61 protein-coding genes and 3 pseudogenes (2 of these 64 only partly in view) are annotated in these 54,195 nt (G+C 60.5%); 5 read left to right on the top strand and 59 right to left on the bottom strand.

Annotation, left to right across the window (positions count from 1 at the left end):
• From NPS58_RS04210 to NPS58_RS04200, 3 genes are all read right to left on the bottom strand, one after another.
• Window positions 1–721: the 5' portion of a PDR/VanB family oxidoreductase gene (locus tag NPS58_RS04210; RefSeq protein ID WP_274113793.1), read on the bottom strand. It extends 230 nt beyond the left edge of the window; 721 of the gene's 951 nt are visible here — the first part of the coding sequence; its start codon is at window positions 719–721; its stop codon lies beyond the left edge, outside the window.
• A gap of 80 nt (window positions 722–801) precedes the next feature.
• Window positions 802–2,205 carry a Rieske 2Fe-2S domain-containing protein gene (locus NPS58_RS04205; RefSeq protein ID WP_274113791.1) on the bottom strand — a complete coding sequence of 468 codons (1,404 nt, stop codon included), beginning with the start codon at window positions 2,203–2,205 and terminating at the stop codon, window positions 802–804.
• Between the two features lie 52 nt (window positions 2,206–2,257).
• Window positions 2,258–3,697 carry an NAD-dependent succinate-semialdehyde dehydrogenase gene (locus NPS58_RS04200; protein ID WP_274113788.1) on the bottom strand — a complete coding sequence of 480 codons (1,440 nt, stop codon included), beginning with the start codon at window positions 3,695–3,697 and terminating at the stop codon, window positions 2,258–2,260.
• Window positions 3,698–4,094: 397 nt separating this feature from the next.
• On the opposite strand from NPS58_RS04200, the gene NPS58_RS04195 reads away from it, so the two are divergent.
• Window positions 4,095–4,241 carry a hypothetical protein gene (locus tag NPS58_RS04195; protein ID WP_425313020.1) on the top strand — a complete coding sequence of 49 codons (147 nt, stop codon included), beginning with the start codon at window positions 4,095–4,097 and terminating at the stop codon, window positions 4,239–4,241.
• A gap of 153 nt (window positions 4,242–4,394) precedes the next feature.
• Here NPS58_RS04195 and NPS58_RS04190 read toward each other — a convergent pair whose 3' ends face one another.
• The 12 genes from NPS58_RS04190 to NPS58_RS04135 form a co-directional block, all read right to left on the bottom strand.
• Window positions 4,395–5,852, bottom strand: coding sequence for a mannose-1-phosphate guanylyltransferase/mannose-6-phosphate isomerase (locus NPS58_RS04190; protein WP_274113786.1), 1,458 nt, complete (start codon window positions 5,850–5,852; stop codon window positions 4,395–4,397).
• A 95-nt stretch (window positions 5,853–5,947) separates the two neighbouring features.
• The gene (locus NPS58_RS04185) at window positions 5,948–7,054 is read right to left on the bottom strand and encodes a mannuronate-specific alginate lyase (RefSeq protein ID WP_425313019.1); all 1,107 of its coding nucleotides are present in this window, start codon (window positions 7,052–7,054) and stop codon (window positions 5,948–5,950) included.
• Window positions 7,055–7,063: 9 nt separating this feature from the next.
• On the bottom strand, window positions 7,064–7,711 hold the full coding sequence (locus NPS58_RS04180) for an alginate O-acetyltransferase AlgF (protein WP_274113784.1): 648 nt from the start codon (window positions 7,709–7,711) through the stop codon (window positions 7,064–7,066).
• Between the two features lie 10 nt (window positions 7,712–7,721).
• Complete coding sequence (locus tag NPS58_RS04175; RefSeq protein ID WP_274113783.1) at window positions 7,722–8,894, bottom strand: alginate O-acetyltransferase; 1,173 nt, start codon at window positions 8,892–8,894, stop codon at window positions 7,722–7,724.
• A gap of 11 nt (window positions 8,895–8,905) precedes the next feature.
• Window positions 8,906–10,393 carry an MBOAT family O-acyltransferase gene (locus tag NPS58_RS04170; RefSeq protein ID WP_274113782.1) on the bottom strand — a complete coding sequence of 496 codons (1,488 nt, stop codon included), beginning with the start codon at window positions 10,391–10,393 and terminating at the stop codon, window positions 8,906–8,908.
• A gap of 82 nt (window positions 10,394–10,475) precedes the next feature.
• Window positions 10,476–11,888, bottom strand: a complete 1,413-nt coding sequence (locus NPS58_RS04165; RefSeq protein ID WP_274113779.1) for an alginate O-acetyltransferase — start codon at window positions 11,886–11,888, stop codon at window positions 10,476–10,478.
• An 11-nt stretch (window positions 11,889–11,899) separates the two neighbouring features.
• Window positions 11,900–13,456 (bottom strand): mannuronan 5-epimerase AlgG, encoded by a 1,557-nt coding sequence (algG, locus tag NPS58_RS04160; protein ID WP_274113778.1) that lies wholly within the window; start codon window positions 13,454–13,456, stop codon window positions 11,900–11,902.
• 36 nt (window positions 13,457–13,492) lie between these two features.
• On the bottom strand, window positions 13,493–14,926 hold the full coding sequence (locus tag NPS58_RS04155) for an alginate export family protein (protein WP_425313018.1): 1,434 nt from the start codon (window positions 14,924–14,926) through the stop codon (window positions 13,493–13,495).
• Entirely contained in the window at window positions 14,923–16,308 is a 1,386-nt protein-coding gene (locus NPS58_RS04150; RefSeq protein WP_274113777.1) for an SEL1-like repeat protein, read from the bottom strand. Before NPS58_RS04150 ends, NPS58_RS04155 begins: the two co-directional genes overlap by 4 nt.
• Window positions 16,305–17,471, bottom strand: coding sequence for an HlyD family efflux transporter periplasmic adaptor subunit (locus NPS58_RS04145; RefSeq protein WP_425313017.1), 1,167 nt, complete (start codon window positions 17,469–17,471; stop codon window positions 16,305–16,307). The genes NPS58_RS04150 and NPS58_RS04145 overlap by 4 nt, the downstream gene beginning before the upstream one ends.
• A 64-nt stretch (window positions 17,472–17,535) precedes the next feature.
• Complete coding sequence (locus NPS58_RS04140; RefSeq protein ID WP_274113775.1) at window positions 17,536–19,017, bottom strand: glycosyltransferase family 2 protein; 1,482 nt, start codon at window positions 19,015–19,017, stop codon at window positions 17,536–17,538.
• Window positions 19,018–19,106: 89 nt separating this feature from the next.
• Window positions 19,107–20,417, bottom strand: a complete 1,311-nt coding sequence (locus NPS58_RS04135) for a nucleotide sugar dehydrogenase (RefSeq protein ID WP_274113773.1) — start codon at window positions 20,415–20,417, stop codon at window positions 19,107–19,109.
• 621 nt (window positions 20,418–21,038) lie between these two features.
• Here NPS58_RS04135 and NPS58_RS04130 point away from each other — a divergent pair.
• Window positions 21,039–21,553, top strand: a pseudogene (locus NPS58_RS04130) (IS3 family transposase); the annotation flags it as partial.
• A 34-nt stretch (window positions 21,554–21,587) separates the two neighbouring features.
• On the opposite strand, the gene NPS58_RS04125 reads toward NPS58_RS04130, so the two are convergent.
• A protein-coding gene (locus NPS58_RS04125; RefSeq protein ID WP_274113772.1) for an IS3 family transposase occupies window positions 21,588–22,723 on the bottom strand; the annotation gives its coding sequence in 2 pieces (ribosomal slippage) (window positions 21,588–22,468 and window positions 22,468–22,723; 1,137 coding nt in all).
• 104 nt (window positions 22,724–22,827) lie between these two features.
• Here NPS58_RS04125 and NPS58_RS04120 point away from each other — a divergent pair.
• Window positions 22,828–23,139: pseudogene (locus NPS58_RS04120) on the top strand (hypothetical protein); the annotation flags it as partial.
• A gap of 46 nt (window positions 23,140–23,185) precedes the next feature.
• Here NPS58_RS04120 and NPS58_RS04115 read toward each other — a convergent pair.
• Window positions 23,186–24,745, bottom strand: a complete 1,560-nt coding sequence (locus NPS58_RS04115; protein ID WP_274113768.1) for a sensor domain-containing diguanylate cyclase — start codon at window positions 24,743–24,745, stop codon at window positions 23,186–23,188.
• An 862-nt stretch (window positions 24,746–25,607) separates the two neighbouring features.
• Here NPS58_RS04115 and NPS58_RS04110 point away from each other — a divergent pair.
• Window positions 25,608–26,406: pseudogene (locus NPS58_RS04110) on the top strand (tyrosine-type recombinase/integrase).
• Window positions 26,407–26,692: 286 nt separating this feature from the next.
• Here the strand turns inward: NPS58_RS04110 and NPS58_RS04105 are convergent.
• The 10 genes from NPS58_RS04105 to NPS58_RS04060 all read right to left on the bottom strand — a co-directional run bounded on the left by NPS58_RS04105 (window position 26,693) and on the right by NPS58_RS04060 (window position 33,195).
• A complete protein-coding gene (locus NPS58_RS04105; RefSeq protein WP_274113766.1) occupies window positions 26,693–26,986 on the bottom strand; it encodes a hypothetical protein in 294 nt (97 codons plus the stop codon).
• A gap of 64 nt (window positions 26,987–27,050) precedes the next feature.
• Window positions 27,051–27,302, bottom strand: a complete 252-nt coding sequence (locus tag NPS58_RS04100) for a hypothetical protein (RefSeq protein WP_274115349.1) — start codon at window positions 27,300–27,302, stop codon at window positions 27,051–27,053.
• 29 nt (window positions 27,303–27,331) lie between these two features.
• Window positions 27,332–27,709: a hypothetical protein gene (locus tag NPS58_RS04095; RefSeq protein ID WP_274115348.1), complete on the bottom strand. Its 378-nt coding sequence runs from the start codon at window positions 27,707–27,709 to the stop codon at window positions 27,332–27,334.
• Window positions 27,709–28,329, bottom strand: a complete 621-nt coding sequence (locus NPS58_RS04090; protein ID WP_274113764.1) for a glycoside hydrolase family 19 protein — start codon at window positions 28,327–28,329, stop codon at window positions 27,709–27,711. Before NPS58_RS04090 ends, NPS58_RS04095 begins: the two co-directional genes overlap by 1 nt.
• Before the next feature lie 55 nt (window positions 28,330–28,384).
• Window positions 28,385–28,567 carry a hypothetical protein gene (locus NPS58_RS04085; RefSeq protein ID WP_274113762.1) on the bottom strand — a complete coding sequence of 61 codons (183 nt, stop codon included), beginning with the start codon at window positions 28,565–28,567 and terminating at the stop codon, window positions 28,385–28,387.
• 16 nt (window positions 28,568–28,583) lie between these two features.
• Complete coding sequence (locus NPS58_RS04080) at window positions 28,584–29,576, bottom strand: hypothetical protein (protein ID WP_274113760.1); 993 nt, start codon at window positions 29,574–29,576, stop codon at window positions 28,584–28,586.
• A gap of 14 nt (window positions 29,577–29,590) precedes the next feature.
• Entirely contained in the window at window positions 29,591–31,066 is a 1,476-nt protein-coding gene (locus NPS58_RS04075; protein ID WP_274113758.1) for a DUF2612 domain-containing protein, read from the bottom strand.
• A gap of 3 nt (window positions 31,067–31,069) precedes the next feature.
• Entirely contained in the window at window positions 31,070–32,248 is a 1,179-nt protein-coding gene (locus NPS58_RS04070) for a baseplate J/gp47 family protein (RefSeq protein ID WP_274113756.1), read from the bottom strand.
• Window positions 32,249–32,602, bottom strand: a complete 354-nt coding sequence (locus NPS58_RS04065) for a hypothetical protein (protein WP_274113754.1) — start codon at window positions 32,600–32,602, stop codon at window positions 32,249–32,251. It lies immediately after the preceding gene.
• On the bottom strand, window positions 32,599–33,195 hold the full coding sequence (locus NPS58_RS04060) for a Gp138 family membrane-puncturing spike protein (protein WP_274115347.1): 597 nt from the start codon (window positions 33,193–33,195) through the stop codon (window positions 32,599–32,601). The genes NPS58_RS04065 and NPS58_RS04060 overlap by 4 nt, the downstream gene beginning before the upstream one ends.
• 94 nt (window positions 33,196–33,289) lie before the next feature.
• Between NPS58_RS04060 and NPS58_RS04055 the strand changes: the two genes are divergently transcribed.
• Window positions 33,290–33,694, top strand: coding sequence for a hypothetical protein (locus NPS58_RS04055; protein ID WP_274113751.1), 405 nt, complete (start codon window positions 33,290–33,292; stop codon window positions 33,692–33,694).
• On the opposite strand, the gene NPS58_RS04050 is transcribed toward NPS58_RS04055, so the two are convergent.
• The 32 genes from NPS58_RS04050 to NPS58_RS03900 all read right to left on the bottom strand — a co-directional run.
• Entirely contained in the window at window positions 33,691–34,656 is a 966-nt protein-coding gene (locus NPS58_RS04050; protein ID WP_274113749.1) for a phage protein, read from the bottom strand. The two genes, NPS58_RS04055 and NPS58_RS04050, sit on opposite strands and share 4 nt — an antisense overlap.
• 8 nt (window positions 34,657–34,664) lie before the next feature.
• Entirely contained in the window at window positions 34,665–34,976 is a 312-nt protein-coding gene (locus tag NPS58_RS04045; RefSeq protein WP_274113747.1) for a phage baseplate plug family protein, read from the bottom strand.
• A gap of 3 nt (window positions 34,977–34,979) precedes the next feature.
• The gene (locus NPS58_RS04040) at window positions 34,980–35,579 is read right to left on the bottom strand and encodes a phage baseplate protein (protein WP_274113745.1); all 600 of its coding nucleotides are present in this window, start codon (window positions 35,577–35,579) and stop codon (window positions 34,980–34,982) included.
• 1 nt (window position 35,580) lies between these two features.
• A complete protein-coding gene (locus NPS58_RS04035; protein ID WP_274113743.1) occupies window positions 35,581–37,311 on the bottom strand; it encodes a phage tail tip lysozyme in 1,731 nt (576 codons plus the stop codon).
• Complete coding sequence (locus NPS58_RS29540; RefSeq protein ID WP_425313049.1) at window positions 37,304–37,435, bottom strand: DUF6889 family protein; 132 nt, start codon at window positions 37,433–37,435, stop codon at window positions 37,304–37,306. Before NPS58_RS29540 ends, NPS58_RS04035 begins: the two co-directional genes overlap by 8 nt.
• A gap of 62 nt (window positions 37,436–37,497) precedes the next feature.
• A complete protein-coding gene (locus NPS58_RS04030) occupies window positions 37,498–37,935 on the bottom strand; it encodes a phage tail assembly chaperone (protein ID WP_274113741.1) in 438 nt (145 codons plus the stop codon).
• A complete protein-coding gene (locus NPS58_RS04025; protein ID WP_274113739.1) occupies window positions 37,935–38,375 on the bottom strand; it encodes a phage structural protein in 441 nt (146 codons plus the stop codon). The genes NPS58_RS04030 and NPS58_RS04025 overlap by 1 nt, the downstream gene beginning before the upstream one ends.
• 16 nt (window positions 38,376–38,391) lie before the next feature.
• A complete protein-coding gene (locus tag NPS58_RS04020; RefSeq protein WP_274113737.1) occupies window positions 38,392–39,870 on the bottom strand; it encodes a DUF3383 domain-containing protein in 1,479 nt (492 codons plus the stop codon).
• 21 nt (window positions 39,871–39,891) lie between these two features.
• Window positions 39,892–40,443, bottom strand: a complete 552-nt coding sequence (locus NPS58_RS04015; RefSeq protein ID WP_274113736.1) for a phage neck terminator protein — start codon at window positions 40,441–40,443, stop codon at window positions 39,892–39,894.
• 3 nt (window positions 40,444–40,446) lie between these two features.
• Window positions 40,447–40,818, bottom strand: coding sequence for a hypothetical protein (locus tag NPS58_RS04010; RefSeq protein WP_274113734.1), 372 nt, complete (start codon window positions 40,816–40,818; stop codon window positions 40,447–40,449).
• A gap of 3 nt (window positions 40,819–40,821) precedes the next feature.
• On the bottom strand, window positions 40,822–41,394 hold the full coding sequence (locus tag NPS58_RS04005; RefSeq protein ID WP_274113732.1) for a hypothetical protein: 573 nt from the start codon (window positions 41,392–41,394) through the stop codon (window positions 40,822–40,824).
• Window positions 41,391–41,774: a DUF4054 domain-containing protein gene (locus NPS58_RS04000; protein WP_274113730.1), complete on the bottom strand. Its 384-nt coding sequence runs from the start codon at window positions 41,772–41,774 to the stop codon at window positions 41,391–41,393. The genes NPS58_RS04005 and NPS58_RS04000 overlap by 4 nt, the downstream gene beginning before the upstream one ends.
• A gap of 26 nt (window positions 41,775–41,800) precedes the next feature.
• Complete coding sequence (locus NPS58_RS03995) at window positions 41,801–42,061, bottom strand: STY1053 family phage-associated protein (RefSeq protein ID WP_274113727.1); 261 nt, start codon at window positions 42,059–42,061, stop codon at window positions 41,801–41,803.
• Window positions 42,062–42,071: 10 nt separating this feature from the next.
• Complete coding sequence (locus NPS58_RS03990) at window positions 42,072–43,070, bottom strand: DUF2184 domain-containing protein (protein ID WP_274113725.1); 999 nt, start codon at window positions 43,068–43,070, stop codon at window positions 42,072–42,074.
• Between the two features lie 12 nt (window positions 43,071–43,082).
• On the bottom strand, window positions 43,083–43,577 hold the full coding sequence (locus NPS58_RS03985) for a structural cement protein Gp24 (protein WP_274113723.1): 495 nt from the start codon (window positions 43,575–43,577) through the stop codon (window positions 43,083–43,085).
• Window positions 43,578–43,588: 11 nt separating this feature from the next.
• Complete coding sequence (locus NPS58_RS03980; RefSeq protein ID WP_274113721.1) at window positions 43,589–44,896, bottom strand: DUF2213 domain-containing protein; 1,308 nt, start codon at window positions 44,894–44,896, stop codon at window positions 43,589–43,591.
• Window positions 44,893–45,057 carry a hypothetical protein gene (locus NPS58_RS03975; RefSeq protein ID WP_274113719.1) on the bottom strand — a complete coding sequence of 55 codons (165 nt, stop codon included), beginning with the start codon at window positions 45,055–45,057 and terminating at the stop codon, window positions 44,893–44,895. Before NPS58_RS03975 ends, NPS58_RS03980 begins: the two co-directional genes overlap by 4 nt.
• 37 nt (window positions 45,058–45,094) lie before the next feature.
• Window positions 45,095–45,820: a phage minor head protein gene (locus NPS58_RS03970; protein WP_274113717.1), complete on the bottom strand. Its 726-nt coding sequence runs from the start codon at window positions 45,818–45,820 to the stop codon at window positions 45,095–45,097.
• Window positions 45,821–45,972: 152 nt separating this feature from the next.
• Window positions 45,973–47,430: a DUF1073 domain-containing protein gene (locus NPS58_RS03965; protein ID WP_274113716.1), complete on the bottom strand. Its 1,458-nt coding sequence runs from the start codon at window positions 47,428–47,430 to the stop codon at window positions 45,973–45,975.
• Window positions 47,427–49,022, bottom strand: a complete 1,596-nt coding sequence (locus NPS58_RS03960) for a hypothetical protein (RefSeq protein WP_274113714.1) — start codon at window positions 49,020–49,022, stop codon at window positions 47,427–47,429. The genes NPS58_RS03965 and NPS58_RS03960 overlap by 4 nt, the downstream gene beginning before the upstream one ends.
• Before the next feature lie 4 nt (window positions 49,023–49,026).
• Complete coding sequence (locus NPS58_RS03955; protein WP_274113712.1) at window positions 49,027–49,656, bottom strand: hypothetical protein; 630 nt, start codon at window positions 49,654–49,656, stop codon at window positions 49,027–49,029.
• A 52-nt stretch (window positions 49,657–49,708) separates the two neighbouring features.
• Entirely contained in the window at window positions 49,709–50,056 is a 348-nt protein-coding gene (locus NPS58_RS03950; RefSeq protein WP_274113710.1) for a hypothetical protein, read from the bottom strand.
• Window positions 50,053–50,379, bottom strand: coding sequence for an MFS transporter (locus NPS58_RS03945; RefSeq protein WP_274113708.1), 327 nt, complete (start codon window positions 50,377–50,379; stop codon window positions 50,053–50,055). The genes NPS58_RS03950 and NPS58_RS03945 overlap by 4 nt, the downstream gene beginning before the upstream one ends.
• A 187-nt stretch (window positions 50,380–50,566) precedes the next feature.
• The gene (locus tag NPS58_RS03940; protein WP_274113706.1) at window positions 50,567–51,157 is read right to left on the bottom strand and encodes a hypothetical protein; all 591 of its coding nucleotides are present in this window, start codon (window positions 51,155–51,157) and stop codon (window positions 50,567–50,569) included.
• Complete coding sequence (locus tag NPS58_RS03935; RefSeq protein WP_274113704.1) at window positions 51,154–51,276, bottom strand: hypothetical protein; 123 nt, start codon at window positions 51,274–51,276, stop codon at window positions 51,154–51,156. The genes NPS58_RS03940 and NPS58_RS03935 overlap by 4 nt, the downstream gene beginning before the upstream one ends.
• A complete protein-coding gene (locus tag NPS58_RS03930) occupies window positions 51,273–51,890 on the bottom strand; it encodes a recombination protein NinG (protein WP_274113702.1) in 618 nt (205 codons plus the stop codon). Before NPS58_RS03930 ends, NPS58_RS03935 begins: the two co-directional genes overlap by 4 nt.
• On the bottom strand, window positions 51,881–52,159 hold the full coding sequence (locus tag NPS58_RS03925; RefSeq protein WP_274113700.1) for a hypothetical protein: 279 nt from the start codon (window positions 52,157–52,159) through the stop codon (window positions 51,881–51,883). The genes NPS58_RS03930 and NPS58_RS03925 overlap by 10 nt, the downstream gene beginning before the upstream one ends.
• On the bottom strand, window positions 52,159–52,560 hold the full coding sequence (locus NPS58_RS03920) for a recombination protein NinB (protein ID WP_374222558.1): 402 nt from the start codon (window positions 52,558–52,560) through the stop codon (window positions 52,159–52,161). The genes NPS58_RS03925 and NPS58_RS03920 overlap by 1 nt, the downstream gene beginning before the upstream one ends.
• 7 nt (window positions 52,561–52,567) lie before the next feature.
• Window positions 52,568–52,942 carry a hypothetical protein gene (locus tag NPS58_RS03915; protein WP_274113697.1) on the bottom strand — a complete coding sequence of 125 codons (375 nt, stop codon included), beginning with the start codon at window positions 52,940–52,942 and terminating at the stop codon, window positions 52,568–52,570.
• Window positions 52,939–53,154: a hypothetical protein gene (locus NPS58_RS03910; RefSeq protein ID WP_274113695.1), complete on the bottom strand. Its 216-nt coding sequence runs from the start codon at window positions 53,152–53,154 to the stop codon at window positions 52,939–52,941. The genes NPS58_RS03915 and NPS58_RS03910 overlap by 4 nt, the downstream gene beginning before the upstream one ends.
• On the bottom strand, window positions 53,154–53,501 hold the full coding sequence (locus NPS58_RS03905) for a hypothetical protein (protein ID WP_274113694.1): 348 nt from the start codon (window positions 53,499–53,501) through the stop codon (window positions 53,154–53,156). The genes NPS58_RS03910 and NPS58_RS03905 overlap by 1 nt, the downstream gene beginning before the upstream one ends.
• Before the next feature lie 58 nt (window positions 53,502–53,559).
• Window positions 53,560–54,195: the 3' portion of a hypothetical protein gene (locus NPS58_RS03900; RefSeq protein WP_274113692.1), read on the bottom strand. 18 nt of this gene lie beyond the right edge of the window; only the last 636 of its 654 coding nucleotides appear in the window; its start codon lies beyond the right edge, outside the window; it ends in the stop codon at window positions 53,560–53,562.

Below are 54,195 nucleotides of genomic sequence, written 5' to 3'. Positions count from 1 at the left end.
CGCTACGGGCCAGGGTGATCTGAAACTCAACTTCATTGGCGGTGCTGACGCTTGGCGGCGGTACCGGTGCGGCAAAGTGTTCGAAGTGCACCGTGCCTTCCGGCCAATGCTCAGCTGCCGCCTTGACTCCCGCCATCAGCCCGCCAGGGCCACAGCAATACAGGTGGGTACCGGGCTCGTGGTGCATCAGCAATTCGCGGATGTCCAGGCGACGGGCCGGATCACCTCCGTCGTAATGGATAACGACGTGCTCGCCGAGCAGGGACGACAGGCGCTCCTTGAACGCGGTGCGCTCAGGTGTCTCGCCACAGTAGTAAAGAATGTATTCGGCGCCGCTCGCTTCGAAATGCTCGAGCATCGCCATCATCGGCGTCACGCCTATGCCGCCGCCGATCAACAGATGCCGCTGCGCCTGGTCGACGACTGGAAAATGGTTGCGTGGTTCGGAAATCTGCAGCAGATCGCCGGCCTTGACGTTGCTGTGCAGGCTGCGCGAACCACCGCGACCACCGGCAACGTTCAATACACCGACGACATACCGGTCCCGCTCTTGCGGGCTGTTGCACAGGGAGTACTGACGAATGAAACCGCCGGGCAGGTGCACGTCGATATGCGCACCCGCGGTGAAAGGAGGCAACGGTTTGCCTGCCGGATCGACGAACTCAAAGGTGTTGATACCAGCGGCCTGGTTCTCGATGCACCGTACTTTGACTGTCTGCATGTTGCGCCTCGATCTTTTTTGTTGTCTGGGCGATGAATCGTCAGTGGGTCGGGCCTGAGACCCCAGGCCCGACCACCCCATCAACTCTTGCGGGAGAGCTGCTGATCGTCGAGTTCATCGAGACGCTGGCGCACATAGGCGTCGCGCTCGCTGGCCGGGAAACGGTCAGCGTCCTTCATCACACCGATGACCTTACGGTTGATTTCCATCAGCAACTCACGATCGTCACGGGCCGGATCACGGGGGATCTTCAACACCGAATCCTGGGAGTACATGGCCAACGGGTCATCGCTGTTGAGGTCGGCACGCCCCACCGGCTTGCCTTCGGCCAGCTTGCGCGCAGCATCGCGCAGCAACTTACGGCACAGATAGACACCGATGTCCGAACGACCCGGGTGCTCCATGCCGTGAATAGCGATTGGCCGCTGACTGACCAGTGCTTCCCAGTCGCCGGGTGCACGCTGACCTTCTTCATAGGTGCGGCTGCCAGTCTGCCCTTCGAGGAAGTCGATCTTGTCGACGCCACAATCTTCCTTGCAGCCCAAATGACGCGGGTCCACTTCATCATTGAAGTGACGCCAGCCGAACAGGATTGTGTTGGTATCGTCCACCGGCACATGCCAGCGGCTCATGGCGACAGTGGAGTGACGCTCTTCGGCCGCCGACGGCACCAGCGAGCCGATCTGGCAAAGGTGTGGGAACGTCATTTCGGTGATGCGGGTCCACACTTTGTCTTCACCGACACGACGCCCGGCGACGAAGGCGACGCCGTTGCCATCACGGGTCGGCTCCCAGTGCATGACCGGCATGTCGCCAAAGCCTTCCAGGGAGACGCCGGCGGAGGTTGCCGCGTCCACGCCTTCTACCGTCATGTTGTTATGCAGCACCGCCGTGTGCATGTGGTCCATGATGTTCTCGAACACCTGCAGCCAGTTGCAGGGGTAGATGTTGGAGAACGCTACCAGCTCGGTACCGGCCGGCTGGGTGAAGGACTCATACTCAGGGAACTTCGGCTTTTGATCCGGCGGGCCCATGTAGGCGAACACCAGGCCATGGCGTTCGAACGCCGGGTAAGCGGGTTGGCAGATGCTCTCTTTGAGCTTGCTATCTTGCGGCTCGCAAGGCGTTTCCATCAAGGTACCGTCTACGCCCCACTTCCAGCCGTGGTAGCAGCAACGAATGCCGTTCTCCTGGATGATGCCGAACTCCAGCGAAGCGCCGCGGTGGGCACAGTGGCGATGCAGAACACCGATGTGACCACTGCGATCACGAAACGCCACCAGGTCTTCACCGAGAATACGGATGGCCTTCGGCAGTTCGCCCAGCTCCTCGGATAGGCAGACCGGGTGCCAGAAACGCCGCATGTACTCGCCCATTTCAGTGCCTGGGCCGACACGGGTCAGCTCGGCATCTTCAGTCGGGATAATGTTGTAGTGGTAGCCACCGAAAGGGATGTTCTGCGCTTTACCATCTGCACGGCTCATAGTTCGATCCTCATCATTACTATTGTTTTTAGGGTTAGGATTACGACACCGACTAGAAGGAGCTTGCCTGGCTGACGAAGCGAGTCTGCAAGTAAGCATCCAGTCCTTCAGGGCCACCTTCGTGGCCGATACCGCTTTGTTTGGTGCCGCTGATGGGCGCATCAGCCAAAGCGGGGGTAAAGCAGTTGATACCGATCCAGCCGGCATCGAAGCCTTCACTCACCTCAGTTGCACGCTTGATCGACTGAGTGAAGGCGTACGCCGCCAAGCCGAAATCCACACCATTGGCGCGCTTCATGACTTCATCGAAGTCGCTGAACGGCATGATCGGCGCGACAGGGCAGAACGGTTCCTCATGCAGAATGCGTGACTGCGGATGCAGATCGGTCAGCACCGTCGGCTGAAAGAAATAACCGCGTTCAAACATCCGGCTGCCCCCGGCGGCGACCGTGGCGCCTCGCGCCTTCGCATCGGCAACCAGATCCATCGTCGACTCCAGGCGGCGCGCGTTGGCCAGCGGGCCCATGCTGACGCCGACTTCGAGGCCATTGCCGACTTTCACTGCGTTGGCGAACTCGACAAAGTGCCGGGTGAATTCTTCATAAACCCGCTCATGCACGAAGAAGCGACTGGCCGACACGCAGACCTGGCCGGCATTGCGGAACTTGAAGCCGGCACAGGCACGAGCCACGGCCTGCACATCCACATCGTCGAACACCACCACTGGCGAATGTCCGCCCAGTTCCATGGTCACAGGCTTGAGCTGTTTCGCTGCCAGGGTGCTGAGCAAACGCCCGACAGACACCGAGCCCGTGAACGAAACCTTGCGAGTGATTGGCGATGCAATCAGCCGATCGGACACTTGACTCGGTTCGCCGAACAGCATGTTGATCACGCCTTTGGGCAACCCGGCATCGATGAAAGCGCGGATGACTCCGACACAGGCACCAGGGGTTTCTTCGGCGGGCTTGACGATCACCGAGCAGCCGGCAGCCAGGGCTGCAGCCACCTTGCGCGCCACCAGCACGGCTGGGAAGTTCCATGGGGCAAAGGCCGCGACCGGACCGACCGGGCGCTTCACGGTCGTCTGCACCAGTTCAGGCTGACGCGGCGGCAGCAGACGGCCGTAGGCACGCTTGCCCTCCTCCGCACACCATTTGATCGTCTCGATTACCCGATCGATCTCTGCGCGGGCATCAGTCAACGGCTTGCCGTTCTCCAGGGTGAGCACGTGAGCCAGATTTTCTCGGCGCACCTGGATCAAGTCGGCGGCACGATTCATCAGCACCTGACGATCCCAGGCCGAGATAGTGCGCCAGATGTCGAAACCTTCCTGCGACGATGCCAACGCGTCCGCAATGTCCTGCTCACTCGCCAGTGGAAGATGGGCGAGTACTTCTTCAGTAGCGGGGTTGACCACCGGGAGGGTGCGCCGCCCCTCACCAGCGCGCCATTGACCGTCGATATACAGACCTAGCTCTACGTCATACATGGATCTTGCTCCTGCTGATTGTCTGAGCGGTAAACCGAGGGTGGCCAGAGTCATCTGCGCGCTGTTATTTTCACCCTTTTCAAAACTATATAGCTATAGCTTTATCGGTGTCAAATTCTTCACCCAGGATTTTTCCGCAACCTGTACAGACGGCAGAACGCTTTGGTGCGGCGAGACATGGAGAAAGGTGCGGGGGGCTTCGTGGGCTAACGGCCCAAGGGTCGAGTGCCTGATGACCAAGCAACGTCGTTGCCGCCCGGTCACTTGGGCTGGTCGAGTCGGCCATGCGTTCATCGTCTGGTTAGCGTAGGCAGAGTGAGCTGTTCACAGCGCGGCGGGCAGCCGAAGCATTAGCGAGGACGGCATAGAGATTGGAAGATTCAAGGTGAGCAAGCTTATGAGCGAGATGAAACTGATCAGCAAGCAGCAGGATATGGGCCGATTGATGCACAGGCACAACTGGCAACGGCCACATCAATTCAACGGAGTGCTGGCACCCGGCGTGGTTGAGGAAAAACTTAACGCAGTGCCCGGGATTAGTTGACCACTACACTACGACCTGGTCCGCTCGCCCAGCACCTGCGCCAAGGGCGCTAAGCTACGTTCAAGTGCTGCATTGAGCAGCACCTGACGCGCAGCGGTACTCAGCCAAGAGGTCCGCGTGCATGGATCTGCTGGCTCGTTCTGGTGCTTTGGCTCAACCGCCAGCGACCAGCTTGGTTGCCTCCAGCGCCTGGCCGGTCCGCCCATAGACATCCTCCAGGCGCTCGATGTCGTCCTCGCCCAGGTAGCTGCCGGACTGCACCTCAATGATCTCCAGCGGGATCTTGCCGGGGTTGGCCAGGCGGTGCACCGAGGCGATCGGGATGTAGGTGGACTGGTTCTCAGTAAGCAGGAACACCTTGTCGTCACACGTCACCTGGGCGGTGCCGGATACCACGACCCAGTGCTCGGCGCGGTGGTGGTGCATCTGCAGCGACAGCTGCGCGCCGGGTTTCACGGTGATGCGCTTGACCTGGTGACGTATACCGTTGTCCACCGAGTCGTAGCAGCCCCAAGGACGATTCACCGCACAATGGCTCTGGGTTTCCGAGCGTCCCTTCAGATCCAGGCTGTTGACCAGTGCTTTGACGTCCTGAACCGAATTCTTGTGGACGATCATCACCGCATCCTTGGTTTCTACTACCACCAGATCGTCTACACCGACCAAGGCCACCAGCTTGCCGCTGCTGTGTACGAAGCTGTTGCGGCTGTCGTGGGTCATCACATCACCCTTGAGCACGTTGCCGGCCTGGTCCTTCTCATGCACGTCGCACAGGGAGGACCAGTTGCCCACGTCGTTCCAGCCGGCGGCGAGCGGCACCACGCAGGCGCGGGAGGTCTTCTCCATCACCGCGTAGTCGATGGAGTTGTCCGGGCAGCACTCGAAGGTGTCAGTATCGATGGTCATGACATTGCCGCAGCGGTGGCTGCGCTCCAGGGCCAGCGCACAGGCGTCGTAGATGCCCGGCTCATGCTTGAGCAGCTCGTCCAGATAACGGCTGGCACGGAACAGGAACATGCCGCTGTTCCAGTAATAGCCACCCGCGCGGACGAGCTCGCGGGCCAGTTCTGCATTGGGCTTCTCGACGAAGTGGCTGACCCGGTAGGCACCGGGATGCATGGCGCCGGCGTCACCTGCGCGGCTCGCCTTGATGTAGCCGAAGCCGATATCGGGCCGCTCGACCGGGATGCCGAACAACACCATCTCCCCTTCCTCGGCCGCCGTACGTGCTACCTCCAGTGCCTGGTGCAGCGCCGGCTTGTCCTCGATCACATGATCGGCCGGCAGCACCAGCATCAGTTCGTCGCGGCCTTCGGCCAGCAGTTGCAAGGCGGCCATAGCCACGGCCGGCGCGGTATTGCGGCCGAAGGGTTCGAGCAGTATCGAGTGCCCCTGGACGCCAATCCGCTCCAGTTGCTCGTTGACGATAAAGCGATGCTCCTGGTTGCACACGATCAGCGGGCTCTGCATACCTTCGAAGGCCAGGCGCTGCAGGGTCTGCTGGAACAGCGAGAACTCGCCGGTCAGGGCGAGGAACTGCTTGGGATACTGCTTGCGCGAAAGGGGCCACAAGCGGGAACCACTACCACCAGAAAGAATTACCGGAATCATGGGAGACGCCTCCATTAAAGTTCCATTTCAAATTATTACTTGTCCCCGCCGAGGCCCTGCCTCGGACTGCCGGGAAAGTGGATGCATCGATGCGATCAGGGGTTGAACAACTGAGTGACATCCCCTCCTAGCCGATAGGTCTCCAGGGGTTCCAGGGAGCGCCGCCAGGCGTCGGTCTCGGCCGAGCAGCGATAAAGTGCACAGTAGGGCTCCAGCCAGGCGAACTTGCCGTCCTCCTGCAAATCCTCCAGCTCCTGCGGGTAGCCGGTCCGGGCCTCGAAAAGGCGCGGGTTGTGCACGCCCGTTTCGACCCGCCGGGCGAGCCGCTGCAAGGCACCGCCGTTGTCGCCACGCAGGTCTACTCCATTGGCCTGGGCGAATGCCGAGATCATCATCAGCGGCCCCAGGCTGTAGTTGTGGTAAGCCAGTGCCCGGGTGTGCCGGGACAGTTCCAGCGGCAGGTAGCCCTCGACGTCGACCTGTTCCACACCATGGCGGTACTGCTCGACCGCCCAGTCGAACAGGTCCTGGCGGTCGAGCACCACGGCACTTGCCATCACCGCCCAGGCGGCCCAGTACTGGTGGTTGTTACGTCGCTCGCGCGGTTGCTCGTTCCAGTCCTGCACCACCTGGTCGGCGAGCCGGGCGAACCACTGCTCGATGGCGCGCGTTTCGGCCTCATGCCCACGCAAGGGTTCGGAGCCGGAGAACTGCAGCCGCAGATAGGCGGAGGACAGACTTCCCAGCGCCCATTTGCGCACCGACTTGCCGGTGTGGTTGTAGTTTCGGCTGAGCAGCGCGTCGGCTTCGGCCCATGTGTTCAACCAGGCCAGGGCGCAGTCGGCGTATTCCTGACGGCCGTCCTCCAGATACTTGCCGACCAGTTTGCTCACGCCGCTTTCCAGCGCACGCACCTCGCCGGTCAGCCGCTTGTAGCGCGCCGCGGCCTGCGGGTTCAGCTTGTCCCTGGCCGAGTCCGAGCCTTCGTACTTGCTCGGAAACTGCAAGTCGCCCGTGTAGGGCTCGGGTGCCCCGGCACAGGCCGGCTTCTTGCCCGTGGGGGGCGGCGCGGCCAGGTAGAAGCCGCTGGGCGGCACCAGGCGGGCACCAGCGTTGTCTTCCAGGGGCTTGCTGCAGCCGGCGACCAACAGCAGGCCCAGGCCGGTCAGCGCCATCCGCGAACAGATCAGGCTGGGTTTCATAGCCATTCCTCAGTTGGTCGCGACCGGACGCTTGACCCAGGCCGGTGACAGCTTGTCGGCGGAACCGGTGACGAACAGGCTGACCACTTCGCCGCGCTCCAGCACCAGCGGGTCGAGGTCACGAATCTTGCGGTCGCCGGCGTACAGCGTCAGGCGCACCTTGACCGGGTTGATCTCGCGCTCGCCTCGGGCATTGGCCGATACCGGGCGGATGACCTCGGTACGACCGTCGGCGGTTTTGATCGACAGGGCGGTGTCGGAAAGATTCTGCAGGCGCAGCAGCGACTTCTGGCGATTCTTGAACGGCGGCTCCTCCACCAGCTCCAGCTTCCCACTCGGCATCTGCACCAGTGTGTAGTAGCGCTCGGCGTCGAGCTTCACGGCCAGGCTCTTGCCGTCCGCGCTGGCGGTGTAGCTGCCGGCCGGCAGAAAGGCGAAATCGCTGCTGCTCTTGGCGCCCAGGTCGTTGATGCGGACAGGGCCGAGGTTGGCGTCAAAACTGCTGCTTGCGGCGTTGAAGCCGCGCACGAAGGCCGAGCCATTCGGTGCCGCCGGACCGTAGAGCGCCGCTTCGTCAGCCATTGCCCACGGGGCGGACAGGCCAAGCAGCAGGCTGCCCAGGCGCAGGGTGTAGGACATCGAGGAAAAAAGGGACATACAGGTTCTCCTAAGGTTGCAGGATGGGCTCAGGGCCGGTGGCGGTTTGCAGCGCTGCGCGGCTAGCCGCTTTCTCGTCGTTGCGCAGCCGGGCGAGCCAGGCCGCGTCGAGCTTGGACAGGTCGCTGGGTAGCATCAGATAGCGCTCGGGAAACTCCCAGATCACCAGGCGCAGCCCGGCGAGCTCTTTATCCCCTTGCTGCAGCAGATTCAGCATGGGCACCAGCGGGCCCCTGCCCTCCTCGGCGTAATTGAGCAGATCGCTGCCCAGGGCCTGTTTCAGGGCACCGGCGAAGTTCCAGTTCGCGTTGGCGCTGTAGCTGGTCCCGACCAGGGCGATCGCCGGTTGGGCGTCGACGAACAGCGCATCCTCGGCGCTTTCCTCCTGCCCCTCGGCGGCCCGGGTCAGGCGCAGGCGCAGCTGCTCGGCCGGTAGCTGCCGGTCGGCGAAGTACGGCTCCAAGGGCAGGAAACTCAGCAGGTCACCTTTGTGCTCCCGGCTGTCGACAGCCTCGGTGACGAAGGTCTGGTCGCCGTGCTGCCAGATACCCTGCCGCGCCAGATGCTCCGCCAGGCTCCTGGCCGCGACCTCTGCGCCGAAGGGAGTCCAGTGGGTATCGGTGCGCAGGAACACCGGTTCCTGCGCCTTTGCCTGCCGCAGGGCAGGCAACAGATCCGGCCCGTTCACCCCGGTTTGGCGCATCATCTCGTGGGCCATTGGGTACAGGCGCTGCTGGGCCAGCGCGGGGCGATCGTCGTTCAGATGCTCCGGATAGAGCCGGGCCTTGGCTGGCAGGAGCGCCAGCACCAGCGTCACCCCACGACGCTCGAGTTCCAGCCGTACCGCGTTCACCAACCGCCAGTTGTCCTGCAACTGATCGGGTTGTGTCGCAGGCTTGAACTCCTCGTCCGAGAAGAGCCAGCCGTCCTGGCCGATGACCACGCCCTGGCGGCCTTCGCCGAACAGCGTGTAGCTCGCTAGCGCCCAGAGGTTGGTGCCCAGTTGCTTGACCGGGAATTCGGCGTCGTAGTGCTTCTCGAAGGCCTGCGTCAGTTTGCCGTCCAGCACGCGGGTTTCGCTGGCTGCGGAAAAGCCGAATACCGCGCGCAGCGACCACAGGCACAGCGCCAGCAACAAACTGCAGAAAAGCAGGCTGTAGAGCAGGTTCAGGGTTCTGTTCATCGTCGGTTCCCTCAGAACTGGAAATACAGGAAGGGCGAGAAACTTTGCGCCGAGAGCTTCAACACCGAGACGGTGAACAGCAGCAGCACGGCAGTGTGGAAGGCCACGGTGCCGATCCGCAGACGCGCCACGGCGGCGCTGCCGTTGGCGTTGATGGCGATGCCGTCGTGGTCTTCGCGGATGCTGGCTTTGGGTGCGCCGGCCAGCGGCTGGGCGTGGAACTGGCGGATGCCGAAGATGGCCAGCACGACATAGGCCAGCACCAGGGTGGCGATCTGCAGGCTGGTCAGCTGGGCGCGCAAGAGCTCGGAGAGCTGCCAGTCGGCAAAGCTGAACATGGCCGCGTACATGCGCCAGGCCACGTCGAGGTTCTCGGCGCGAAAGATCACCCAGCCGATCACCACCAGCAGGAAGGTGAAGGCCCACTTCAGCGGGTAGAGCACCCGTGGTGCGGCATCCACGCCCAGGGCGCGCTCAATGGCCAGCCAGGCGCCGTGCCAGGCGCCCCAGAGGATGTAGGTGAAGTTGGCGCCGTGCCACAGGCCGCCCAACAGCATGGTCAGGAACAAGTTGCGGTAGGTCTGGAAGGTGGTGCCGCGGTTGCCGCCCAGGCTGATGTACAGGTAGTCGCGCAGCCAGGTGGAGAGGCTGATGTGCCAGCGTCGCCAGAACTCGGTAATCGACTGGCTGATGTACGGCTGGTTGAAGTTCTCGATGAAGCGAAAGCCCATCATCAGGCCGAGGCCGATGGCCATGTCGCTGTAGCCGGAGAAGTCAAAGTACAGCTGCGCGGTGTAGGCCAGGGCGCCAAGCCAGGCGTCGCCCATGCTGGGGTCGGAAAGCGCAAAGCAGTGGTCGGCGATGGGCGCGATGCTGTCAGCAATGAAGACCTTCTTGATGAAGCCTTGCATGAAGCGCGTACAGCCTTCGGCGAACTTGTCCACTGTGTGGGTACGGTGGTTGAACTGGTCCACCAGGTCGCGAAAACGCAGTACCGGGCCGGCAATCAGGTGCGGGAAGATCGCCACAAAGGCTGCGAAGTCCACCAGGTTACGGGTGGCCGGGGTGTCGCCGCGGTAGACGTCGATGATGTAGCTGATGGACTCGAAGATATAGAACGAGATCCCGATCGGCAGCAGGATGTGCGTGAGCACAAAGGGCTCCATGCCGAACGAGGTAATGATGGCATTGAGGCTGTCGACGCCGAAATTGGCGTACTTGAAGTAGCCGAGGACGCAGAGGTCCACCGCCACGCCGAGGAGCAGCCATTTCTGCGCCGTTTTCGTGCGCACCCCGGCCGCGCCGATGCGCAGGCCGATCCAGTAGTTGAACACGGTCACCACCGCGAACAGCGCCAGAAAGTCGATGCGCCACCAGGCATAGAAGATGTAGCTAGCGACCAGCAATAGCAGGTTTCGATAGCGCGTCCCGACCAGGTAGTACAAGCCGAGGAAAATCGGCAGGAACAGGAACAGGAACACGTTGGAAGAAAAGACCACGCCCTCAATCTCCGTTTGAATGATCATCGTTGCCCTGAGGAGCCCATGCGCCGGGCACAACCCGGCGCAAGGCGCCCTCGGGTCAATTGGCCTTGGCTTGCATCACGTTTTCAGGTTTGTCCGCCCTGCGGCAGATCTTCGCTTCGACCTGCAGGCCCTGGGGCATGTCTGCCGGCATGTCGATTTCAAGGGAGAGCAGCGTCTGCCCTGCCCACTCGGCGTCCTCACGCAAGCGAAAAACAAAGCGGCCGTTCGGCTCGACTTCCCGTGCCCGGCTGATCAACAGGTTTTCCCTGGAGCCGGTCATGTACCAGATGGTGCTGCGCAACTCATTGATCACGGGTTTGCTGAACTGGATCTCGACGACGGAGTCCTCACTGCGGATCGGCTTGACCCCGGTGTTGACCAACACCTCGTTCTTGCCTGGCCGCAGGGCCATCTTCTGGCCTAGAGTCGCCGCTACGTTCCGGCAACCGTTATCCAGCAGGGGCATGACCTGGCGGTAGAAAGTCGCCATGGCCAGGTCGTAATAGCTGTTGACCTCCCAAATCAGCACCTTCGGCGGTTTGTCCTGGAAGTCCTGGCTGCCGAGGTACTGCAGCATGGCACTGTGGAAGCCACCGCCTGTCACCGAGCGGTTGTCGACGTCGACGCGGGCGTACTGCTTGAGGAAACCGTCGAAGTTGTACTGCGCGGAACTGAAACTGGTGCCAACCAGCACCACATCGGGCGCTTCGGTATCGCCAAACAGCTCGGCGCTCTCTTCCTTGGGCTCGGTCACTGCGCGAGTGAAATACTCGTTGGCGTAACCATTGCCACAGATTTTGCCGAATGCCTGGTTAAGGGAGCCGACCTTGTACAGGTTACCTTCCGTGCGCGTGGCAAACTCCTTGCGCGCAATCCCCTTGAAGACGTCCGACTTACTCAATTCAGCGGCCAGCAATTGCGCGGCCAGCTCAGCACCTTGCGGGGTCCAGTGGTTGTCGCGCTTGAAGAAGAATTTGCTGCGCACCTCGGCCGGATGGGCCAGCAGTGCGGAGAGGTCCGGCACACGTATGCCCAGGCCGCGCAGATGCTCGATGGTCGCCAGGTAATTCTTGCGCGACAGTTCGGCATTGAAGCTGCTGCGGTCCTGGGGGCGAAGCATTTCAGTGACAAGCAGGCCACGGGGTGGCAAGTAGACCATCACCAGCTCCACGCCCCTGGCTTTGAGCGCATCACGCAGATCCTGTAGCAGCTTGAAACCCTCGGGCGTGGTCCCGATGTTGGTCATGAAGTCGATCTTGCTGCGGAACAGCCAGTCCTCCTGCCCCTGCACCAGTTGGCGGAAATCGCCCAGATCACCGGGGTAGCTGCTGTCCTGCAGCGCCTGCGGGCAGATCTGGCAGCAGCGCTCGATCGCGTATTCCGGCGCCTCGGCAGCCAGGCTCAGGGAGCTGGCGAAAAGCGTCGCAATCGCTGCGGACATCCGCCAGGCCTGGGCGAAGCGGCTCATTGAACACCCTTTCATTGTTTGTCACTCACTTGAAGTTGAGCCAACTTGTCGAGCGGCAGCACCTGCACGGCCCGCTTCTGTCGTACCAGCAGGTCGATGATTCGGCTCTGCTCCTTGGCCAGTGCACCGAATATGCCGATGCCGCTGGGCTGGCTCGGCATCAGCATTTCCACCCCGTAGAGCTTCACGCTTTGCGGTGAAACCACGGAGATGGCACCCGACTCGTTACCGATCAGGCGACCGCCAACCACGGTCAGGGAGAGGTTCATGTCGAAGGGGTCGAGCGTCAGGTCGCGGGGCGTGTCGGTGAGGTCCTTGACGTGCCCGTAGATGCCGAGCAGGCCGTTGGCCACCGCGAGGTTTTCATAGAGCCCGACATTGGCGCTGTTGCGCACGCGTATGCCGTGCCGCGAGTTGTTGAACGCCCGGTTGCCCCACAGCAGGTTATCGCCACTCTCATAGATGGTGATGCCATCGGAGCCGTTGCGATAAACCTCGTTGTTGGCCACCACGTTGTTGACGCTGCTACGGTCGACCACGATCCCGGAGAGGGTGTTCTCATAGGAGCGGTTGTTGAAGATCCAGCTGTCGTTCACCTCGCGGGAGACGATGATGCCGTGCTTCTCCCGGGTGCCATAGGCGGTATTCTCGGCAATGATCAAGCGCCGCGAGCGGTCGTGCGGGTCGATACCGTAGACCAGGTTGTTGCGATAGGTATTGCCCTTGAGTACTACGTCATAGGCTTCGTAGCAGTAGAAGCCGTACCACATGTCGTCGAACATCGAGTCAATCAGCCAGCCGCTGGGATGTTCGCGCTGCATGATCGGGTGCATTGCCGGGCTGTACTGGGAGATGGATACGCCATAGGACTTGCTCGCGGTGTAGCCAAGACTCGATACCACCGAGTTGACGATGTAGGTCTCGGTACCGCCCCAGGCGTTAAGGAAGGGGCGGAACTTGCCCTTCTTCTTGAACCAGTCCTGCTGGTTCTCCTCCTCGCTCCAGGCGGTAAGGCGGGTATCCATGATGAACAGCTTGCCGTCGTTGATCAGGAACGCGCCGCGCTCGCTGGAGAGGCGCAAGTCACGGGTTTCCACGCCGATGTGCAGGGTCGCGCCCCGGCTGACGACGATCGGCAGGCGAGCGATATAGATACCCGGTTCGGTCTCTTCAAAATATTTCTTCGGCAGGCTGCGGGCCAGATCCGTCAGCGTGACATAGCCGCCCTCGATGAAAATCGCCTGGGGCATTTCACCCTGGCGTTTCACCCACTCCCGCAGGCGCTCGTCACCACCGGTGAACTCCACCAATTGGTCCACGCCGATCATGCGCTTGAGCACCACGCTGCCGGTGGGCTTGCTCACGATCCGGGCCTTGGCCGCTTCGGCCGTATAGGGCGACAGATCGGGCAACTGCGGCGGCGCGATCAGCAGCGGCTCGGCTGGAATGCTCGACACCTGGTAAGCGGGTGCGGCGTCCCCGGCCAGCGCCACGGCCGCCCACGCGAGGCTACCCGCGAGGAGCAGGCCGGCGGTCCAGCGCTGCCTGTTTCTTGTGTGTGAATACATAGCGTCCAACTCCATGGTCAGCTCGGCAGGCGGCACTCAGTAACGCCAGACAAAATCAACGACTGCGCGATGCATGCTCGAATCCGTGCCTTTGCCGAAGGCATCGCCCGGAAAGAACAGCCCGCCACGAAAGCGCACCAGCGCGGAGGATGCCCTCAGCCACTCCAGCCCGGCCGGAATCTGCCCGCGGTTCAGGTAGCGCGTCACCACAAGGTCGACTTCCTGGCCGATATCCTTCTCGCCGGGCACCAACTGGGCCTTCAGGCCGCTGCTGCTGTCGGCCTGGTCATCCACCCGCCAGAAGCGGTGGTAGACCAGGCTGGCGTCGTAGTCCTCGCCCAACTGCCAGCCGGTGAACACGCTGGCCGCCTGCAGGTTGTTCAGCTCGCCGCGATAGGCTTCGCCGAAGCGGTTGATGCCACTCCCGGTGCCGGTGAATTTGGCGCGGTTGCTCTCCAGCCCGGTCTGCCTGAACTGCTCGGAGTCGTCGCCGTCGGAGCCGCCGCTGGTACGCGCATAGGTGGCGCCGACGCGCCAGTTCTGGTCGATGTTCCAGCGCAGACCAAGGTCGACCGCCCAGGCGTCGAGGTCCTGGCTGAGCTGGCCGTCGGCCTGGCGCTGGCCGGCTACGGTGCTGGTGCGCAGGGTGTCGATATTGCCGGTCAGCCAGGTGGCGGCGACCCAGTAGCTGAGTGGCAGGTTGCTGCGCTCGTTATAGAAATCCCCATTGAGTTCGGCCCCTAGCCAGGTGAGTTCGCCTGTCGTGGTCTTACTCAACTGATCCACTGCAGCACCCTGCCCGGGCAGGTTGCCGCGATCGTCGCTGTGATGGAGCTTCAGCCCGGCCCAGTGACCCGGCTGCCACTGCCAGGACAGGTCGGCGAGCAGGTGCAGGCGATCCTCGTCCTCGGGCGCCAGCTCATCCAGGTCAGTGCGGTAGTCACTGAAACGTTCGGCAATGCCGATGTGGGCACTGAGCAGGGTTGTCTCGAAGTTCCAGCGCAAGGCTTCGATATTGCTGTCCCACCACAGGCCGTCAGCACTGCGGATCTTCTGCCGACCGAGGCGCAGGGACTCCCCCGGATAAGCGGTCAGGCCGCCATAGTCGACCCAGAACTCGTGCAGGGCGAGGAACTTGTCCTCCCGGTCGCGGGCGTCGTTGGGGTCGAAGGTGTCGGATTCGCTGGTATCCGACTCGATGGTGTCGCTGGCAAGGAACGCCTCGCCGAGCGCGAAGGCGCTCCAGTCGCCCTGCCGCGTGAAGATCCAGGGCCGCACGCTGAGGCCGGCGCCATTGAAGTCGCCACCGTCGCGGGTACCCAGATCGAGGTCCTCGATCGACTGCGCGGTGAACTTGAGATTGGCGCCATAAGACAAGCCGGGCTGCGGTTGCGCCCCAAGGGCGACGGAGCTGGCCAGCAATCCGGCCATGCAGGCCAGCGTGGTGGCGGGACTGTATTTCAAAGTCATAGCACTTCCTGCGCTTGATCAGCTTGATTCCTGGCGGTGACCTGCTGGCCACCGCGCGCCTCGATTTCACGGGCCAGCAGGCTCTCGACCTGCTGGTAGTCCTGCGCCTGCAGCCTCGGCGCCAGGCGCTCCATCAGGACCTGCCCCTGGGCCATGCCCTGGTGCGAGGCGAGCTTGGCGAAGGTGTAGCTGTAGACGGGGTTGATCCGCACGCCCTTGCCCTCGCCAAACAACTGGGCCAGCGCGATGTTGGCGCTCGGGTCGCCCGCGCGGGCGGCAATCAGCAGATGCTCCAGTGCCTTTTCCGGCTCGATGTCGCCCAGCGCGCCATCCCGGTACAGCCGGCCCAAGAGCAGGTGCGCCTTGGTGTGGCTGGACGCGGCCTGTAGGAGGTACTGCTCTGCCGCCCGCGGGTCGGCCGGCACGGCCTGGCCCTTGAGGTACAGTTGCCCGAGCATCAACGCGGCGCGGCTGGAACCAGCTTCCATGCCCTTGTTCAGGTACCCGGTGAGTACGCTCGCATCCCCCAGGTCGGGGAAGCGCAAGACCAGCTCGGCCAAACCGCACCAGGCATCCGGGTAGGCCGGCGCAGTACGCGTGTAGAGCGCCTGGGCAGCCTGCGGATCGGCTTCGCCAAGGCTGCTGTCGGCCAGTACCTTGGCAACGCCCTGCACACGTTCAGGCGACACCAGGCCGGCCTGATAGGCGGAGTCCAGCCGCGCCAGCAACTGCTGTTGGCTGCTTTTGTCGCCACGTCGCTGGTAGACCTCGGCCAGTTCGACATAGCACTCACTGGCCTGGTCCAGCCAGCCGGCACAAATGGCTTCGATCTCGTCCAGCTTCTGCTCGTAGTTGCCACGCACACGGTACAGGAGCACCTTGCCGAGCCGGGCTTCACCGATGCCTTGCGCCTGCCATTGCTCCAGCTCGCGCTCCAGCTCGCCGCTGGCAAGCTTTTGCGGATCCTGCAGTCGTACCTGCACCAGCGGCAGCAGTGCGCTGTTGTCGCCGGCCGCCAGGCTCTTGCGCAACAGCTGCTCGGCCTCCAGACGCTCGGCATGAGTCGCCTGTGGCTTGTTCGCGAGCCATTTACCCAGCCGCGCCGGCGCCGCCGCAGAGCGATCGAGGGCCTGGCGATACAGCGTCTCGCCCTGCATCCGCTGCTCCACCGAAGGGCTGCGTACCAGCAGATCGGCGAGGCCGATCTGGGCATCGACATAACCCTGGCTGGCGAGGATGCGGTAGTTCTGTTCCGCGGTCGCGAGGTCACCACTGCTTCTGGCCTGCTTGGCCAGCTGCAGATCGGGCAACGCCACGCAACCGGCCAGCAGGCCGAGGCTGAGCGAGCTCAGCAGCCCGCATGCTAGTCCGGTCCTGTTCATTTTTCAGACGCCAGGCTGTTGTTGACGAAGACGCCGTTCAGCGGGCGAATGCGCACTTCCACCGGGCGCTTGGCCAGATTGCTGGCAAGCGGCTCGTTCGGCTGGATCTGCACACGGATGTCCGAGGCCAGGCCGCCGTCCTGCAGGGCCATGCTGACGATCCGGCCGCCGCGCTCGGTGGCTTCGCCGCCCACCAGGAAGGTCACCGGGGTGCCCGGTTGCAGTTGGCTGAACGCGCGGTAAGGGAAGCGGGCTTCGACGGTGGCGACGCTGTCCACCGGCGCCAGCAGGAACACCGGGGTACCCTTGGGCGCCACTTGGCCATCACCCACCAGCTGGCTGACCACTTTGCAGTCACAAGGGCTGGTCAGGGTACCCTGGAAGGTCTTGTTGAACAGGCGCTCCAGGTTGTCCGGGGTCATCTCCGATTCCGGCAGCGCGCCCTTCAGGGCATCCAGCATGTTCGCCGTGAAAGTGGCCACCGGCGCGCCTTTGCTGACAGTGCTGCCGACGGTGACCAGGCTTTGCACGGTGCCTTCGCGCGGCATTGCGACCTGCGAGCCGGGCACACTGACCTGGGCCGAGTCGGCGTGGGTGACGAAGTAGATGTCGTAGAACTGGTACAGCACATAGGCAAAGGCGCTCAGACCGGCGACGAGGATCACCAGGGTTAAACCCATGGCACGCAGGCGGCCGACCAGGCTGAGTTGTTCATTCCCTTTGCCGCCCCGGGCCTTGGTGAAGTTCTCGCGCTGGAGAATGCTGATCAGGCCACCGACGTTGACCAGCTCGCCGCTGACGAAGGAGCTGATCAGGTAGCGCAGCGCCGACACCTCGCGCGGACGCAGGTTGTGGAATTCGCAGCCGACGCGCTTGCCGCCGATGATCGAGCGCACCTGGAATTCGACATCCATGGCGAAACCGATGCCCTCCACTTCAAACATCAGCTTGCCGCGATAGAGCTTGCCCTCAATCACCGACTGGCCGCCCTGCTCGAAGCTGAAACCGCCCGCGGAGAGATCTAACAGCTGGACTTCCTGGACGCCCCCCTGCTGGCCCTGGAACCGGACCTTCGCCGGCAGCTTCAGGCGCGCATACTGACGCTGCGCCTCGGACTCATGCACCACATTGGCGTTGCCCACCGGGCTGATCACTGCACTCATAACGTTTCCCTTTCGAATTAGTAAGTTGAACCTGGTTTCAAGGCTTCTTGGGCAATTTCGCCGCTCACACCACAAACATCAGCAAGGCCAGAAAGACGCTGCCCGCCGAGAAGGTCATGGCGCGTGAAGACCAGGTGTTGAACCAGCGCGAGAAGCTGGCCAGGTCGCGATTAAGCTTGGTGTTCTGACGAGTCCAGGACTGGCGGTCGAGGCGGAAGAACACGTACACCTTCACCAGCGCACCCATGATCTGGTTGTAATAGAGGATCAGCGGATAGGCCGGCCCCACCTTGTGCCCGGATGCCAGCAGCAACAGCGTCAGCGCCAGGCGGGTAATGCCGATCCACAGCAGGTACAGCATCAGGAAGCCGAAGCCGTACTTGAGGCTGGCGATGATCGCCACGGTGGGCCCCAGCAGGCTGGTCCACATTGATACGCGCTGGTCGGCCAGCACCAGGCAGGTGAACCAGCCCAGGCAATTGGGGCCAAGGCCCAGGGCGCGGGAGTTCTGCCGCAGGTTGTTGCCGTACCAGCGGAACATCAGCTTGCGGCTGGCCTTGATGAAGCTCTTTTCCGGCGGGTGCTCAACGGTGTTGATGGCCGCGTCCGGCACGTAGAACGTGTCGTAGCCCAGGCGCATCAGGCTGTACCAACTGGACTTATCGTCGCCGGTAAGGAAGCGGAAGCGTCCGAGGCGCCAGTGCTCCAGGTGGTCGCTCTCGACATCGGCGATGAAGCCGGGGTTGGTCACCACGCTGGCGCGGAATACCGACATCCGCCCGGTCATGGTCAGCACACGCTTGGAGAGCGCCATTGAGCACATGTTGAGATGGCGCTGGGCGAAACGCAGTTTGTGCCACTCGCTCATGATGTAGCTGCCCCGCACCTCGCAGAACTCGTTGGTGGTCAGGCCACCGACAGAGGGGAAGAGCTTGAACCAGGGCACGGTTTTCTTCACCACGCCTTGCTCCAGTACGGTATCGCCATCGATCACCGCCACCACCGCATCGTCATCGGGCAGGTGCCGGGAAATGGCGCGAAAGCCATGGGCCAGGCCATCGCGTTTACCGGTACCGGCGATGCGCACGAAGTCCAGCCTGACCCGCTCCGGAGGGTTCATCTGCCGCCACAGGCTCTCGATCAGCAGCTCATCCGAACGCTCGACGATGGAACACACCACGGTGGTCGGGTAGCCGCAGGCAATGGCCTCGCGGAGCACCGATTGGTAGACCTGAGCGGTAGTCAGCGCCTCGATGCGGAAGCTGGTGACCAGCAAAAACACATGGGACGGGGCCGCTGCCGCACCGAGCTGCCGCACTTTACGCCGATACCAGGGGAACACCAGGTAGAGGAAGATCATCCCCCGCACGAAATGCACGGCGCCCATGGAATAGCGCCAGATGCCAATGACACCCAGCAATAGAATGAAATCGGTGGACTCCGGGTCGAATGTGCTGCGCGGCAGCAGCAATGCCATCCCCATGAGCGTGATTACCAGCAGTAACCACCCTGCGGCGGTGCGCAGGCGACTCTGAAAAACATCCATGTCTCGGACCTGTATGACTTATCAACAACACGGCAACAGGGGCGCCGCGCCTGTTGCCAGGGCGCCCCGCGAGCATCACTCCACCGGTTCTACCAGCAGATACCTTCGAGTCCGGCACCGCTGGACTGGCGCATGAATCCAACCAGGTCGAAGACCTGCTTGTCGGCGGGAACCCGGTCGACCAGGGGCGTGAAGGCTTCATCGCTGTTGCCCAGGACGATCACGTCGGCATTGGCGACCACTGCGTCGAAATCGGAGCGCAGCAACGACGAAACATGGGGAATCTTCGACTCGATGTAGTCGCGGTTGGCACCGTGGACACGGGCGTACTCGACGTTGCGATCGTAGATGCTGAGGTCGAAGCCCTTGCCGATGAGCATCTCGGCCAGCTCCACCAGCGGGCTTTCACGCAGGTCGTCGGTGCCGGCCTTGAAGGACAGCCCCATCAGCGCGACCTTGCGCTTGTCGTAACTGGCGATGATGTCGAAGGCCTTGCGCACCTGCGCGGCGTTACTGCGCATCAGCGAGTCGATCAGCGGCGACTCGACGTCCAGCTGGCCGGCGCGGTAGCTCAGCGCGCGCACATCCTTGGGCAGGCAGGAGCCGCCGAAGGCGAAGCCCGGACGCATGTAGTACTTGGACAGGTTGAGCTTGTGATCCTGGCAGATCACCTCCATCACCTCGCGGCCGTCGACACCGACCGCCTTGGCGATGTTGCCGATCTCGTTGGCGAAGGTGACCTTGGCCGCGTGCCAGACGTTGCAGGTGTACTTGATCATCTCCGCGACTTCGATGGTCTTGCGGATGATCGGCGCATCCAGCTCGCGGTAGATCTCTTCCAGCAAGTCGCCGGAGGTGCTGTCCAGCTCGCCGATCACCGTCATCGCCGGATAGTCGTAGTCATTGATCGCGGTGCTCTCGCGCAGAAACTCGGGGTTCACCGCCACGCCGAAGTCCACGCCGGCCTTGAGCCCGGAATACTGCTCCAGGGTCGGAATCACTACCTTGCGCAGGGTGCCCGGCAGCACCGTGCTGCGTACCACTACCGTGTGACGGGTGGTCTTGAGCGGTAGCACCTCGCCGATCTGCCGGCACACCTCTTCAATGTAGGTCACATCGAGGTCGCCGTTGCGCTTGCTCGGCGTCGGCGGTGCGAGGAAGGAAATATCGGTTTCGAGGACGGCCTCGCGGGCATCCAGCGTGCCGCGCAGCCTGCCGCTGGCGATCCCTTGCTGGAGCAGCTCGCCCAGACCCGGCTCGACAATGGGCGACTTGCCACTGTTGATCAGATCAATCTTCAGCGCCTGAACATCGACCCCGATGATCTGATGCCCTCTTGCCGACAAACATCCGGCACATACCGCGCCGACGTAACCCAGACCAAATATGCTGATTCGCATGCTACGAACGCTCCTTGCTACTTAAGGTCATGGAATGTCCCTATAACATTCCCGTATCCATTTACAGGCAACTTTAATCCACGACCTGCAAACAGTAGGACTGCGCCATGTACGCCGACCTACATAAATAAAATTTAGTAACTTCAATAGTTCTTGTGAAAAGCCACACGAGAGCCAATTGCCGCCATAACAAACAATGGCAACACCAAGCACAAGATAGACGAAATAAAAGTGAGTACAGCACTACCAAAGCTACGAAAGCTTTCTTCATTAGCTCCAGCCCGGGACGCATATTGAGCACTTAGGCAAATCAAAGCAATAGAGCAATTTAAAAATAAATCACAAACAATGACTTTGACTTAATGGCGCCAAAACAACGACGACAAAGGAATTCAATAGAAAGACAAAGTTAGTTGTCAGATTCATGGCGACAATATATTTACGGCAGCCGAGTTGCATTAGCGAACCAAGCTCCGCGCTAGATTAATGACGACTAAAATATGACGTTTGATGCTATTTTTATGACGCCGCGCCTTCGTCAACGCTTCAATGCCAAGGACTCTTGCAACGGGCGTTGCGCGACTTCTTTGGAAAGGGTGATCTGAAGTAGCGTGTTTGGGCCGATGCCTCGACCTGCCGCGTGGCTATGTGCTCTCGAAGTCGAAGTACTCTCTGGCCCAAAGGAAAAGTGCTGTTGAGTACTATCTCGACCACGGGCGCTGCATCGCTTCCACCATCAAGGCGTTGGGCTACCCAGCACGGGATCTTCGTTGCGTGCCTGGATTCACAAGTTGCACCCCTAATAACTGCGCACGCTCGTCGTCAGTCGATCTGACGGGCTAGCTCGCCCGCTAGCGATGAAGCAGGCCGGGATCATCGCGCTGTGAACGCGACAAGAAGCTCCATCGTCACGGGAACGAGAAGAGTTGGAGCGGCAACTTGAATCTCTTCGGCTCGACGTGCGTCGTCTGCAGCTTGAACACGAACTGTTGATGAAGGCGAATGAACTCATAAAAAAAGATATGGGCATCGATCAGCAAGTCCTGACCAATCGGGAGAAGACATTGCTGGCGATGCGAGCTTCGCTGAGCAGGCAGCGTATGCGTTTGTCAGAGAAGGTGGTGCAACGCTTGATTGGACTACCTCCACGCCGGTAGACATTTCCCGGCCTCATAACGAGGCGCTTTCAAAGGCCTCAGGACTAACGCCGCCCAGGTGACTGTGGCGGCGGGTTCGGTTGTAAAACATTTCGATGTAATCGAACACATCGGCCCTGGCCAAGTCACGGGTTTTGTAGATGCGCTTACGGATCCGTTCTTTCTTCAAACTGCTGAAAAACGATTCGGCCACGGCATTATCCCAGCAGTTGCCACGCCGACTCATGCTCTGCTCAAGGTTATTGGCCAAGCAAAAGCGCTTCCAGTCATCACTGCCGTACTGGCTGCCCTGATCGGAATGCACCAGTACGCGCTCCTTGGGCCGACGGCGCCAGAGCGCCATCAATAACGCGTCCAGCGCGAGTTCACGGGCCAATGTCGGCTTCATCGACCAGCCCACGACCTTGCGCGCATAGAGATCCACCACCACGGCCAAATACAGCCAACCCTGCCATGTGCGGATATAGGTGATGTCGATCACCCAAGCCTTGTTGGGGGCATCAACTGTGAATGCTCGGTTGAGATGATTGGGTGCAATGATCGACGGCCGCCCGGCAATTGGGCGTGGCGCCTTATAGCCCCTCAACGCCTTGATCCGGTTGGCACGCATCAACCGCGCAACGCGGTGTTTGCCGCAACTCTCGCCGGCTTCCCGCAGGTCGCCATAGACGCGTAGAGCACCGTAAACCCCTCGGCTAGCCGCATAGGAATCGCGGATCAGTTTCAGCAAGCGGTCGTTGTCCTGGTCGCGCTCAGAAACGGGCTTGTGCAGCCATTGGTAGAACCCGGCACGAGCGATCCGCAATACCCTGTACATCGTGGTAATTGCATACTGATGACGATGCTCGTTCATGAAGCGGTACTTCACTCGGGCTCTCTGGCAAAGTACCGCGCTGCTTTTTTTAAGATATCCCGCTCTTCTTCAAGGCGGCGCATTTGGGCCCGTAGTCGCAGGATTTCACTCTTGGCTTCGAGCAATTCGCTGGCCTGCTTTTCTGATTTATCAGGGGTGACGGCGCTCACCCATTTATAGAGGCTGTGAGTCGAGACGCCGAGGCGTGCGGCACTCTCCGCGACTGAATAGCCGCGTTCAACCACCTGCCTGACGGCTTCCGCCTTGAATTCCGGGGTGTATCGCTGGGTACTCATAGACTTCCTCCTACGCTCAAAGCATAGGCCGGGGATGTCTACCTTTCCGGGGGTAGTCCAGAGCCGACCATCTCCAACACGTAGGACAGAAGGGTATGGGCTACAGGCCTTCGATCCACATGCCGCGCTGGGCCAGCCGTATCTTGCTGGAAATCATCGACGTGCGGGTGGAGCGGCTGCAGGATATCATTGAGCAACAGGCGCTGGCCGAGGGAATCGTTGGAGTTGACTTCGGGCCTGATGATAGATTTCCGATCTGCCGCGGCTACATGGTTGGCCCTGACGACGGATCCGCTCCACTGGAGACTCACGCTTCGAAGGCATTCGCCGGCCTATGGCGATCCATCAACGGCCCAGAAAGCTGGGACGCCAACCCTTGGGTTTGGGCCGTCGAATTCAAGCGGGGGCAGCCATGACCCGCCTCGCCCTCTGCCTCCTGCCGATCGTCACAAGCGCTTGCCTCTATCTGCTTGTCGACACCACGCAGTTACGTCCACTCTGCTTGGCGAGATACAATCGTTCGTCAGCTCGTTTGAGGATACTTGGGGCGTTTGGCGTCTCTAATCCGCGACATGCAACGCCAATGGACATGGTCAGGGTACCAATCGGCTCCATCACCGATACAGCAATCAGGGAGCGAATGCGCTCGGCAATTTCCTGAGCGATATCCAGAGTGGCGTCGGGCAATATAAGGCAGAACTCCTCGCCACCAGCGCGACAGGTCAGGTCACCAGCGCGAGAGCAGCCAGCAATTATGCGTGCGATGTGCTTAAGCGCCTCGTCTCCAACATCGTGTCCATGCGTGTCGTTGACACGCTTGAAATGATCAATGTCCAACGCTAGAACGGCATAGGGATGGCCTGCATCGTCTAGCCGCTTGAGCGCTGCATTCATCGCTCGGCGATTGGCCAGTCCTGTAAGAGGATCGCTATCAGCAGCCTGGCTCAGGGTACCGATTTTCTGCTGCAGTAGCTGCACGCTCGCTATTAACGCTTGCCGTATCGCGGCAGCTTCGGCGTACCAAGCTCGGATTGTAGACAGTTGCGTGCCTGCCTGAGCCGCCGATAGATCAGTTGCATACCTAGCGAGTTGCCTAAGTGGCCGACTGATCAATAAGGCCCCCAGCGTAATTAGCAGCAGGCCGATCAAGCCCGCGGGAATGATGTTGACCAGCATGTCACGCATCAACTTGCTCAGAGGAGCGAGCGCCTCGTCTCGCGGCTGCTGGGTAACGACAGCCCACTTGGCGTCAGCGACCTGCGCATATCCAGCCAGCATTGGCACTCCCTGATAATTGCTGGCCTGCATCTGGCCCTGTTCACCTCGTATTGCCGCATCTACTGTCGCACTGGAAATCAGTGCTTCTCCGATCCGTTTTTGATCCGGGTGATACAGGAGGCGGCGGTTGGCGTCCGCGACGAAGGCAAAAGTTCCGTTGAGCTGATGCTCACCGATAAGATTGTGCATTACGCCATGCTGCTCAAGCTGTATTGAGCCACCAATCAAGCCAAGGTACTGACCAGACGGATTGAAGATTGGTTGCGACACGAAGACGATGAGTTTGCCGTTTGCAGCGGTGTACACATGACTGACCATGGGTCGTTGCTCTTGCAAAGCAAATTTCATTTCCCGGGCAACGACAGTCGAGCCGACTTCGAGCAGGTCTGGACGCGATTGCAAAACTGTGCCCGCTGCATCTACCACCAACACTGTATCGAGTTCCGAATCTTGAGCTTGCAGTCGGTAGGATTCTGCCTTGAGTGATTGCGGGCTGAAATCACGCCCAAGGATCTGACTGCTGAACGTCAACCGCTCATGTACCGAGCGTAGGAAGCCGTCGATGCTTGTCGCCACTTTGAATGCATAAGCTCGATTGGCTTCCAAGGCAGAATGAATAAGAGCGTCCCGCTGCACGCTATAAGCGACCAGTAGGCAGTTGGCCAAGGTGAAAAGAACCGCGATCAAAACGAATGTAAGTATCAGCCCGCGAAGGCCGATTGACGATTGACTGGGACTCTTCATAGATTGGTGGCGACTCCACTACCCAACTGCAGACAATCTGCGCCGGGGCAATCATTTCCAATAATCAAAGTGCTCTCTGGCACCTATAGATGCACTAAGCGTAGCTGCTTTACCTAGGACTGGGACTGCTGCGCATGTACAGAGATCGAAATCATTGATCACAAATATCTACCCCTCAGACTGAACTGGCACCCCTTTACCGGCAAGATTCAGCACCCCCTGCCCTACAACTCAAGCCCGCCGACATACGCGGGCGAAGATGACCCATGCCCGTTGTTACCGTCAAAACGACCATCACGACCACCTTTGACGTTCCGGAACGACTTGCCATCGAGTAGGTTCGCCATCAGGCGTTCCCGACCCTCAACGAAGACGAGGAAGAAACCGAAGCGATGATGGCACCAGCAAGACGCGGCTCATGTTCCGCACCGAGCAGGCCGCCCGGGCCGCGACTGTCGGCCACCACTTCCTCGCATAACCCTTCCTACTGCGCTGCCGCCGGCTGCGTGGAGATAACCACCCATGGCAAATGCAACTGCAGCCGTTCAACCCGGCCTGTAGCCAAGGTTTCTGCGCGCGAAAGATGCGCCCGGCTACCTCGGCATGTGCAAGGACGAATTCAAGAACACCGTCAGGCCCCACCTCCGCGAGTTTCCAATTGGGAAACAGGGCGTTGGTTTCGACCGCTTGGAGCTAGACGCTTGGGCTGACGCCTACATCGAGTCCATGGCAACTGAAAAAAAGCAGCCAATCAGGACAACAATCGGCCCCGCAGCGAGCGCCAAGGGAAAACCGACAAGGAGAACCCATGGCCAAAAAAGCAATCACAGGCCTCCAGAAAATGCCCAGCGGCATCTGAAAAATCGACAAGATCTACCGGGGAGAACGAATTCAAGAAAGTACTGGCACTTGTGAAAGGGGGGAAGCAGAGCAGTACCTGATTCACCTTCTGGAGAAAATGCGACAACGGAAGGTGTATGGCGTGCGCCAGATCAGGACGTTTCGGGATGCAGCCACCCGATACCTGCTCGAGCACAAGGATCAACCATCAATCAAGCTGACCGCGCTGTGCCTGGAGCAGCTTGACCCTTTTCGGGGACTTCCGGTGCACCTGCAGACGATGGCCTTGTTCAAGGTGAACACAGGCTGTCGCGAGCAGGAGGTATGCAAACTGAGGTGGGATTGGGAGATTCCAGTGCCGGAGCTTGGAACGAGCGTGTTCCTGATTCCCGCCGACTTCGGCGACCGACACGCCAACTCGGGAGTGAAGAACCGAGATGAGCGTCTGGTGGTGCTGAACAGCGTGGCCAAGTCGATCATCGACAAGCAGCGCGGCATCAGTCGTGAGTGGGTTTTCCCGTACAACGGCACCGCAATGCACCGCATGAACGACTCCGCCTGGAAGAAGGCGCGGGTGAGAGCGGCGAAACTCTGGCAGGAGGAAAACCTTCGCCCCGCTCACCCTGGATACGCTTCGATCAGGATTCACGATCTGAAGCATACGTTTGGTCGCCGATTGCGCGCCGCGGGAGTGACTGAAGAAGATCGGAAGTCACTACTCGGGCGCAGAACTCGGGAAGCTGATTGAGGCTGCGAACATGGTATCAACAACCGACTCACGCGGGCCGGTATTGACGATCTTGAAGAGGAAAATCGGATGATGTCCCGAAAAAGTCCCCACACGCAGAAATGAAAAAGCCACCCGAAGGTGGCTAAGTCATTGAATATAATGGTCGGGACGGAGTGATTCGAACACTCGACCCCTTGCACCCCATGCGTGCAGGAGCCATGAAACCCTTGTAAATACGGCACCTCACTCAGCGCTCGCTGCAATCGACTGCTTATAGGTGTTTTCAAGAGTCACGTAGAGTCACGCAAATCTCACGCAGCCTGCTGCGCCCGTCTCCGGCGTCCTGCCGACCACTTCCCTTCCTTTATATGCACGCCCTACTCCACCCTGCACCACCACGACTGCGCATAGAAGGCGCCGTCCACTTCCTCAATTCCTGAGAGATTCATGCCGCCCTGGGCCATGCCGGTGATTTTCACGTCGAGCAGTCGCGGGAGAGCGTCGGGGCCTGGCCCTGAACTGAAGATCCAGGCGCTGATTGTCGAACGCCCCAGGCTGTCGCTATGACATTCACTGATTTGGATGTCGCCGGCCAGCGGCTGCACCCTCCGCAGTTGACCGACAGGAATGGCAACGCCAAGCTTTCGCCGGCGCAGGATGAGGAAACGCATACTGCCCACCACTGTACAAAAACACAGCATGCTATGAATTTGCCTGGGACCTGGCAATTACCGATCAGCGGCAAGCCTGATTGGCGGCAACCAGCTGTCGCTCGTAACCGATTCTCTGTCGGCGCTCAGCAAGAAGTGCCCGCACCTTTACCTCCAGACTGTCAGTCTTCTGCAGTCCGGCAGCAGCCCAGGGCGGTACCGTCACCTCCGGCGCGCGGCACGGCACCTGTACCGGCACCTCGACGCGCACGGTGCGCACCTCTGGCTCGGAGCGCGCCGCGCACCCGGCCAGCATCAAACACAAAACGACCATCATTACACCAGGTGTAAAGCTGGACATTCGACTCATAGACCAAGCTCCTGGTTAATGATGGTTTCGGCGGCCACACACTGATCGCCACCGGTGCGCTCCTGCTGCAGGCGGTTCGCCGCATCGAAGTCTTCTTTCGCCAGCTCGGCGGCCTCCTTCACTGCCTGCTCAGCTCGCTCCTGCCGCTGCTGGCCGGCCAGCACCAGTTCACCCAGCTTCAGCCCCTGCTCAGTGGCCAGAGCCTCAAGGTTGCCCCGGGCGGCCTTGCAACTGGCCAACTGCCCCTTGGTGTCGTCGAGCTGCGGCCGGTAGTGTTCAGCGGCCTGCCAAATGCCGAGGGCTGCGCCCAGGCCGGTCAGGAGCAGCGCGCCCAGCAGGTACGCCAGCAGCCGGCCACTGCCGGCGGGCAGCATCACACCAGCACCTTCAGGGCCAGGTCATACAAGGCCTTGCGCTCGGCAGCACCATGTGGGACCCGTCCCGGCTTGCCGGTGTTGATGATGCTGCCGATGTCCTGGAAACGGCCAGCGTCTGCCAGCTCGTTCAGCCCGTGCCTCGCCCACCACCAGGCGGCGGACATAGCGGCGTGCTCCGGTTGCTCGAGCAGTTCCGGCTGCTCTTCCAACGGCAGGCCCAGGCCGACACCGGCGGCCGCATAGTTCGCCCGGCCGGTCACCTGCAGCAGGCCTCGTCCACGGAACCGCCAACCGTCACCCGCGTGGATGTTGCCCATGCGCGCGTTGTAGACGACATTGCCTATGCGCTCAGGCTGGCGGGCGTACTCCTTGGCGAGGGCGGAATTGAACCGGGTTGGCCACACCCGAATCAGTGCTTCAGCGCTGTAGTTCAGGTTCTCCACCAGGTTGCGCAGGTGGCCCGACTCATGCCCGACCTGGGCCAGGAATGCTGCCTGACGAACCCGGCTGTCGATCTTGAAGCGGGTCATGGCCCGGTTCAGTGCAGGCAAAAAAATGCCCGCTACAGGGCGGGCTCTGGGGAGGATCTGCAGCAGCTGCTGCTCGGTGATCGGCATCAACTTTTCTCCAGGCAAAAAAATACCGCCAACTGGCGGTCTTGGTAGATTTGGCTCACTCAGCCACAGGCACCACTGGCGAATCACGATCGTTCTCGCCAACCCTGACCACAAAATCGAGGTAGCGCGGATCGGCTTCGTCCACCTCCCCCTGATGCGGATAGGCGTCAACATCCTGCGGCCCACCGAACCGCGCGACAATGAACTGTTCGCTCGCATCCTCAAACTGCACGTACATTCTGTAGCCCTCTTTGTCAGAACCTGTATCCAGTTACCGAAACCGTGGCACTTACCAGGGAGCCGGTCGACACCGTGACGCTGTAATAAATGGTTCGCGGGGTGATAAGCGACAACTCCCTGAACGCGTTGTCGGTATTGGTGGCACCGGAGATGGTGCATTGCGACCAGCCCAGGCCATCCGCCCTCGATGCCACCATCATCTTGTTCAGGCCGGTGCCTGACGATGTCACGCCGGTCCACCCCAATACCGATTTAGCGTTGGGCGGGACAGTAGTGAGCGTGATCGGTTGGAGCAGCGGCTGCTGGACGGTGGTGTTGATGGCTTCGTTCTGCATCAGGGAGACCAGGCGGTTGCTCTGGTGGGCGATTACCAAAAGTCTAGACGCGTTGGTGCCCCACGATGAAACCAGGGCCGAAGCGGTGAAACCAGCCGGCATGTTGGCCCCGGTATACACAGGACCATCGGAAGTAGTGCCCGCGCACGCCAACAGCCCATGCACTCCGGTTGTCGGGTTGTACACCAGATAGATCGACACGAAGCCGTTGACTGGAGCAGCGCCCACATCCATCCCGCCCAACCCTACCGTGGCAAGGTTGATGGTCTTGTTCACGTTGGGGATGACGTAGGCCACGCCGCCCAGGGATGTTTTGACGATTACCTCGTCAGCGGTAAACGTCGCGCTGGCAGAGGCCGCCAAAGTCGACATCTTTTCGCCGGATGGCCCGATCGTGGTGGAGTTCGCCTGAAGCTTCATCATGTTCTTGATGGCGGCAACGATAGCGGCAGTGGTGCCGTTATCGATCATGTCCGATCCGGTAATGTCTGCCACCGCCTGCGCCAAGGATGCTGCCATGATGGAGCTCTGGCGCCACACCTTGTTGAGCTCCGGAGACTTGGCCACGCCAGCTAGAAAACCAGTAGTCCGGGCGCCCAAAGCAGCATATGCCGACTGCGTCAGAACGTTGGCACCGGCATCCCCGGCAAAAGGCAGAAAGTCGTTAGCCATATGTAACTCCAAAGTTAAAGAGAGGTGCCCCAGGCGCCTTTATCGAAACCGGAGATCACTCCGTTATCAATGTCAAAGCCGAACAGGGGGGCGTTGTCGACGGACGTCGCAATGTAGTAATTGGCCTGAACACCGCAGGGCTTGAGGGAGATGTAGCCACCAGAGATCAGTGCCAGAGCTATGGCCGACGGAATGGTCCCCGCTATGCCGATAGTCATCGACATGTCCTGGTTGTCTTCAATGAAGGCATAGGTGCCGGCAGCGTAGGCTGTACCCTCTCCGCTCCAGGACAACTGGGCCCCAGCAGGGAGGGGTGCCGGGAGCACGATGTTGTTGAAGGGCTGGACTGCGTAGTCGATGACAGTTACCGCAGATGCCTCAGTCTTGATGATGCTTGTCATCAAGCCGATTTCTATTTGGGGCGAACTCAGCAAGACTCCGCTAGCCCCATCACCGGCAAAGGTGAGGCCATTGGTGTCAGTTGCCACTTCAAGGTTTGCACCGGCACCAGTGACGCCTGTCCCTAGAGGGAACGTAACGGAGAACCTGAAAAAGCCATCGCCGAACGGCTCAATGTCCGCAGTGATCCCGGTGTTGTTTTGGGCGATGAAGCCATCCAGCACGTCGAAAAGTACCCGCCCAAGGATCGGGCCGCCTGGCGCAACCCGTACCGACAAGCGTTTATAACCGTCAGCCTTTGCTATCCAGCTTATATTTACTGTTGAGCCGGACGGCATGCTCACTGCTCGTGATATGAGGTGTCCCGCGTTGGCCGTATCAGGCGTGAACTTGAACACCGCCACATCGCCTACCGTCCCGGCTGATGATATTGATCCAGCCCCCTTTCCCCAATAAGCATTGCTCAGGTCTTGGTTGAACAGGTAGTTGTTCGTTCTAGGCGTCGAGTACAGCTGTTGCTGGCCCTGCCAATCGGTCCTGTAGATCGTCATCGAACTGGTCGTGTAGACGGCCTGCCCCTGGTAGCGAAGCTGAAACTCAGTGGACACCCCATCACCCACAGCGAACGTTTCGTTGTTCGCAGTGACATCGATAAATTCGGAGCCTCCCCTCGGGTTGAAAACAGCGTCCAGGATCGGCTTTGATGTTTCCATCGTGCCATCCCAATGGTTCGCAGCGATTTTTGCTCTCAGCAGCAGACGGTAGGTTTCATCATCAAGCTCGATTACCCCGGTATCCGGGTCAAATGGCCCCTTCCACACGCCATGATTGAACCCCAGTCCTTCGGTATCGAATGAGAAGTACACCCCGGTGAGGGGGGTGTTGATGCGCCGCCCTATGCCGATCCAAAGGCCAACCTGGTCAAGTTGCACGCCGACTGCGCTATCAAGGTCGAAATCTACCGGCAGCCCATTGGACACATTGAGCGCATCTACTAGCGGCTGAACCGTAGCGTCGACCATGGCCATGTACTTCGGCTTGTCGGAATGCTCGCTGGTGATCCGCCCCGTGTAATCGGTAGTGTCAGCCATGAGTCAGGTCACCGTGATGGTTACGGATGCCGGCGTAGACTGCGCGGCTTGATTGAAGGCGAGCGGAACATCAGGCGTCCCGGCGCCGGCTGGGCCTGTCAGCGTCAGGGCTGTCAGTTTGAAGGTGTTGCTGTTTGGGACACTGTTCGCAGCGGTGATTGCATCAGCCCATTCCACCGTGCCACTCAGGTCGCCACCTATTGCTACGGAGTTGATGTAGTCCGAGACGACCTGCTGCACGGCAACCCCTACAGTCGAGCTGTACCCAGCAAGGGCCTTCAGCGAAATGGCTGCCGTGATGGCGCGATATGTCGGCCTGAAGAAGTTAATGGTGACTGGCCGACCATATACATCGGTGACGGTCTGCGAAGTGGTGCCGAAAGTGCCCGTGCCTGGCGTTTTCTTGTCAGCGATCGCCTTGGCAACTTCGGCGGCATCGCCGCCCTCCACCACCAGGGAAATCGAGTGGCCTGGGATGCCGTTGGCGTCTGTAGAGCCCGTGTCATTCTCGTAGGTGGCAAGTCGAGTAACGCCGACGATGGTCGCCACGGCGCCAGTGATCCCCTCAAGAACCGTGCGGGACGGCAACGCCACGGAGAGCTTTTGCCTTTGTCGCAGCGCCGCGTCGGTTTCAGCATGCGCCCCAACAGTGGCGGCCGACAGGTTGGTAACACTTTGCCAACCCAGTGTCATGGTAGCGATTTTGTTGATCTGACCCGGTCCAGCGGACACTGCGCCCACGGAGGAACAGGTTGCGGTAACCGTGATTTCACCGGAAGGCGGAATGGTCACAGAATCAGGCAGCAACCACTTGTTGCCCGCTTCGTCCTGGGCAACACCCTGGGTAATGCCTGTGCCTGCCTGTCCAACGATCTTGAGATCAGCCTGGGAGTTGGTTGGCACTGCACGGCCGATGCCGTTGATTTTGACGTTACTCGAGAGCCCTGCACCTTGCGCTGTGTTGGGTGAAAAGGAGAAATAGGCAGCCATGACTGCGGCATTCGCGTCACTGATCGCCAGCGCAATCAAAGCCAGGAACTGGCCGTCCTGAGAATCGCTCTCGAGGTATGTGTCCGCGCCGTAAATCGAGCGGTAAGTGGTCTTCAGGTAGTCCAGCACCTCAGCATAGGTAGGTGCCGAGATCCCAGTTGCGGAGATGACAGGGGCTGTCGGAGAGGCCATTTACAGTGTCTCGCTGATGGTGGTCTGCCCGTACACGGTGGTGATGGTTACCGTCACGGAAAACCTCCGGGTTTCTGGGTCGAGTGAACTGTCGAAGCTGTCGATCTGGACGACACCCTGAGTTCCGAGAATGCGTTTTTTGATCGCAGCATCACGCGTCGCTGTGGTCCTTTCGCCGAGGATCTCCGTTTCCCACGGGGTGCCGTCCTTGGTGTCAAGGAACCACTCGCCGCGGTGGAGTTGCAGTCTCGTCTTGACCGCCTGGGCTACGACATCGGGCGAATCGCGATAAAAGTCCGCCTGCTGGTTGCCGAATGAGTAGTCGCCGTTTGCGTCGAGTTCTCGGTATCTCATACAACGGGCGCTCCACTTGTGCCGCTGCCAGGCGTTACGCCGCTTGTGCGGTGCTGCTGAAGGCTGATCACGCCGGCTTTCACGTCGCCGGTTGTGTCCACTCGACCATTGACCTGGACGTCACCATTGATGGTCACCAAGGGCGCTGTCAGGTTCAGTGGGCCGGTTGTCGTGGCGTTGATGGCATGCGTGGCGGGGTTGACCTCGACAAAGGCCACACCGTCATCGCTGCGCAACTGAGCGGCGCTGCCGCTGATTGCGCCGATCACTCGGGGCTGTGACCTGAAGCCCAACAGCGCAAAGCCATCCGATAGGTCGTGCATGCGCAGCTCGGCCTGGTTCTGGATTCCGCCGGACTGCCACCAGGAATCTATGCAGCGGGATGCGAACACCACCAGGCACTCGTCACCCGGCGCCACCGGGAAGGTCAGTGTGCAGCCACCACCGGCCGGAAATTGGACAGGGCAATCTAGAAGAAGGGGTAGGTTTGTGCTGGTAAGATTCCCTGACTCGTCCCTGACGTATGCCTGGATTGCTGGCTGTACAGTGCAAGTCATTGCGCCTGGATCGAAGGATTGAATGATTCCGGGCATTGACGTCCAGATTTTTGACTGCCAACCGCCCAGGGCAATAGCGAGCCCTTCAAGTGGATCGTCAATGCGCTCGCGTCTATCCAAGGAGTTCACCGTGAAAAAAGTTGTTCTGATGAGTGCTTTGATGCTGTTCGCTGCATCGGCGATGGCAGAGCAGGTGTTGGTTACCCAAGGCAAAGGGCATCAGTGCCGGGGAGACAAGTTCGATATCTCCCAACCAATTGAAGTCCTGTACCCCGAACGGGCATGTGAACTGCCGCTGGCAGACAAAAGCGGGTGGATGGCCTACCGGTTTCAAGGCCCACGGCTCCAGCAAAACGGGTGCTTTGGTCGCGCCCTTGATGGATCGTATGTGATCGTTCGCGAGGACTCTGTGAGGACTACCGCATCGAGCAACGCTTACGTCATGGCGAAGCTGTCATCTAATGGCAAGGCTACAGTTTTGGCCTCGCCGAACCAGGACACGCCCCATGCCAAGGCAATAGAGATGTGCCCCTAGCCGTAGGGTTTAACAGGCCCGACCGCCCCGACGCCGCCAGTCTGCGGGAGCAGGCCGACCGGGGTGGTAGCATCGATGGAGATGCAGATGGTGTCGGTGTACCAGGCTTGCCCCCGGTTGTCTCCAGAGTGGTTGACTACCATGGCACGATAGATCCCGTCGGCGTCGATTCGCGCCTGCTGTGCGACAAACTCGTTGTTTGCCAACGCGTTGGTACTGAGCCCATATCGGTAAAGCTGGATGCTGGCATTGTCGATTTGTAGCCGTCGACCAATCCTGATCCCTGGATTCAGCAGCGTTCGGACGGTGATGCCGTTCTGGGTTTGTTCAGGCAAACCAATCATGCCGGTGGCAGAGGTCACCACTACCACCTCGCCAGGCAGGTAGGCAGTGTTGGGTATCAGCGTTACCTTCCCGTCCTGGATGCTCCAACTGAGATCCTGAGTTTTCCCCAAAACATCCAGGTAGTCCCGGGTCATTCCAAACATCACCTTGCCGCGCGGAAGCTTGTTTGCCGCTAGCGCTGGCCTCTCGCCCATAGTCACGCCACGCGATGCCATCGACTGCAGGGCTGCTTGCAAGTGATCATCTGCAGTTGAACCGGCCGCAAGTGAAGCGCTAACCACCGCGAAGTTGTACGCGCTATCTCCATCAGCTGCCGTAATGTCGATGTAGGTGTCTGTCTGACTCTCGCGACCACGCCTCACTTGCTTGATGGTGCCGTCAAAAATCACGCCGAAGTTTCCTGCGTAACCGGCCTGCAGGACGATCCGCTCGAACTCCTTCTCCGCACGATTGGCTGTATTTTCGCTGACGTTGTAAACCCTGATATCCGCAGAGTTTGGCGTCTTCAGGTCGCCACGGCGTACTGCAAAGCTGATGCGAAGCTGCGACAGGTCAAGGGCATCTTGGTCGTTCCCGATCTTCAGGCTGATCTGGCGGAGATATTGAGGAACGCTCATGGTTGCTCCTAGGCCGTGTACCAGTAGAGGTGTGACCCGATCCCCAGATTGTCGAAAGTCGGAACTGCATCCGGGTCATCAGTGGTCTGGCACCAAAGGATGTCTTTGAAGCCAAGGTAGCCGTACTGCTCCAGCAGATTCACACCGGTCACCAGGGGAATGCCTTCAATGATCGGATTATTGCTGGTGTCGGCGATGTCGAGCACCCAGCCGCCCTGCTCTGCGTTCCGGAACTGCACCGTCAGGCGATACTCGACCGCCGAGAGCGTGATGGAAAAGGACTGGGGATTCGGTGAAAGCGGAATTTCGAAGTTGGCCATACGTCATGCACCCCCACCTGGTGGCTGCCAGGAACCGCCCGGCGCTGGGTATGCGGTGGCCACCTGCTTGACCCCGGCATTCGATGTCTCCGCCGTGGCTTGCGGATCGGCCTGGTCGTCCTTCGGCGGCAGTGTCGTCGCTTGCGTCTCGACGATCAGGACCTGCTTGAACACCGCAGTGACCATCAGCGTGTACTCGCTGCGCTCATCCGTAGTCACAGTGAGGCTGCGCATCAGCATGTTGCTGTAGAGGCGCTTTCCCGTTGACACGTCAAAGGGAATGCGAGACTCCTGCAGAGCGAGAAGTTGGTTGTAGATGCCGGAGACGTAGTCAGAGCCGAAGGCATCGCCGCCGGTAACGGCTGATACCAGCCCTTTCACTCCAGCAAGAACCCCGGCCAGGCTCGCATTGCTCCATCCGCACTTGACCAGAAGGTCGGGAGTTCGCTTGTAGGAATGGTCGGTGATGTTCGCCCCGATCTCCACCGGATGCTCAGTGATCTGAAGTTCGTCGCTGGAGACCTCCTCCAGGGTCACATGAGCAACCAGCGTGTCGATAGAGCGTTTGGGGTCGATGGTGATGAAGCCAGCAAAATTCGGCATGTCAGTTCACCGCTGAGCTCATGTTTCTCACCATATCCTGATTGACCCTATCCTGATTTGCCCCGACAGCGTTGGCTGTCGAGACTGGGTCGCCTGTACCGTTGACGTTGATCTCGGTCTTCTGGGTGATTTGCACTGCTGCTGCCCCTCGAATGGCCGCTGCGGCATCTGCTTGCGCTGGACGCTCATAGTATCGAGACACCGTAGCGCCAGCCTCCTGCGCGGTTTGTGCGGCCTTAAGTAGCTTCCCAGCCTTTTGCTCGGCCCCCTCAGTCAGCTCGTACTGCACGAATTCAAGCTGCTTGACCAGGTCGGCACGCTCATCCCGAAGGTTGAAACCAGCCCACTGCTCAAAGGCCTTTTGCCGGTCCGGATGCCATTGCGCTATACCGCGTGCGCGCCCAGCATCCCCCAAGGCTTTGGGGTTGTATGCGCTTTCAGCCCCGAGATTGGCAGAGATACCGGCCGCCTGGTTCCGTGTCCAGCCTTGCTCTTCAAAGAAGTCGGCGACGAACGTCGCCATGTCTATGCCACCCGGTAGCGCCTGGCCAGCCTGCTCTCCTGACATGATCGAATCAGCACGCTTTTGAACGTCCTCCTCAGTCACTTCGATAAACCAACTGAAGGGGTTGTTCTTGAGTTGTGTGCGAGCAAGAGCCACCGCTGCCTCTCTTGACCCGGCGATTGCCTTTTGCTGCAGGTCCTGGGCTGCCTTCTCGCCTTCCGACTGGTCTCCGCTGAGCAGCAGCGCTGCTGCACCAGCACCGGCAATTCTGGTACCCAAAGCGAGAAATGCCCTGGACAGGCTGAGTATCCCCCCAACCAGTGAAGCGGCTCCCAGCGCCCGGAGCAGGACAAGCAGTGCAATGATTTTGGTGCTCCAACCGTCTGTTGCCTCATCCAGCCCAACGAAGAAGTCCAGGATCTCTTCCAAGTCGGGGCCGGCCTTCTCTACCAACTCCACCAGCTTGACAGTGATATCCGCCACTCGGTCGGCGATCACCGGTCCATTCTGCTCAAACCACTGAGCGAAGCGCTCGAGGTCAGGCCCAAGCTTGCGCATCAGCGCTGACTGCACCAGCACCGAGAACGTCTCGAACTGCAGCCCCACTTCCCGTAGGGTCTCCATGAACGCGTGCGCGTCACGGGTGGCCTGATCAAGACCAGATTGGCGCAGCTTCGCCCGATTTTGCTCAAGCTTGCGCCCGAACTCATCACTGCGAATCGCCCGCAGGGTGTTCTCGTCGATACCCAGTACGCCGGCATATTGGTTTGCCTGGTACCAGGGCATAGCCCGCAGCTTGTCACCCACCCCGACCAGGAGGTCGGCAGTGTCTTTGAGGTTGCCGTTGGCATCCCGGGTCTGGACACCTATCCCCTTCAGGAAGCTTTCACCGCCTGGATTCTCGCGCAGAAAGCGTGCCATGCCCTCAAGCGAACCACGTACCTCGTTGGCTGATGCGCCCAGGTCGCGGGCTGCATAGTCTGCCGCCTTGAGGCTGTCTGCCGATGAGCCGATCCGCTGCGACGCGAAGTACAGGCCCTCAAGGCTGGACGCGAAGGCAGAAACACCGGCCGCAACAGTGAGGGACGCCCCGGCAATAGTGGTGACCAGTCGTGTAACAGCCTTGGTCGCATTGTCGATGCCGCCGGTGAAGGTTTTGAGGCTTTTCTCGTCCTGCTTGAAGCCAAGGCTGACCAGAAACTCCTTGATGACGTCTTGATCAGCCATTGCTGTCCTCCAGGGCCTTGCGCATGCGCGCTTTGTTCTCGGCGCGCACCAGGAGCGCATCGTTCATCAGGGCGATATCCGCGAGATTCAGCGTGCCGTCTTTCAGGGATTCGTACCGGCACAGCCCTTCAAGAACCGGCAGCAGTAGCCAGTCCTCTCCGCCAGGCAGGCGCTCAAGCTCGACCGTTATGCCTTCGGAGTGCCCTGGCCGGAAAGCATCCCGCTGATAAAAGGGCCGAGGGATTCCTTGATGACGCGGAAGGTGAGCTGGAGCATGACACCCAGGTCCATGTCGTCGAACATGCAAGTGCTCTGGCTGCTGCTCCACACCGGCATCCAGCGATCACCTTGCTTACGCTGGACAACCGTCAGGCAGGTGCCCAGGATGAACTCTGCGGCCTCATCCGGCATGGCGGCGATGCCATCAGCGAACGGCGCCATGACTTCAGCCATAGAGCCAATGTCGCCGCTGAGCGGGCTCTTGGAAGCGCTCTGCTGAAGCTTCAAGAACACTGGAATCAACGTCGGGATGATTGGAGCGACCTTGCGTGACAGGTGGAACTGCTTGAAGGCGTCCAGCTTCCCGATCCGATAGGTGCTATCACCCAGGTCGAATTCGCTCATCAGTAGGTCCCCAGGATTGCGTCAATCTTGATCGAATCGAACACCCACTCGACGATGTCGCCATCCTTCCGATAGTTCAGATCCGGCCGCTTCTTGAATGCACAGCTCCGGCAGCCGATGGCATCGCCGCTGGCACTGTTCGTGATCGTGATGACGTTCTGCCCCCATAGGCTGGAGCTCAGGCTCTGCGCGTCGTACAGCGCCATCAGCTTGGCGTTGACCGGGGATGTCTTGAGCAGGCGAACGGTGACGGTACCCGACTTGTCGGCGTGCAGTGAGTGCATGCCTTCGCCATCTGCACCAATCAGCATGGTGTTTTTGTCGCCTACCTGGGCAATAGAGATGCCCTCCTCGGCGTTGGCAGATCCGGCGCCAAGGTCAATCACTGCACCGGCGCCGACCAGGGTAGCGTTTACATCGAGAAAGCTATAGGTGGTCATGAATGATCAGCTCCGATCAGCGGTTAACGTTGACGATGACGTCGGCGAAATGCACCGCGCCCGCCAGTTTCAAGGCGACCTGGATAACCGGCGCCTTGCGGGCCTCGCGGTCTGCCTGCGACTGGCTATCGATGGGGTTGGCGTAGACGTAGTAACCCTTGGTCAGATACTGGCCCGAGGTGACCGCGCCCACATCGGGGCCATTCCACTGACCCGGCGCCGACAGACCGTTATTCACCGCCTGGTCACAGCGTGAGTCGATGGTGGTGACGATCCGGTTGATGCCCTGGTTGGTCTGCGGAATCTTGGTAGGGCTGGTGTACAGCAGGTTGTAGACGGCGGTCTGCAGGTCGTTCTGCAGCCAGTCCAGACCATGCACTTCGTCAAAGAAGTACCCGTTGGCCATCACGCCTTCCTGGATGATTGCCGTGTCGTTGTTGTAATTCACGAACACGTTGCAGTTCTTGGCCTTCAGGGCGGCCGCCTGGGTCGTATTCAGGCCCTCTGCGGTAACGCCAGGTTCCTGTTTGAACTTCAGGGTGATGGTCGTGTTATTGCCTTGGAAATTGACCGTAAACGCCCGACCGAAAATCGACGCTGCGGCATACGGGCTGGAAGACGAGAACTGGCAGAAGGTGCGCTTGTAGTTCGCAACCTTGAGCTTGTAGGCCATGTCTGTGGTGCTGGTTGGGTCCAGCGCGATCGCAGCCTGGGTAGTTACGCCAAAGATGCGCGACGGGCTGGCACCTTCGATGAACGCTGCCACGCCGAGTACATCGGCGTCGCTGGGAGAAGTATCCGCAATCTGCAGGCCATACCAGTTGCTCGACAAGCTGGCCAGGCTGGTAACGCAATTGATCAGCGTCTCGGCGACAACACCACCCACCGGTGCAGACGCCACGCCGGTGACCAGGCCGAGAAGCGCGGAGACGTCCGTTCCGGTACCGGTACTGCTGGCATAGGTCAGCGTCGAGGTGGCGCCAGTGGTAGGGCTGGTGATCTCGAAACGGCTGTAATTGGCGTTCCAGACGCAGGTAGCCCCAGCGAGCGCCGTGGTAACGATGGATGCGACGGCGTTCAGGTTGGCTGCCGCACTGAAGTTCAGGGCGGAAAGGGTTTTCAGCGTCCCATCGACGGTGATTTTCATCGAACCGGCAGTGATAGCGGTGAAATTCGCAAGCGCCTGCTGCGCGATCGACAACGCCCCGCCATTGAGGCGCGCCGACGATGGCGTCTTGGCCCAGCGGCCGATGTACAGAATTGCAGGCTGCGGTGACTGGCTGAAGAACAGGTTCGCGGCCAGGTACTCGGGTGCAGTAGTACCGAAATCAGCCGCCACTGCATCCGGGGTCGAATAACGGCGGATGCGCTCGTTCGTGTCGATCACGTTCGAAGCGCCCAGGATCAGCAGCGCCCCGAAGTCTCGAGTTGCGGCCGCCTTTGGAGACATGACGATCTGGACGTTTACAACGTCCGAAACGGCGAGAGTAGGCATTGATTTCTCCGGGGATGGTGATCAGTCGACGATTGTTGGCTCAGCCGACAGGATGTTGAGGACTGGGTAGACGCGAATGACCTGGCGTCGCATCTGGATGGAAATGTCGTAGCGGCGCACCCATTGCTGGTTGACCAGTTCCGGAGCCGGGAGGACGTCCGACGCGCCAATGAATGCCATGCGCTGGGCGCGGATGGCCTCGCCGTTCTGCGGGATAAAGATCCCGTCACGGAGAATTGATGCATACGCCTGGGCCTGCGGGCCGTAGAAGCTCGCCACAACCCTGAGCTCTTCGTGCATTTCGTAGCTGTCGTGCCCGTCCGCACCGCCGTCATGAGTCACAGACGGGTATGCCACGGTCTTGGTGCTGTGGACGCCTATCGCGCACCAATTAACCGAAGGCTCGGGCTGTTTGGGGATCTTCTCTTGCCACCTGGGCCGCACGAACTGCCCGGGTAGACCGGTGATGCCTTTGACCATGCCTTGCAGCACGTCCTCAAGCTCGACGTCCTGAGTGGGCGCAGGCGCACTCACCGGCGCCAGATAACCGCCGGTTGCGGATGTATTCGCCATGAGTCATCCCTTCAGGGGTAGGAGGTCGCAGGTCGCGCAGACAAAACCACGCCCGAAGTGGGCGTAATCGTTCACGTTGGAGACGGTGTATTGCTTGCCGCGCCAAGTCACCACGTCGGCGGTGGTGTCACCAGAACCGGCAGTAAGCTGGAAGATGGTATGGATCAGGATTGATCCTTTCTTGCGCTCGGCACCGGCCAGGCGTTCGAGGATGTCGCCCTTATCACTGGTCACAACACCAGCAAACGACGTAACCGTTTCGGCGACTGTAGGCCTGCCGTTGTCGCCTACGGTCTGGACAGATCGCGTGCAGGTCAGCCCTCTGTCCATGAAATCCGGGTCAAGCAGGATTTCAGAGACATCGAGCTGCGCCATGATCTATTCCTTTTTGCGGATAACGTAGGTGATGGAGTTGCGTAACTGCCCGGTATTGATCAGCGGCTGAATGCCCGCGTCAGCCTGGGCCTGCGCCGGTGATGTTCCCTGAGCGACCAGATCCAGGTACTTCTGCTCTTCCACGCGCATGGACTGCGTGTTGCGGTTCTTGCGCCGGTTGCGGATGGTCGATGGCGAGAGCGGTTCGTAGTTGCTGCTGGTAATGCGGTTGCGTGCACCGGCCTGGGCAATCAGCCCGGCGGCGTTGAGCTCTGCATCAAGCTTTCCGTCGTCTCCCTTCAGGGCGGATGATGCGGCTTTTTGCAGATGGTTACCGATGCTTTCCCGCTGATCCTCGACGCCGGGCTCAAGGAATGGCCGTGCGGGGATATTGGCCTTGGGCGAGCCGTACTCATGGATGTAGCCGAGCTGAGCGTTGTTGATCGGTTGTCCCGGCTCACCTTCGCTTCTTTCGGTGGTGGTTGCGGGGATGCCCACCAGCACCTCTTGACCTACAAGACGCTGGATGGATGCCAGGACCTTCCCGACATTGTCCTTTGTAACCGTCATGGTCATAGCTGGATCCCCACAGAGCCGATCATCCTGGACAACTGAAGGAACTGAATGCCGTAGGTGGTCAGGTTGAAGAACCCGCCGTCCTGCAGCGCTACAGCGCCTGTGTCGTACCCGGCACTGACCTTATCCACCGCCTTGCTGGTGAGCGGTCCTTTGACCTGGCCAGGTGCGCCGCCAATAGCTGCGGAGGCCTGGTTGCCAGCGGCCAATGCCAGGTTATGGGCCGTGAACAACTCCATGCCGATATCCAGGTAGTCGCACCAGCGATCCGGCGGAAGCGTCTTGCTCGCCAAGTCCAGCCAGAGATTCACCGCATGATCAGGGTACTGCGTGGTATCGGCGAACTCTGGAAAGTCCGCTCGGAACTTGGCTGCATCCATGGTCCTATCCTGTCTAAGGCGTCGGCTTAGGCCTTGGCCACGCGCTCGCGTAGGGTTTCGAGCTTGATGTTGCCGCCGACGTTGATGCCCTTGGCGGCAAGCTCAGCGATCAGACGCTTCTTCTCGTCTTCTTCGCTTTCAGGCTCGGCCACTTCGGGCTCCAGGTGCGCCAGGACAAACCAGTGATCGACATATTGGTCGTCGATCACCTGGGTGCCGGCGGCAAACTCGATCACGCCGCCCGGGGTGTTCAGCTTGAAGGGCTTGATCACATTGCGCTTTGCCATGATAGAGCCCTCAGATGCCGTCGCGATAGCCGATGGTTTCTGGATAAACCACCTCCACCACGCCCAGGCGGCCGTAGTAAGTGGTGATCTGGCGGATGCCGCGGTATTCCAGCGGAGTGCGCTGCAGCGGCACCAACGGGAAGCGAACGCGGTCGACTTCGTTGGTGTACGCCATCATGCGGTTGCGGTTGCTGGTACCGCGGTTGGTCAGCCACTTCAGCGGCTGGATGTTCAGCGGACGGCCGTTGATGGAGTTCGACAGGCTGTTGATGCGCAGGAACTCCAGCACCGAGATGTTGCCGGCGTCGGAGACGATCCGACTTACCAGCTGACTGAATTGCACTGGAGGAAGGCGCAATTCAGTTGGGCAGATGGCGAATGCAGAGGCAGCCCACACGCTGTTCAGCAGGTCGTTGACGTCGACCAGGATCTGCGCCGGGGTGGCGGTTCCCCAGGTGCCGGTGATAGCGTTGCTGACGTTGGAGACCGCAGCCGAGTTGACCAGGCCGGTTTCACCCAGATCGGTGTCACCGACATAAACCTGCTCGTCGATGTCCATGTTGTGCTTGAGCTGCATGCCGGTGAATTTCTGGCTATCGACCGGGCGACCCAGCTGCTGAGCAGATGCCAGTTCAGGCAGCGTCCACGACAGCTCCATGCCCCACAGAGTCAGTGGCTTGGCGGTCTTGCCGATGTCCAGGGCCATGCTCGCGATGGCGCTGGATTCCTTACCGATCCAGGCCTTTCCGTTCGGATTGGTGCCGCCGACAGCGGCGAAGGTGCTGTTGGTGAAGCTGGACAGCTCATCAGCAATGCTCACGTCTTCACGCAGCATGATGTCGCGGGTCCAGGTTACGGAAGCCAACGGGCCGTGCAGGTTTTGGTCCAAACGCTCCAGCTCACCGATCAGGAACACGCCGGTAGAGTCGATGGTTGCCGCATCGAAGGTCTGAAGGTTGTCACGGGTTTGCGCACGCTTGATCGAGCGCGGCAGAATCAGATTGCTCATCGAGCGTACTCCTTAGATGTTGTAGACGATTTCGACGTTACCGGAGGCATCAGCCGCACCCATGAACTGGGCGGTGGTGATCGCGACGGTATTGGCTCCATCGGCTGCGGCTTCGATGCCTCCGATTGGCTTGCCAGCAGCGGGAACAGCCACGCGGACATACACCTGGCCATCTTTGGCGGCGGTACCGGCGTTCAGCTTCACGGTCATGTAGCCGCGACGCAGGACGTCAGCGACACCCTTGGTTGGCGGCGTCGAGGTACCGAGCGGATCGGAACCAGAACCACCGGTGATCGGGTACGAGCGAACTAGCAGCCCGTATTCAGCGCCAGCAGCATCGCCAGCACCGAATGGCACGAACTTGTCGCCGTCGATCTTGCCGAACAGGCCGAAGCCGACGAACGGCAGCGACGGGTTCAGAAACACCGGCTCGATGGTCGATTGACTGGCGCGGGTCACGTCACCAGGAATGCCCGCAGGCATGCGGTACAGAAATGCGTTGCTCATCGGGATTCCCCTTACTGACGGCCCTGAGACCAGAATTCGCGGTTGCGCTTGTTGATGTCGGCCACGCTTGCAGTGCGCCCGAAGTCCTTGGTGGTGATGCTGTTGCGGGTGCCAGCGGCATTGTTGCGCTGCCTGGCGAGCTCACTGGCTCCAGTGAACGCAGCGGACACCTGTTCGGGCGTCATCTGGTCCAGGGCCCGCCCCATCAGGAATGGCTCGACAACAGTCTTGCCGCCGTCGGTGGCCATGGCCGTTTTCAGCGCCTGGCGCTGGCACGCGCAGATGTGATCAGTGGTTTTAACCTTGCTGTCACGGGTAGCGAAGCTGATGCCTGGGGCCAGGATCTCCGCGCGGGAGCGCAGATCCGTCAACAGCACGGCGTCACCGGTGTAGGTCTTGCCGCCGGCTTCGCTGGTGTGCTCGGCCTCTTCGGCATTGAGAATGTCGTCTTCGGTCTCGCTACTGTCGTCATCCTCATCTTCGTCCTTGGTCAGCTCATCCACCTTGCCTTCCATGTCGCCGACACGGGTGGACAAGGAGTTGACCGCCTTGAGAATGGCGTCGAGGGTTGCGGAGTCGCCGGTCTTGGCTTTCTCTTTGCTCTCCTCTTCGGCCTCCTCGTCCTCGGTCTTGGATTCCTCCAGGGCCTCTTCAAGGGCGGCTTCGTCCTTCGCCTTGAAGGCAGTGCGGACTCGATCCATCCAGGTGCGCTTTTGCGTCTTCGCGTCTGTCGTTCTCATTTCGTCAGAATCTCCAATTGCACATCGCGGGCCGCAGCGGCCACGCTCTACCAGGGCTACGTGGTTACCCACGATGTTTGTCTGTCGGCCGCGACCGACTGCCAGCTGTTCGTATTCGGCGTCGTATCCGCATGACACCTGACGTAGGCCGTTTCGGACGTCCTCAATGGCTGCTGAGTCGGTGATCAGCAGATCCGCGAGCATCAGGTCGCTCTCGACACCATCACCTCGGCGGACGTTCTGGGTAATGCCCATGCTCAGCTCGCGCCAGTTCGATGGGTTCACGAAGTCGTCGGGATGCGTCAGGGTTACCGGCTTGCCTTCAAAGCTGGCGATGGTCTCGGCGCGGAACACCTCATCGGCGTTGCGCTCAATGGTGACCAGGCCGCCAGATCCACCCTCGATGAGAGGACCGTCTTCGTTTACCAGCTCGCTCTCGTCGTAGAGCAGCGTGCCGGTGCGGGCGATTGGAACGGCTTCGCACAGTAGGAAGCCTTCAGGGGTCATGCTCTGCCGCGCACTCAAGCGCTCAGGCGCAAACCAGCGCCCGGCCTCGTCCTGGGTTCTTGACCTGGTCATTTCGCTGGCCTCGACACTGGCTTGCCGATCCGAAACGCCCAACTTGGCACCCAGATGTCTAGTCCCAGCAAAACACGGGCGTGGTTGACCAGCACCAGCAGCGGGCCCATGCCGCGCCGCATGCTGATCTGCACTGTGATGGTTTCGGTTACCGGTTCCATTTCAGGCACTCATAAAAAACCCGCCGGGTGGCGGGTGTTATTCGGGGATGACCGGTTCTGGCCAGCACCTGCAGTTCGGCAGGCATCCGGCGTGACCGGTGAGCTTGTCCAGGGTCGGCGGTGAATCCCAACGCACAAACTTGCCCTCCATCTCCTTGTGGGAGTGGCGAACCGTTCCGTCGTGGGCTGTGCGCCAGATATAGCCTTCGCTTCCGACGGCCTTGGCCCGAGCCTCGGTGAGGGTTGCGGCTGTGCGTGACACTTCCGTTCGGGCGATCAGCTGCGCCCGACTGGTGGCCACCTCGCCGGAGCGCTGGATCTCCTTGGCGATCTCGCCTGCCCGGGTGCCGTCCTCTATGCCCTTGAGCGTGAGTTCGTGCACCCGCTGGGCAGCCTCCAAGGGGATGCTCTTGATCAGCGTCACCTGCTCGGCAAGCAGCCCCTGCATCGCGGCGCCGGTGTCGGCGTTGCGAATCTCGATGCCCAAGGCCCTGACCATCTCCTCCGATCGTGTTGCCCAGGCCTTGCGGTCCTGCTGGTTCACGTCGGCGATCATCCGGCCGGCAGTAGCAACGGCCCAGTCGTTCAGCAGGTCGGAGTATCTGCGCAGCACCTGGCTGATCGTAGGGTCAGCAGCAGGATCGCCCGGCGGAAACCCGTTGATGATCGAGCCGACCTGGCGCGCCACCTGGGTCAACGACCGTTGGTATTCACGCTCAGGCCGCCCGGTCTTTACCGGATTGCGGCGTTTCTTTCGGTCCAAGGTCCGCACTACGCTTTCTCCACCGGGCAAAGCGGCCCAAGGCGCACTCGCTGCCGACTCGTCTGTAAAGCGGGTAACCAAACACCGTCACTCTGACCATCTCGCCGACTACGCCTATCTTCAGGGGGCCAACCGAAATTGATGTACGACGGTCAGGGCTCTGCGCCTTGTTCTGGGGCTTTAGGCTTCTCGGAGGCTGGCAGGCCGGCATCGGCAAGTGCCTCTGAACCGGGGGGAGGATCGTTCTCAGCATCGTTGATGTCCTCGTCGGTGATGTTCGACCAGAGGCCAGTGGTTTGACTGGACTGGCGCAGTTCCTTCAGCGCTGTGGATCGACTGATCAACTGCGCCTCGAACGCCTCGACCACGGTCGATGTGTCCTTGCTGGCAATGTCGGCCTTCTCGGTGTCGGTCAACTGCCCCAGCGGGTTGAACTTGAAGTCCCACCCCTCTGGCATTGGCTTGCCAAGCACCGACCGCGACGCGACCTCCAGCAGCGTGGTCATACCTGGCCGAAGGTCGCGGTCCTGCCAGACGGCCACGTTGTCGTGGTAGGTATCAAGAGCACTGTCACCGTCGCTGTTCAGCCCGCCAGGAGACTGACCGAACAACCGCACCAGGGGCACCTGCAGCGCACCCGCTATCTGCTCGCCAAAGCTCAGCAGCACGTCGGACAGGCCCGTGAAGCTGTACTGGTGCGTCTCGAACTGGTCGGATGCATCCATGAGGGTCAAACCCTCGTTGGACTGGTACAGCCGGATCATTTCGATCTGCTTCACCACGGCCTCAAAGGCCTTGCCGCCAGTGGCGATCAGTTCGCGGAGCTTCTCGATCTTGTAGGTGCGCAGGTGTGCCTTGTAGACCAGCTGGGCAGCGCCGCTGCTGGTGCTGTCGAAGGCGATGAGACGATCCCACAACCGCTCCAAGACCGACTGCCCCCACCCGTTTTCAGCGATGCGCTGCCAGTACGGGAGCTGCACGCCCTCCAGGCGGATGACCCGGGAGTAGTGAATCTTCTGGTTGACCAAGGCCTGGGCATCAGCGAGCACGGTGTAGAACTTCGGCTTGCCGAGGTATGGGCCATATTCGGTGACCAGGTCCTCCAGCGATGGCTGAACCAGCCAACGGTCCAGCACCAGCAGCCCCTTGAACTGGCCTTTGCTGATGCTATCCAGACGCAGCGCGGTTTCAGGCCGCTGGCCGTCGATCAGCATCACCGCGATTGAGCCACCGTAGAGCCGTGACCATTTCACATTGTCGCAGAGCTGATTCCAGATCTGCATGCGTTCAAGGGCCTGGTTCAGCTTGTCCTTCTCTTCGGGCTCCATGTCCGACTGAAGCTCAATGCCGGCCCGGGTCATGTCCTGGGCGACCAAGTCGACAGCCATGCCAGCGATCCAGCTGGAGCGATATACCGCCTCCATCTGGATGCGGTTGCGGCTTACCAGGTCGAAGGTGTAGTGGCTGGCCGAGTTCTGGTTGTTGGCCTGGAGCCCAACGCGCGCGGCGAAGTTCTCGAAGCTGTCGCCAGTCATGAAGGATTTGCGGGCGGCGTCAGTCGCAGCGGTTACCTTCGCGGCTCGCGCCTTGATCTGATGTCTTTTGCTCATCCTGCCAGTCTCTGCCAAATGTCCAGTGATCGAGCCGCAGGCTGGAAACAGATCATCACTGAGTCAGCCAAGTTCGGAGATTTCGTGCCTTCGGGGGCCTTGTCGATGACGACCTTGCCCACCTGATTGATGGTGTAGGTTGGCTGGGACAGCTCCATGGTCAGCGCTGAGAGCTCTGGAAGCGTCGGCGAGATCGAGATGATGTCGTCGGGGTCAACCTCCAGCCCTTCAACCACGGCACGGTAGGTCGCCTGGAATCGCAACCTGAGCGCCCACCAGGCCTGGGCCTTGGCGTTCATGAAGAAGTCTTTGTTCTGGCGCTCCTTGACCATCTCGCCTTCAGGGTCGTGGACCGCACCTGAGCCTCGGAAAGGCTCGTCGTAGATGCGAGGGCGTCCAGCGTCATGGCGCGCCTCGTTGATCACCCGGGCATCACCACGCACACCCGATCCCAGACCGTCGGCGTCATAGTCGAACGAGTCGTAGCCGAGCTCATCACAGATCGAGAAGGCCTTGACCACAGTCGAGTAGATGTCACCGCCACGACCCGACCATGAGCTCAAGTGCTCCAGCAAGATGCCGTGGCGCCCGGCGAAGGCGTTCAAGTCCTTGCCTTCGTCTGCCACGTCCAGGCCAGCACGCTTCATGCCCGTGGGCTCGATACCCAGCTTCGTGTGCGCCCCGATGGCAGCCTGCACCCAGGCTGACGGAATCACCACGCCTTCGACCGAAGCCGAGTAGTTGATATCGATCTCCTGAGCCACGGTCACCGGGTCAAGGTCATTGACCTGCTTGGCGTACCAGGCGTCATCCTTCCGTGGGTCGTCGCGCCAGTGGAACGTGAATACCTTGATCTTGCCGCTGTGGCGTTTCTGGGCGAACGGGTTGCCCATGCTATTCGGCGTGCTGATGTCTTGTCGGCAGTTGGTGGTCGCCGACAGAGAGGCATCAACGAGCTGCGGGCGCTCAAGGAACGCAGACTCGTCCACGATGTAAAAGCTCGACCGGTCACCCCGGCCAATGCCGTCACCAGACTCACCGGTGATCACAGACTCGGTATCGGGGAACATGATCCGCATGTGCGGTGCATGCTTGTTGAGGTTCCAGCTCCCGCGAAATTCGACGGGCAACATGTCGAGGAACATTCGGGCTTTCCAGAACAGCGATTTGGGCGCGCCGATCTTGTCGACGTACTCCTCTTTGCGAGACCCGAACCCGACGACCATGCCGCGATTGAATAGGCATACGGTGTCGGCCAGGGCAATCGTCAGCCAGGACATACCCATGTCCCGGGTCTTTTCGGTGATGCCGGGTTCTTGGGACTTCCAGCGCTCCATGAACCATTCCACCCACTCTTCCTGCTTGGGGAACAGCAGGAAGGGGATGTTGGCCGGCAACCCGCGCTCAACGTTTCGAGGATCGAAGGTCATGCCCCAGTCGATAATGAACTGGGCAGGATTGTCCTTGTAGAACGCCTTCATGGCTGGAATAGCGCCGGGCGCCTTCCTGATCCGTTGCAGGCGCTCCGCCCGCCACTCGAATACCTGCCCGTAGTCCGGCTTACGGAAGTCGAACGGGAATGGAATCGGCATGACTTCAGCCCATCATTTTCTGGTAGGCCTTGGCCGCCTCCACTGGGTCATTTGGGAACGCAGCGTCAGCTGCGGATGGCGGGCCGCCAGCGTCATCGTTGGCGAGCCCGTAGGCCTGGCGCTCCAGAGTAATCAGCACCTTGAGGGTGTCGCCTAAGTCCTTGAGGGTCTTGGTGCGACCCGGCAGCGCGATGACCTTGTGGTACGCATCACTCAGGCGCGGGTCCTCGGGGTTATGGAGGATCTCCCCCAGCTCCTCGAACAGCACACGGTTGTCGGTCAATCCTTCCAGCTCTTCCAACAACCTGTTTGCCAGGTTCCGGTACCGGCGAATGTCAGCCCGGTGAGCAATGCGTATGTTGGCAATAACCTGGGCGTTGGCATCGACGATTCCACGCTCGGTTGCCAAGGTTTCCGTGGCAACTTCTTTGGCAACCTCTGACTTGGCAACCAGTGAATCGGCCTTTGCCTTGATCTTGGCCTGAAGGTCTCGCTCCCATCCGAGCGCCTTCGCCTTCTTCTGGATTGCGGTGTGAGAGACGCCGCAGGCCGCAGCAATCTCACGCACAGACAGAAGTCCAGCCCGGTAGAGCTGCTCTATGCGCTCCCAGTCTGGTGCCTGCTTCTCAGTCATTGGTTATCCTTTGCGCGCCACGAAATGGCACATGCGCTAAACGTGGCGCAGGCTACTGCTTGCGCCGCTCAATCCCGCCCGGACCGAACCGGCAATCCTTCAGGCAATGCTCGCACTTCAATGCTCGGCATAGCCAGATCTTGACCCGCTGCCAGTACATGACAATGAACATGTGCCTGACACCAGCGAAGGCCAGGGAAACGTACAGGGTTGCCTCGGCAGCACCTGAAGCGGCGAATGCGCGGTCAGGACGCGCCAGGATGGCGTAGCCGCTGAAAGCGATGACCGAGTAGATCAACTTGCCCAGGACGCCGTCGCGGACCTTCCCGCTCAGCACGCACCAGGTCGCCCATACAGCGATAACGCCGGCGGCATAGCCCGAGATGTATTCAAAGGTCATGGTGCGCCTCCCCCGAACTTGGACCGAATGAAGGCCCAGAGATCAGCGGCTTTGATGGCACGGGTGATCGCAGCGATTAGCGATCCGCCGAAGGTACCCAGTAGAAACCCAACCCCAGCAACACTCCGGGGCTCGATGATGCCGAAGTACGCGCTAACCATACCGGTCAGGTAATGCGCGCAGGCAGCACCAGTGCAGAGGAAGATCAACCAGGCCTTTCGGTCGGTCAGATCCTCCCGGTGCCACCAGCTGGCGACGACAGCCCCAATGAGGCCCGCAATAGCCCAGTCGAGTTTGTCGAGCAGGCGGTGAAAGAACTCCATGCGCTCAACCTCTTACTGAAGCACGTCGGTGATAAAAGGCCCGCCGTGAGCGGGCAAGTGTTGCCAGGAGCAGCACCGTGAAAAATGGGCACAAAAAAACCGGCTCAGCGGCCGGTTTCTTGGAAATGTTTGCCAAAGGCAAAACTGTAACGATGGGGAATATACTGCCTGAGCCGGACATTTGTCGTCAAGCAGCTATTTTCATTTCTTTTATCGCCAAAGAGACAGGCACCAAGGCATCCCGATCAAGGTCATTGCAGGCGTCGAAACAGGCTTGAACGAAGCCACCCCACTCCCTCGCCCACTGCTCCGATGAAAGCTCCAGGCCAAGCACCTGCAGCAACCAGGCGCGGAATGCCTCTGGTGTTGGGCAAGGGTCAACCCCCTCGCTCTGGCCGCCCTGGTGCATCCGGCGGTACCGGTAGAGCACACCAACGGCAACCAGGCGGGCTTTCTCGAACTTCTTCGCGTACATCTTCTGGCCTGCGGCATATGCAATCAGGAATACGGCATCTTCCGCTTCTTCCTTCTCGTCGTCGGAGGCAAGCGGGCTGTACATGAAGTTGCCAAAGGACTTGAGGCGGCTTGGGAGCGTGTCGATTGCCTGCTGGATGCGCCCGGCCACGGCCTGGTGTGCTGCATGGCTGGCGTTGGTCAACCGCTCGGTCTTCTGAATCATGCGGCCGAGCATCCCAATCTCCTGAAGGCAGGCGCCCTGGCTGTCCCTGGCCACGTAGAGGCTGTCGTGCCACACCGATCTCGCACTGTTCAGCTTCATCCCCGCTCCTCCCGCTTCCGGCGGTTGGCTATGACCATGCCCTTCACGATGCAATAGGTGCCCAGGATTGCCATGCCCAGGAGAAGCAGCTGGGCGGTGTCGAGTGGTGTCCAGTTCATGCTGCTTGCTCCTTCAGCTGTTTGATCTTTGCCCGGTACTCGGCCTTGATAACCCTGAGGTCTTCGATGGTGTAGCGCTGGGCCTCATGAGGGCCTTCAAGCCGGTCAACACGCTCTTGACCAATCTTCTGGATCAACCGCTCGCGGTATCCTTGGGCGACGGTGCGGCCCTTGGCGGCGTACTTGCCCGATCCGCCGTTGCAAGACTTGAGCTGCTTGTGGCAGTTGTCTTCGTCGAAGCGGAGTTCTGGATAGGCACCCCGACCGAGGAAATGGCCAGCGTCCCATTTGCCACCGGTAAGCCAGTCTTCGCCCGGGCCATAGCTGCCGCAGCAGATGCAGGGCTCGTCCTTGTCACGCAACCGGATAAAGGCGTTGAACTCGATCTGGGCTTCACGGATGTAATCCGCCCGGGTCTTGAGCCCCTCCTTGCGAACCTTGATCTCGCGGCGCTTGCGCTGGTCGATGGCCTTGCGGGCTTTGTCGTGATTGGCGGGCGCCAGGGCCAGGGCACACTTCACGCTGCAGGCCTTCTGCGTCGACAGCGATGGCCGGAACTTCCCGCCGCAGGACTTGCAGGTCTTCTGCTTCACTTCCTTGAGAGCTACGCGCACGGTTCAGCCTCCTTGGCTTTCTGCTGCTCGGGGGCGAAGTCGCCGCGCAGGGGCATGAGCCATTTTTCCCAGACGATGGCCTTGTCTTCGCTGACCACCCACACGACCTCGCCGCCTTCCTTCTCGTAGACGCCAGGGTCCATTGGGTCACGACGATCGACCGGGCCGACAAGGTGGCGGGAAACCAGCTCTACGCACAGGCCGATGGCTGGCGGGTAGGTGTGGTTGGTGACAAGCGCCAGATCGCCCGGCTTGAATTGATGGCTCATCAATACCGCCCCTCCCACAGATCCTTCTGGCTCCATCGAACCTGGTGCTCGGCGCCAAACGCCTGAATCCACTCCAGCAGGCTCGCGCACTGCTTCACGCTCAGCTGGCTTGTGCGCTCGTAAACGACGTCGAAGCCGTTACCGTCTACCGCTGGTATCAGTTGAGGCTGTTCGCCGCTCTCACGCAGCCAGGCGGCCGTCAGGAGGCGTTTCCAGATCAGGACGTCCCACTTCTTGCCGGCGTGCTCGACCTGCTTGGCGATATCGGACAGGCAGGCGTGCAGTTTCTTGTTCTGCTCGCCGCTGCGGTCCTGGTCCTTGATGACGATCTTCTTGGGGCGGGTGAAGTCCTGGGCCTGCAGGATGCCGAAGAGACGATTGGCGTCAGCCATGCTGTGCATCACGAAGTCAGTCATAGCGCTTCCCCTTGAGGGCGCAGATCTGCTTGTTCTGGCGGCGCAGCATCTCCCTCAGGCCGTCCTCCTGCCGCTTTGCTTCGGTGCGTATGGTCTCGTTCTCGGCTTTGAGACGGTCGACCTCCACCAGTGCGGCAGACCAGCTGTCGAAGCCGTGTGTCTCGCGCAGGTCGACCAGGTGTTGCTTGTGATCGCGGAGACCTTCGATTTCCGAATCTGCGGCAAGCAGCAGTCGTGCACGCGCCTCGCACAACTCAGTCAGGTGTTCGTTGTGTCCGATCAGGTCGGCTACCTCGCCTAGATCGAGCAAAGCTTTGGCCTTGGCCTTCTGCCGGATGGACTCGATCCTTTCTCTGCTCAGATTCATGCCATCACCGCCTGCCAGAAAGTTGCCAGGGTTGGGGATGTGGCCACCAGGCCTTTGCGCTTGAGCCTCTGGCATGCCCTGGAGACTTCCTCTCGGCTCAAGCGCACTGCGCCCGACATCGCCCACGCAGTAGAGCCCTGGCAGCTCTGCAGGTACTTCAGCACTCGCGCATCAGCCTGAGCGCGCTCCTCGCGCATCTTGTTGGTGTCCATCAGTGCTTCTCCTGCATGGCTTTGCCGATCTCGGCGGCGGCTTGCGTGATGACCCGGCGCGTTTCGATATCGCCCAGGCCAGCTACGTGCACGTTGAACGGCTCGGCAGTGAACTCGCGTTCCTGGTAGACCTGGACGGTGTCGCACTGCGGGATGAACTGGATGCAGATGCCAAGCTTCATGGCCAGGCGCAGCGCAGCACTGTCGTCGTCCAGCGGATTCCACAGCCGGTAGTTCGAGCGAGGCCCAATGCGCAGGCAGTTCCGCGCCGATTCGTAGCAGAGCACTGGGCCGATGCCGGCTGCCTTGGCGGCCAGTTCCAGCAGTTTTTGATCGGGCTTGTCCATCACACCCCCTCCCCGGCCGGCTGCCCGGCGCGCTTGATGTTCAACTTGGCGATTCGGTTCACGCGACACCTCGCTGAGAGATCCGAAATTGCTGGCGATCGAGAAAAGACTTCAGGGCCTTCTCGCAAATGGTTGGAGCCGGCAGATCCGCCAGGCACTCAGCGTTGAGCGGCGCGTGAACTTCTCGCAGCACGCGCTCCATGTCCGAACGGTCAGCGCGAACCAGGAACATTTCCTCCAGCACTTCTCCGACTTGGCGGACGTAGTCCAGGTCATCCTGTTGCACTGCCAGGCGCATTCGCGCTCCCATTTCGTGGTTAACGTGGTCGCGAACAAGGCGATGCAAGTCGTTCGGAGTGATGTTGCTATTCCAGCCGGAGGCCCCTCGAACGAGGAGGCCGCAATTGAACAACCCGCCTTGGTCAGACTCAGGGCGACCGACCAGGAACATCACCTCGCGGCCAGTGCGAGCCATCACCGCGTCAGCCTTCTGGATCTCTTCTTCGGTTGGCTGCTTGCCCTTAACTTCCAAGTAGATACCGACATGCGGCAGCCAGAAGTCCGGCAGGTAGCAGCCATCGTCGACACGAACCAGGTCCGGCTCGTACAGGTAAGTGATCTCAGCAGCGTCCATCAGCCGAGCCCACATCAGTTCGGTATAGGAGCGGAGCCGATAGCCGTTGTGGTGGTAGAT

Source organism: Pseudomonas putida (genome assembly GCF_028682455.1).
Taxonomy (GTDB): Bacteria; Pseudomonadota; Gammaproteobacteria; order Pseudomonadales; family Pseudomonadaceae; genus Aquipseudomonas; species Aquipseudomonas putida_AA.
Note: the sequence above shows the minus strand (reverse complement) of the source record. Positions and strands in the feature narration are given on the sequence as shown.

What these genes read in the sequence shown, in the direction of transcription:
- NPS58_RS04040 (WP_274113745.1), bottom strand. Translation starts at nt 35,579, where the DNA reads ATGCCGAATTTTGCTGGCTTCATCACCATCGACCCCAAACGCTCTATC.
- NPS58_RS04060 (WP_274115347.1), bottom strand. Translation starts at nt 33,195, where the DNA reads ATGCCCGGAATCATTCAATCCTTCGATCCAGGCGCAATGACTTGCACT.
- NPS58_RS04140 (WP_274113775.1), bottom strand. Translation starts at nt 19,017, where the DNA reads ATGGATGTTTTTCAGAGTCGCCTGCGCACCGCCGCAGGGTGGTTACTG.
- NPS58_RS04075 (WP_274113758.1), bottom strand. Translation starts at nt 31,066, where the DNA reads ATGGCTGACACTACCGATTACACGGGGCGGATCACCAGCGAGCATTCC.
- NPS58_RS03980 (WP_274113721.1), bottom strand. Translation starts at nt 44,896, where the DNA reads ATGACCAGGTCAAGAACCCAGGACGAGGCCGGGCGCTGGTTTGCGCCT.
- NPS58_RS03915 (WP_274113697.1), bottom strand. Translation starts at nt 52,942, where the DNA reads ATGAATCTGAGCAGAGAAAGGATCGAGTCCATCCGGCAGAAGGCCAAG.
- NPS58_RS04000 (WP_274113730.1), bottom strand. Translation starts at nt 41,774, where the DNA reads ATGGATGCAGCCAAGTTCCGAGCGGACTTTCCAGAGTTCGCCGATACC.
- NPS58_RS04030 (WP_274113741.1), bottom strand. Translation starts at nt 37,935, where the DNA reads ATGAGCGAATTCGACCTGGGTGATAGCACCTATCGGATCGGGAAGCTG.
- NPS58_RS03995 (WP_274113727.1), bottom strand. Translation starts at nt 42,061, where the DNA reads ATGGCAAAGCGCAATGTGATCAAGCCCTTCAAGCTGAACACCCCGGGC.
- NPS58_RS04070 (WP_274113756.1), bottom strand. Translation starts at nt 32,248, where the DNA reads ATGGCCTCTCCGACAGCCCCTGTCATCTCCGCAACTGGGATCTCGGCA.
- NPS58_RS04205 (WP_274113791.1), bottom strand. Translation starts at nt 2,205, where the DNA reads ATGAGCCGTGCAGATGGTAAAGCGCAGAACATCCCTTTCGGTGGCTAC.
- NPS58_RS04050 (WP_274113749.1), bottom strand. Translation starts at nt 34,656, where the DNA reads ATGAGCGTTCCTCAATATCTCCGCCAGATCAGCCTGAAGATCGGGAAC.
- NPS58_RS04175 (WP_274113783.1), bottom strand. Translation starts at nt 8,894, where the DNA reads ATGAACAGAACCCTGAACCTGCTCTACAGCCTGCTTTTCTGCAGTTTG.
- NPS58_RS04015 (WP_274113736.1), bottom strand. Translation starts at nt 40,443, where the DNA reads ATGGCGAATACATCCGCAACCGGCGGTTATCTGGCGCCGGTGAGTGCG.
- NPS58_RS04105 (WP_274113766.1), bottom strand. Translation starts at nt 26,986, where the DNA reads ATGCGTTTCCTCATCCTGCGCCGGCGAAAGCTTGGCGTTGCCATTCCT.
- NPS58_RS04095 (WP_274115348.1), bottom strand. Translation starts at nt 27,709, where the DNA reads ATGCTGCCCGCCGGCAGTGGCCGGCTGCTGGCGTACCTGCTGGGCGCG.
- NPS58_RS04035 (WP_274113743.1), bottom strand. Translation starts at nt 37,311, where the DNA reads ATGGCTGATCAAGACGTCATCAAGGAGTTTCTGGTCAGCCTTGGCTTC.
- NPS58_RS04065 (WP_274113754.1), bottom strand. Translation starts at nt 32,602, where the DNA reads ATGAGATACCGAGAACTCGACGCAAACGGCGACTACTCATTCGGCAAC.
- NPS58_RS04115 (WP_274113768.1), bottom strand. Translation starts at nt 24,745, where the DNA reads ATGAAGAGTCCCAGTCAATCGTCAATCGGCCTTCGCGGGCTGATACTT.
- NPS58_RS03925 (WP_274113700.1), bottom strand. Translation starts at nt 52,159, where the DNA reads ATGAGCCATCAATTCAAGCCGGGCGATCTGGCGCTTGTCACCAACCAC.
- NPS58_RS04180 (WP_274113784.1), bottom strand. Translation starts at nt 7,711, where the DNA reads ATGTCCCTTTTTTCCTCGATGTCCTACACCCTGCGCCTGGGCAGCCTG.
- NPS58_RS03965 (WP_274113716.1), bottom strand. Translation starts at nt 47,430, where the DNA reads ATGAGCAAAAGACATCAGATCAAGGCGCGAGCCGCGAAGGTAACCGCT.
- NPS58_RS04195 (WP_425313020.1), top strand. Translation starts at nt 4,095, where the DNA reads ATGAGCGAGATGAAACTGATCAGCAAGCAGCAGGATATGGGCCGATTG.
- NPS58_RS04025 (WP_274113739.1), bottom strand. Translation starts at nt 38,375, where the DNA reads ATGACCACCTATAGCTTTCTCGATGTAAACGCTACCCTGGTCGGCGCC.
- NPS58_RS04145 (WP_425313017.1), bottom strand. Translation starts at nt 17,471, where the DNA reads ATGAGTGCAGTGATCAGCCCGGTGGGCAACGCCAATGTGGTGCATGAG.
- NPS58_RS04005 (WP_274113732.1), bottom strand. Translation starts at nt 41,394, where the DNA reads ATGACCATGACGGTTACAAAGGACAATGTCGGGAAGGTCCTGGCATCC.
- NPS58_RS04135 (WP_274113773.1), bottom strand. Translation starts at nt 20,417, where the DNA reads ATGCGAATCAGCATATTTGGTCTGGGTTACGTCGGCGCGGTATGTGCC.
- NPS58_RS04045 (WP_274113747.1), bottom strand. Translation starts at nt 34,976, where the DNA reads ATGGCCAACTTCGAAATTCCGCTTTCACCGAATCCCCAGTCCTTTTCC.
- NPS58_RS04150 (WP_274113777.1), bottom strand. Translation starts at nt 16,308, where the DNA reads ATGAACAGGACCGGACTAGCATGCGGGCTGCTGAGCTCGCTCAGCCTC.
- algG (WP_274113778.1), bottom strand. Translation starts at nt 13,456, where the DNA reads ATGTATTCACACACAAGAAACAGGCAGCGCTGGACCGCCGGCCTGCTC.
- NPS58_RS03920 (WP_374222558.1), bottom strand. Translation starts at nt 52,560, where the DNA reads ATGCACAGCATGGCTGACGCCAATCGTCTCTTCGGCATCCTGCAGGCC.
- NPS58_RS03960 (WP_274113714.1), bottom strand. Translation starts at nt 49,022, where the DNA reads ATGCCGATTCCATTCCCGTTCGACTTCCGTAAGCCGGACTACGGGCAG.
- NPS58_RS04185 (WP_425313019.1), bottom strand. Translation starts at nt 7,054, where the DNA reads ATGAAACCCAGCCTGATCTGTTCGCGGATGGCGCTGACCGGCCTGGGC.
- NPS58_RS04010 (WP_274113734.1), bottom strand. Translation starts at nt 40,818, where the DNA reads ATGGCGCAGCTCGATGTCTCTGAAATCCTGCTTGACCCGGATTTCATG.
- NPS58_RS03955 (WP_274113712.1), bottom strand. Translation starts at nt 49,656, where the DNA reads ATGACTGAGAAGCAGGCACCAGACTGGGAGCGCATAGAGCAGCTCTAC.
- NPS58_RS04190 (WP_274113786.1), bottom strand. Translation starts at nt 5,852, where the DNA reads ATGATTCCGGTAATTCTTTCTGGTGGTAGTGGTTCCCGCTTGTGGCCC.
- NPS58_RS04085 (WP_274113762.1), bottom strand. Translation starts at nt 28,567, where the DNA reads ATGTACGTGCAGTTTGAGGATGCGAGCGAACAGTTCATTGTCGCGCGG.
- NPS58_RS03975 (WP_274113719.1), bottom strand. Translation starts at nt 45,057, where the DNA reads ATGGAACCGGTAACCGAAACCATCACAGTGCAGATCAGCATGCGGCGC.
- NPS58_RS03905 (WP_274113694.1), bottom strand. Translation starts at nt 53,501, where the DNA reads ATGGACAAGCCCGATCAAAAACTGCTGGAACTGGCCGCCAAGGCAGCC.
- NPS58_RS03950 (WP_274113710.1), bottom strand. Translation starts at nt 50,056, where the DNA reads ATGACCTTTGAATACATCTCGGGCTATGCCGCCGGCGTTATCGCTGTA.
- NPS58_RS04165 (WP_274113779.1), bottom strand. Translation starts at nt 11,888, where the DNA reads ATGAGCCGCTTCGCCCAGGCCTGGCGGATGTCCGCAGCGATTGCGACG.
- NPS58_RS03910 (WP_274113695.1), bottom strand. Translation starts at nt 53,154, where the DNA reads ATGGACACCAACAAGATGCGCGAGGAGCGCGCTCAGGCTGATGCGCGA.
- NPS58_RS04080 (WP_274113760.1), bottom strand. Translation starts at nt 29,576, where the DNA reads ATGGCTAACGACTTTCTGCCTTTTGCCGGGGATGCCGGTGCCAACGTT.
- NPS58_RS04100 (WP_274115349.1), bottom strand. Translation starts at nt 27,302, where the DNA reads ATGATGGTCGTTTTGTGTTTGATGCTGGCCGGGTGCGCGGCGCGCTCC.
- NPS58_RS03945 (WP_274113708.1), bottom strand. Translation starts at nt 50,379, where the DNA reads ATGGAGTTCTTTCACCGCCTGCTCGACAAACTCGACTGGGCTATTGCG.
- NPS58_RS03990 (WP_274113725.1), bottom strand. Translation starts at nt 43,070, where the DNA reads ATGAGCAATCTGATTCTGCCGCGCTCGATCAAGCGTGCGCAAACCCGT.
- NPS58_RS03935 (WP_274113704.1), bottom strand. Translation starts at nt 51,276, where the DNA reads ATGAACTGGACACCACTCGACACCGCCCAGCTGCTTCTCCTGGGCATG.
- NPS58_RS04020 (WP_274113737.1), bottom strand. Translation starts at nt 39,870, where the DNA reads ATGCCTACTCTCGCCGTTTCGGACGTTGTAAACGTCCAGATCGTCATG.
- NPS58_RS04155 (WP_425313018.1), bottom strand. Translation starts at nt 14,926, where the DNA reads ATGACTTTGAAATACAGTCCCGCCACCACGCTGGCCTGCATGGCCGGA.
- NPS58_RS03940 (WP_274113706.1), bottom strand. Translation starts at nt 51,157, where the DNA reads ATGAAGCTGAACAGTGCGAGATCGGTGTGGCACGACAGCCTCTACGTG.
- NPS58_RS03985 (WP_274113723.1), bottom strand. Translation starts at nt 43,577, where the DNA reads ATGAGCAACGCATTTCTGTACCGCATGCCTGCGGGCATTCCTGGTGAC.
- NPS58_RS04200 (WP_274113788.1), bottom strand. Translation starts at nt 3,697, where the DNA reads ATGTATGACGTAGAGCTAGGTCTGTATATCGACGGTCAATGGCGCGCT.
- NPS58_RS04090 (WP_274113764.1), bottom strand. Translation starts at nt 28,329, where the DNA reads ATGCCGATCACCGAGCAGCAGCTGCTGCAGATCCTCCCCAGAGCCCGC.